The sequence below is a fragment of the Bacillus sp. HMSC036E02 genome, from assembly GCF_001836235.1.
In the GTDB taxonomy this organism is placed as follows: Bacteria; Bacillota; Bacilli; order Bacillales; family Bacillaceae_G; genus Bacillus_A; species Bacillus_A cereus.
Window position 1 is genome coordinate 318,389 of record NZ_KV827816.1, and the last position, 56,319, is coordinate 374,707.

Here is a 56,319-nt window from a genome sequence, read left to right on the forward strand (position 1 = left end):
AATGATGTTATGATTAATGGTAAGCAACATCTTGTGTTTCTGAATCCCCTGCAAGTAAATCATCAGTTGTAAACTGAATATCCTTTACCTTGTCTTTTCCATCGTCAAGTATTAAACCAATAATACCATCTCTTGTTTCACCAGGCTTATAGTCTTCTCTTGATACATTTTTTGTACCAACTAACGTATCTTCGTCATATAAAAAGTTTTGAGTGGCTACTTTAAAATGTTGCTTACCATTAATCATAACATCATTCATAGAGAAAAATTGCATATTTTTATTTCCGGTATTCTCCACTTTATATGTAATCTCAACGTAACGAATTGTATTACTAATCTCTGTTCCACTTAGCGATGCATATAATTCTGCATCTTCTTGGCTTACTTTATCCCCTAATCTCCGTTTTACTTCTTCAGGGGTTAGTGCCGTGTATACTTTCAATGTTTTTTTTGCCTTTTCACTCATCTGTGATAAAGAAATTACTTTCACATCTTGTACGTGAATTTTCATTGGCGCTACTTCAAATGTTTGATTCACAGAATGCATCTGCTCTAACTTGAAAGTACCCCATCCTGTTTCTTTCACTTTTTGTCCTACTTTTTTCAGCTCACGCCCACCATATTCTTTTGTTTTAGGAATAGATTCTTTCTTCTTTGGTTCAGCTTTCTTTTCTTCTTGATGGAAGCAACCACTTAACATAAGAAGAAAACTACATAAAACAAAAATACTTTTCCATGCTTTCATCATTTCATTTCTCCTAACGCTATCATTCATGAATATAAAATTAGTCCCTGGCTTTGTAAACTATAGAAACAATGACAAGTCCACAAAATGAACTTGTCAGTCCAGATACTATTATACCTCCAATTTGGAAAATATGAAAATAGGGATCTAGGAACGCGTGCACGATAAATATAATAGTTGCTACAACAATTACTGAAACCCAATACTTTCTTTTTTCCGAAGCTAAAATAAGATCTTTACCCATTTCATTTCTATACTTCCATAAAACGTATACTAATAGTAGAACACCAATACATGTACTTCCATGTTGCATATATTTATAAACAGAGATACCGTACCATTCTCTTTGTAATAATGGTATTTTCATAACAAAATAGCCTGTATTATGAGTAAATGCATCCCAAACGACATGCGTGAGCATACCGAATAATGCAGAATAGCAAAATACAAAGAATTCTTTCCATGTATATAGCCCCCACCTCTCATCTATTGCATATGAATAATAACCAGCAAACGGTTTAGGCAAATGCGTTATAAACGGCTTTTTTAAAATGTAATGATATATGTATGCTAACAAAAAGACAAGTGGTAAATTGAAATATAAGAATCCAAGCCACGTATGCCCAATTACACCATACGGTCTAAAGTGTAAGAAATATTCAAAGTCAGGCGCCATACTACCTAATATAAGAGCCGTTACTGAAATATGTTTAGAATGCTTTTTCGCAAAAGGAAGAACTGCTGCTGGATGTGCAAATGTAAACGGCATACTTTAACTCCTTCTCACATTTTCAATAGAATACCATATATCATAACGAGAGAATGGATCTTCATGCAATATTTATTTTCACATTGGAATATGATAGTTTAAATGATATAATCCACATAAAATATTCAGAAAATAAGGAAGGAATTCAGGTGTCATTAACACTTGTATTTGCCGCCTTTTTAGAATCAAAATCCGTTATGAATTGAGGTTTATATATTGATTGACGTACCCTTTTTACAAAATGTTACATTAAAAAAAGAAAATATCCCTAATTTTTCCGGATATCCTTACTGCTTACCTGCTATCCGAACATTACAATCACTAGTTTTTCATCCAAATGTAACATTCATTATTGGAGAAAATGGAACGGGTAAATCAACATTACTTGAAGGAATTGCAATTGCGTTAGGCTTTAATGCAGAAGGTGGAACGAAGAATTTCCGCTTTAGCACTAACGATTCACATTCATCTTTACATGAATACCTTCGAATTTCCAAAAGTTTCAATACACCAAACGACGGTTTCTTTCTTCGCGCTGAATCATTTTATAACGTTGCTTCTTATATTGATGAAATAGATGCTATAAAATCTTACGGCGGCGTTTCACTACACGAACAATCTCACGGCGAATCATTCTTTTCCTTATTTATGAACCGTTTTTCAGGACAAGGTTTATACATTTTAGATGAGCCTGAGGCAGCTTTATCACCAATGAGACAACTTTCCATGCTCATTCGAATGCATGAGCTAGTGGAACAAGGTTCACAATTTGTTATTGCGACGCATTCTCCTATTTTAATGGCCTACCCTGAATCCACTATATATTCTTTAACACAAGAAGGGATTCACGAATCCACATTAGAAGAAACTGAGCATTACCAAACGACGAAACTTTTCTTTGAAAATCGTGATCGATTATTTCATCATCTATTTGAGTCGTAAAAAAAGAAGCAGCAATAGCTGCTTCTTTTTTATAGTGCTTCTATAAATAAGGCAACCCCGATACCGCCACCGACGCATAAAGAGGCAATTCCTTTTTCTAACCCACGTCTTTTTAATTCGTGAATTAAACTTACTGTAATACGAGCCCCTGTACAACCAATTGGATGCCCAAGTCCTACGCCACTACCGTTTACGTTCACTTTTTCACGGTCTAAGCCTAACTCTTTCTCTACAGCTAAATATTGAGCCGCGAAAGCTTCATTAATTTCAAGTAAATCTGCATCTTCCAATGACCAATCTACTTTTTCTAAACCTTTACGAATTGCTGGTGCTGGTCCAATACCCATAATTTTCGGGTCTACTCCAGCTACTGAATATCCAACAATTCTAGCTAACGGTTGTAAGCCTTTTTCTTTCGCTTTTTCTTCGCTCATTAATACTAGAACTGCACTTCCGTCATTCAGGCCAGATGCATTACCTGCAGTTACAGACCCATCTTTACGGAATGCTGGTTTTAACCCTGCTAATTTTTCCGCTGTAATATCTGCACGTGGATGCTCATCCTTCGAAAATACTACTTCTTTTCTACGTTCTTTTATTGTAATAGGAACAATTTGATCGTCAAAGTGTCCAGACTCGATTGCCTTCAGTGCCAATGTATGACTGCGAAGAGCAACTTCATCTTGTTCCTCTCTTGTAATTTCATATTGTTCAACTAAATTTTCCGCTGTTTCACCCATCATAATATGGTGAATCGGATCTTCTAACACTTCCCACACCGTATCACGAATTTCTCCGTGCTGTAGACGTTGTCCCCAGCGGTGCTGTTTCAATGCATAAGGGCTCGAACTCATCGCTTCTACTCCACCTGCAACAACAACATCACTTACACCTAATTGGATTTGCATTGCAGCTGACATAATTGCTTGCATACCTGAAGAACATTGACGTTGGATTGTATACCCTGTAACTGTGTCAGGAAATCCTGCCGCTAATGCAGCTGTTCTCGCTGTATTTGCTTCATCAGTTCTTTGAATACAATGACCTAAAATTACTTCATCAACTTCATGTGGTTCTACCCCGCCTCGTTTTACAGCTTCCTGAAGTACAGGAACAGCTAATTCTACTGGCGTTACATTTTTTAGCGCTCCTCCAAAAGTTCCAATTGGCGAACGAACTGCAGCTGTAATAACAACATTATGCATTTTGTACTTGCCCCTCTCTTATGTACCCTAGTAAGTTTTTAGGTGAAATTCCATAAGATGTATATCTATAGCTATCATACTATAAACATACTAAAAAATCAAAATATTTAATATAATAAAAATAGAAGGAATTAACCTTCTATTCTGTCAGTGCATATAAAAACTTTTGCAAAATTTTCTCTGTCGTTTCATTCAATTTTGGCAACTTATCTACTGGAAAATATTGAAGTTTCAACCCTTCATGATCGAGCTTTAATTCCCCGCTCACATGATGTGCCTGATACAGATGAATGACATTGAAAATTTCATCGCCATTCGGATAACGAAAATATACTTCTTTTCCTGATAGAACACCAAGAAATTGCATTATTTTTGCAGTTAACCCCGTTTCCTCAAATAACTCTCTACGTGCCGTTTCTTCTGTCGTTTCACCCAGTTCCATCGCCCCGCCAGGTACACCCCAATCATATGTATCTGAACGATATTGAAGCAATACTTCTTGTTTATCATTTAATATAATGATTGCTGATCCTACGAGAATAAGCGGTCTTGTACCAACGACTTTTCGTAACTCTTCAATATACCCCATATGTAAATTCCCCTTTCCCTAACCTCCCTTATCATAACAAAATTTCTCTCTTTTTGTTCATGTAATTTTAAAGAAAAAAAGGAAGCTTTCGCCTCCGTTTTTTCATCTTTATTTCTTAAAACTTTCATATTTTACAGCTTCAAAAGCTTCCTCAATTTCATCATTACGATAATGGACATATGTAAAACGACCCAATTCTACTAATCTTGCTATTTCCTGTAACGCTTTATGCTGCTCATATGTTTCTTTCAGCTTAATATGTACATAAAACTTCATTAAAGGATGTTCATATAAAGGTTCTCCCACCTCTACATATACATCTTCAACCCCTTGTACAACTCTTACATAACTCGCAAATTGATAAAGTGCTTCTCTGTCTGAAACGATTTTTAATGTATACATATATTCTCCCCCTTTCCTTTACTATATCAAAAAGACGACCATACCATGTTATAGAACTATGAAATTTTTTCGACTTGTCATCTATATATTCAATAAAGAAGGCGTTTATCCATACATGACATCTTTTCCCCACATATATTATAGGAAGAACTTTTTTTCATTTGAGGTGTTCCTTATGGATCCATACGTCAATATATGTATTTGCATTACTCCCGGCGCCGATATTTCTGATGACCGCATCGCAAAAGATTTAGCTGTTGCAGAATCAATTTGGCACCCCATTACATTTCAAATTCAAGAAGTAATTGTATTAAATGAACTTTTCCGTTTTTTTGACCGTGAAATCAGTTATAAAAATTCCATTCAAAGTCAAGAAAAGTTGGCATCCTTTTTCCAAACATGTGTAAATGAAGCTCCTGAATGCGACCTTTATATTTGTTATATTGGCAGTGATTATTTCAAAGAAACAGCAGTAATTGCCTGCGCTTATTCTTTAGCAAAACAACAGCAACTTACTGGCTATATCGTTTTAACAAATTCGGCTGCCCCTATGAAAAATATATATACGCTCGCTCACGAAATCGGTCATATTTTATTTACAAGACGTATTCATGGAAAACTTACTCATGCAGATCCTCATTCTCCAACCGGCTCGGAGCACCACCCTTCTCCAACAAATCTTATGTATCCGATAGTCCCTCGTCCAGAAAACGTTCATATTCATTCCTTATTAACAGCAGAACAAAAAGCGCTCTCTTTACAAAGCTCTTTATTACAAAGAAAAAAACAGTAACCCTCATGTTACTGTTTAAAACAACTTATTCCAATCAACAAAACAAATCCCGGCTGCTAGAAATAAAAATAGACAACTAAATGTAAATGTAATCCCTCTAAAAATCCCTATATAATATTTCTTTGGAAATAATTTTTGGTATATCCAGAGCAGCCGCTTTTTATTGAATTTCTAGTTCATACTTTTTCTTTCTTCAATTTTTAAAGACCATTTCATTAATCCATATATACTTCCATACATAAGTAAGACCTTTGCAATTCCCCAAAATACATTACTTTCTTCTAAGTCTTTAAATAAGAACATAATCATAAGAGGAACAATTAGTACAAAAACACCCATCCAGCCAAGAACATATACTTCACCAATAAGAAGTAATAAAAAGATAATTGCTGCTAATATATATGTTTGCATTGTCGCCAATTGCAATACAGGTGTCCCATACCATTTATTCATAAACATCAATAACACCAATAATAAAATAGGAACCATTACTATTACATAAATCATTCCAAATTCTACTAATTTACTTTTAAAAGAAGACATTCTAAATGCAACAATCGTTCCAATAATCGTAATGATTAAAACGATAGGATAACCAATTAACTGTACATTTGTTAACGTAAATTGTTGATCTGGACTTCCAAATAAAATATTTGTCAGTAACCAATATCCACCAATACCAATAATCATCCCTAAAATACTTTTTATGCTCCCGCTTTTATCCTTCTCCATCTCTTTCGCTAATTCTTCCGCATACTCTTTTGGTGAGTCACCAAATATGTCACTTACTGTCTTTCCCTTTTTTTCACCTTCTATTAAATGAAGCTCTGCATCTTCTAGAAAAGCGTCCACATCTTCTTCTTTAATCCCTTTTGTTATTAAATATACTTTCGTATCGATTAAAAACTTTTCACCTTCTTTAGAAATCTTCATTATAACTCCTCCCTTATTTAACCATTTCTCTTCTATTCGTCTTCATCATAATTTCAACAAAAATTAAAATAAATAAACTTCCGTATAAACATATAATTTGAAATAGCATTGGCATAAGTTCTTCCGTTGTAAATGTTTTAAACACTAACATAATTGAAAGTGGAATGATTAAATATAAATTTTTAAACCATCCTTCAAAATATATATTTATAGTTACTGTGATGATAAAAATCCCACCAGACACTATATAACTTTGCACTTCGGTGAATGTGAGCATTTTTGTCGGATGTATCACATCTAATATCGTAACAGCTCCTAATAAAAACATTGGAGCAATCATAACTAAAGACCACATAGAAAACCATGTTTTTGTAAAGCTTGTTACGAAGGTCATTTTGCGAAGTAGAAAATTAGGACCTATAACAACTAAAATAAATGAAAAACTATAACCGATACACTGAATAAGTGAAATCTGTAACATTCCATGATTCACTATTAAGATAGAAGCAATAATCCAAAACGTTACGATATTCATTACTGTAAAACCAATTTGCTTCCACGTTTCCCGTCTATCCTTTTCCATTACCTTTACAAGTTCATGCGCATATTCTTTCGGGGAGCTTCCGAAAATATCTTCTACACTCTTCCCCTCACTCTCACCTTCTATTAAATGCAACTCTGCATCTTCTAAAAAGTTTTCAATATCACTTTCTTTTACACTCTTTGCCGTCAAAAATAATCTCATATCTAACAAAAACTTTCGTGCTTCTCTTGATAGCATTATTTTTTTCTCCCCTTCCCTACCAGTAGACGCTCTACACTACTTTGCATCGCTTCCCAGCGATCCATAAATTCATCAAGTGCTTCCTCGCCTTTTTCTGTTAATGTATAATATTTTCGCTTTGGACCAGATGGAGATTCCTTCATTACGCTTGTTATTAGTCCTTCTTTTTGCATTCGTATTAATAACGGATAAATACTCCCCTCACTCGCCATTGTAAAACCATACTTCGCTAGCTTTTCACTCATTTCATAACCGTATATTTCGCCTTCAGAAATAATAGCAAGTAAGCATCCTTCTAAAATCCCTTTCAGCATTTGACTTGTCGACATAATTCAAATCCTCCTACTATCTTGCTTTACAAAATAGTATAGCAAAGACTATTTTGCAAAACAAGATAGCTAACGATATTTTTTCCAAATGTTTGCAGGAATTTCATTATAGCTTCTCTAAATAGAGCACTATGAAAACTTTATTATGAAGGGATGTTTTTCATCATGGTTACAAATCGAGTTGTCTTTTTAACAGGTGCTGCAAGTGGCATTGGTTATGAAATGGGAAAGGCTTTTGCAAAAGAAGGTGCAAAAGTTGTGATTACCGATCGACTTGAAGAACGTGCAAAAGAAGCTGCTGAACAATTACAAAATGAAGGTTTTCAAGCTATCGGTTTAAAATGTGACGTTACATCTGAAGAGGAAATTACAGCAGCAATTTCTCAAACAGTTGATCATTTCGGTTCATTACATATATTAATTAACAACGCAGGAATGCAACACGTTTCACCCATTGAAGACTTTCCAACTGAAAAGTTCGAGCTACTAATTCAAATTATGCAAATTGCTCCGTTTATCGCAATTAAGCATGCCTTTCCGATTATGAAACAACAAAAATATGGTCGTATTATTAATGTCGCTTCTATTAACGGCCTTGTCGGATTTGCTGGAAAAGCTGCCTACAATAGTGCAAAACATGGCGTAATTGGATTAACAAAAGTTGCTGCTTTAGAAGGTGCTACGCATGGTATTACTGTTAATGCCCTTTGCCCTGGTTATGTCGATACCCCTCTTGTACGTAATCAACTACAAGACTTAGCTACTACACGAAATGTACCACTTGAAAATGTTTTAGAAGATGTTATTTATCCACTCGTCCCACAAAAGCGCTTATTACAAGTACAAGAAATCGCTGATTATGCGATGTTTTTAGCGAGTGAAAAAGCTAAAGGTATAACGGGACAAGCTGTTGTTATAGATGGTGGTTATACCGCTCAATAAAAATAAAGTTTGCTCAAGAAGAGCAAACTTTATTTTTATTCCCGAGGATCTTCGTACTTTAGTAATTGCCGCGGGAGCTTCTCAATTGCAACAATTACCCCCTCTAGTTTACTTTCAATACGGTGGAGTAAATATAATGTTACAACAATCGGAAACCCTACATTACCTATCATCTTGATCCACTCTTCCATCCTCTTCCCCTCCTTTCATTATATAAGTAAGAGAAAACACTGCATTTAGGCATAAAAAAACAAGCTATTATGTATTAGCTTGTTTTTCAAATAATGATGCAATTTCTCGTTTATAGTCCCCGCGTATAATACCTTTCTCAGTAATAATTCCTGTAATTAATTCATTCGTCGTTATGTCAAATGCTGGATTATAAACATCCGTTCCAATTGGTGCTACTTGTTTTCCAAAGATTTTCGTAACTTCTGTTTCATCTCTTTCTTCAATAATAATTTCAGCTCCAGTTTCTTTCGTAACATCAAATGTTGACAGTGGAGCAGCAACGTAAAATGGGATATTAAAGTGCTTTGCTAAAATAGCTAAATTCATTGTCCCTATTTTATTTGCCGTATCTCCATTTGCGACAATTCGATCCGCCCCTACAATAATTGCATTTATTTCTTTCGTTTGAATAGCATGAGCTGCAGTATTATCTGTAATAAGGGTCACATCAATATTTGCTTGCTTCAATTCCCACGTCGTTAAGCGACCACCTTGTAAAACTGGTCTCGTTTCACACGCATATGCATGTAAACGCACACCTTTCTCTTTTCCAATATAAAAGGGAGCTAATGCAGTTCCATATCTGGCAGTTGCGATACTTCCAGCGTTACAGATTGTTAAAATATTATCGCCATCTTTAAAACATGTTAACGCATATTCCCCAATATTTCGGCACACCTCTTCATCTTCCTGCTGAATGCGAAGCGCTTCTTCTTCTAATATTTTTTGTGCTTCTTTTATTGTAGTAATCTCTCGAATAGATTCTCTCATACGATCAATTGCCCAAAATAAATTTACTGCCGTTGGGCGTGATGTCCCTAAATAGTTACAGTCTCTATTAAACTTCTTTTGAAATTCTTCGATATGTAAAGTATTATATTTTTTCGCTGCAAGCGCCAAACCAAATGCAGCTACAATTCCAATTGCAGGCGCTCCGCGTACTTCTAACATTATGATACTTTTCCAAACCTCTTCAATAGTCGTTAATGTTTTGTATTCTGTGCTATGTGGCAATTTCGTTTGATTTAATACCGCAATTGCATCACCTTTCCAACTTACAGATCTCGGAACAGTAACGATTGTACTCATACTTTTACACCCCTTGAAACTGTCTGTTGAAATAATGTTCGAAACAGTTGAATATCAGCACTTTTAGATTCATATTTTATTAGTTCTTTTCCTAAGGATAGCGCTTGTTTCTTAGCTTGAATTCTTGTTTCTTTATTTTCTATTTCATCTAAATCTGCTACATGAGCTAAACCAATTGTTCTACGAATTAGTTCACATCCGGCAAATCCAACAGCATCAGTAAAGATATTTTGCAAAATAATTGGTAACCATTGTTTTTCTTTCGTATATGCTTCTACACCTTCCCCAATCCATAACTTTGTAAAAGTCTCTACAAAATAACTCCACGTCTTTTCTATATGAAAAAATAGTACTCTTCTCTTTTCTTCTTCTCTAGATAAAGCATTTAATAATAGATTTGCAATAAATTGACCTATGTCAAATCCAAATGGGCCATATGTCGCAAATTCTGGATCAATCACTTTCGTTTCAGAAGGTGACGAAAAAATACTACCAGTATGTAAATCACCATGAATAAGAGTTTCTTTTCTTGTTAAGAACTTATATTTATATTGTGCTACTTTTAGTTTTAAAGTTTTATCACTCCAAAGTTCATCAACCACGAGCTGTAAATCTGGCTCATAATCATTTGTATCATAATGTCCAAATGGATCTGTAAACACTAAATCCTCTGTAATTTTACAAAGGTCCGGATTTACAAAGGTACCTTCTAGTACCCTCTTCTCTTCTGACTGTAAACCAAAATCTGAAGTGTAAAATAAAACATGTGCTAGAAAACGACCAATATGCTGGGATAAAAGCGGATATTCTTCTCCGTCTATTAATCCTTTTCTTGTAATTGTTAGTCTTGATAAGTCTTCTATTACCGTTATCGCTAGCTCTTCATCATGACTGTACACTACTGGAACATAATCCGGTACATACTGCGCAAAAATTTGCAGTGCCTTTCTTTCAATCGTTGCTCTTTTTATAGACAATGGCCAGCTTTCACCAACTATTTTAGCATAAGGCAGTGCTTGTTTTATTATAATGGATTTCTCTCCATCATCTAATTTGAACACGTAATTTAAGTTTCCATCTCCAATTTCATGACAAATGACATTTGCCTTCTCTTCAAAATAGCCATGATCTTTCGCATATTGTACAGCTGTTATTTCTGTTAATGAATAATATCCCATCGTCTTCTCCCCCTTTTTAAATTCAGAGGTTTTTCTAACATAGAAAAACCTCTTTCCACTAAGAAAGAGGTTTGAAGTTTATCTTCTCCCCTCTTATCTGCCAGAAAGTTTTACTTTCTGCTGGAATTAGCACCGTGCCTTTTGGCGTAATAAACGCCCCATTTCACAATGGTATTACGGTCGGTTGCTGGGCTTCATCGGGCCAAATCCCTCCACCTGCTCTTGATAAGAGTTGTATAATTTTTTGAATTTTTAACTTTATGTTGAAGACTATACCAAGAATAAAAATCACTTGTCAACATTTTATTTGTATAATTCTGGACGGCGATCCGCAAAAACTGGAATTCCTTTACGTACTTCTTTAATTTTCTCGAATACAAGCTCTCCAAATAAAATTGATTCCTCTTCATTCGCCTCTACTACAACTTCACCCCAAGGATCCACAATTAAAGAATGACCTGCAAACACATTATTCGAATCCTTTCCTGCTCTATTACACGCAACAACATAACATTGATTTTCAACTGCTCTTGCTTGCAATAGCAAACGCCAATGTGCTAAACGAACTAATGGCCATTCAGCTACAACAAATAATAATTTTGCCCCTTTAGCAGTATGGACACGCATCCACTCTGGAAAACGAATGTCATAACAAATTGTTCCAGCGCATTCAACATCATCTAGCTTAAATTCGCCCGTACCATTACCAGCTATTAAATATTTATGTTCATCCATAAGCTGAAATAAATGTACTTTACTATATTCGTTGACTAGCTGTCCTTCATTATTTACAACATACATCGTATTTGTAACGCCTTGATCCGTTTGCTTCGCTATGGACCCACCAACAATATGTACATCATATTGCTTCGCCCATTCTATTAACTTTTCTTTCGTTTCTACTCCATCCCTATCTGCAATTTCAGAAAGTCTCGTTAAATCATATCCTGTTGTCCATAGTTCTGGTAAGACGATAACATCTGGCCTTTCCTTCATAGCTTCGCTTATTTTATTTTTAGCATTCTCAATATTTTTTTCTACATCTCCAAAAACAATATCCATTTGAATACATGCGACTTTCATTTTTTCAGCCCCATTCTTATTTTTCTCTTTACAAAATACTGGAAAGATTATATCATTTGTCACTAGAATTGTAACAACTTTCAAAAGAGGTGGAAAGTATGAAATTATTTCAACCTTCTGAGATAGTAACATCATTGCCAACACAATTTTTCGCTTCACTTGTTGCAAAAGTTAACAAAGTCGTTGCAGCTGGTCACGATGTTATTAATCTAGGTCAAGGTAATCCAGATCAACCAACACCGCAGCATATCGTAAAAGCTTTACAAAATGCTGCCGAAAAGACCATTCATCATAAATATCCGCCATTTCGCGGACATGAAAGCTTAAAGGAAGCCGTGGCTACATTCTATAAACGTGAATACGGCGTCGAATTAAACCCAAAAACTGAAGTTGCTATTTTGTTTGGCGGGAAGGCTGGACTAGTAGAATTACCGATTTGTTTTACAAATCCTGGTGATACGATTCTCGTTCCGGATCCAGGTTATCCAGATTATTTATCCGGGGTTGCTTTAGCAAAAGCACACTTTGAAACAATGCCGCTTATTGCAGAAAATAACTTTTTACCAGATTATACGAACATTGATGACTCTATTGCAGAGCGTGCAAAATTAATGTTTTTAAACTATCCAAATAATCCTACCGGTGCTACTGCATCAAAAGATTTTTTTGATGAAACCATTCACTTTGCTAATAAACATAATATATTAGTTGTTCACGATTTTGCTTATGGCGCTATCGGATTTGATGGTCAAAAACCTGTTAGTTTCTTGCAAGCAGATGGTGCGAAAGATATAGGAATTGAAATTTACACATTATCAAAAACTTTCAATATGGCTGGCTGGCGCATCGCTTTTGCTGTAGGGAATGAAAGTGTGATTGAAACAATTAACCTATTACAAGATCATATGTATGTTAGTATATTCGGTGCAGTTCAAGATGCTGCTCGAGAAGCGCTATTAAGTTCACAGTCTTGCGTAATAGACCTTGTAAATAGTTACGAATCTCGAAGAAACGCTCTTATTTCAGCCTGTCACTCAATTGGTTGGAATGTAGACATTCCAAAAGGATCATTCTTTGCATGGCTTCCCGTTCCAAAAGGATATACCTCTGAGCAATTTTCTGATATTTTACTAGAAAAAGCACATGTCGCAGTTGCTCCTGGTGTTGGATTTGGTGAGCATGGGGAAGGGTATGTCCGTGTTGGTCTCTTGCATGCAGAAGATAGATTACGAGAAGCCATTAATCGAATTGATAAATTAAATTTTTTCAAAAAGTAATTGACAACACGAAAAATATCTGACAAAATTCAGTTATCTTAAAAATTTAAACATTTCTAAATACTTCTTATCAAGAGCAGGTGGAGGGACGAGCCCGACGAAACCCGGCAACCGATCTACAATTGTAGACACGGTGCTAATTCTCGCAGCATTACGCTGACAGATAAGGAGCTGGTTGTAAAAAAACCTCTCCTTAGCTGAGAGGTTTTTTTATTTAACTAGGAGGTTATAACAATGAGCGGAATTATAGCGACGTATTTAATCCATGATGATTCACATAACTTAGAAAAAAAAGCTGAGCAAATTGCACTTGGTTTAACAATTGGCTCTTGGACTCATTTGCCACACTTATTGCAAGAACAATTAAAGCAGCATAAAGGCAACGTCATTCGTGTTGAGGAATTAGCTGAACATGAATATACCAATTCGTATTTACGTAAAAAAGTAAAACGCGGAATTATTAAAATCGAATATCCGCTATTAAACTTCAGTCCAGATTTACCAGCGATTTTAACGACTACATTTGGAAAGCTATCACTTGATGGCGAAGTAAAACTAATTGACTTAACTTTTTCAGACGAGTTAAAAAAACATTTTCCTGGTCCAAAATTCGGGATAGATGGTATTCGAAATCTTTTACAAGTGCATGATCGTCCCCTTTTAATGAGTATTTTTAAAGGAATGATTGGACGAAACATTGGGTATTTAAAAACGCAATTACGCGATCAAGCAATTGGTGGTGTAGATATAGTAAAAGATGATGAAATATTATTTGAAAATGCATTAACACCACTTACGAAACGCATTGTATCTGGAAAAGAAGTTTTACAATCTGTCTACGAAACATACGGTCATAAAACGTTATATGCCTTAAATTTAACAGGACGAACTTTTGATTTAAAAGAAAATGCTAAACGTGCAGTGCAAGCTGGAGCTGATATTCTATTATTTAACGTATTTGCTTACGGACTAGATGTACTACAATCACTTGCAGAAGATGATGAAATCCCAGTTCCTATTATGGCACATCCTGCTGTAAGTGGTGCTTATTCAGCATCCAAGTTATATGGAGTTTCATCACCATTATTACTTGGAAAGCTACTACGTTATGCTGGGGCTGACTTTTCATTATTCCCATCTCCATACGGAAGTGTTGCGCTAGAAAAAGAGGAGGCTCTTGCTATCTCAAAATATTTAACTGAAGACGATGCATTTTTCAAGAAGAGCTTTTCTGTTCCGTCTGCTGGTATTCATCCTGGTTTCGTTCCCTTTATTGTACGAGATTTCGGTAAAGATGTTGTTATTAATGCTGGCGGCGGGATACACGGACATCCAAATGGAGCGCAAGGCGGCGGTAAAGCTTTCCGTACTGCAATTGATGCTACTTTGCAAAATAAACCACTCCATGAAGTAGACGACATAAATTTGCATAGTGCACTACAAATATGGGGAAATCCCTCTTATGAGGTGAAATTATGAGTATTCAAGTATTTTGTGATTTCGATGGCACGATTACAAATAATGATAACATTATGTCCATTATGGAAAAATTCGCACCACCAGAAGCCGAAGAAGTAAAGAATAAAATTTTATCACAAGAACTATCCATTCAAGAAGGTGTTTCTCAATTATTTCAATTCATACCTACTAATCTGCACGATGATATTATTCAATTTTTAATAGAAACTGCTGAAATCCGTAGTGGTTTTCATGAGTTTATACAATTCGTAAAGAAAAATAACATTTCTTTTTACGTGATATCAGGTGGAATGGATTTCTTCGTCTATCCACTCTTACATGGAATCATTCCAAAAGAGCAAATTTATTGTAATGAAACAGACTTTTCAGCAGAGTTTATTACAGTTAAATGGCCTCATTCTTGTGATGATCATTGTCAAAATCATTGCGGATTATGTAAATCATCATTAATCCGTAAATTAAGTGATACAAATGACTTTCATATTGTAATTGGAGATTCTATTACTGATTTACAAGCCGCGAAACAAGCTGATAAAGTATTCGCTCGCGATTTTCTTATTACAAAGTGTGAAGAAAATCATATTGCTTATACACCGTTTGAAACATTTCAAGATGTGCAAGCTGAATTAAAACTTTTGTTGGAGGTGAAGGCATGAAACAACTTTTTCGTCAATGGTATGACTTAAGCGAGTTAAAAAAAGAGTTAACAACACGAAATTGGTTTCCAGCAACAAGTGGTAATATTTCTATAAAGGTTAGCCATGAACCACTTACTTTTCTTATTACAGCAAGCGGTAAAGATAAAACAAAAACCACTCCAGATGATTTTCTATTAGTAGATCATGTAGGAGTTCCCGTTTTAGAGACTGAATTACGCCCTTCAGCAGAAACAATATTGCATACACACATTTATAACAATACGAATGCCGGGTGCGTACTTCATGTTCATACAACTGATAATAATGTCATCACAAATTTATATAGTGATGCAGTCACCCTTCAAAATCAAGAAATTATTAAAGCTCTCGATATTTGGGAAGAAGGTGCAACAATTCAAATTCCTATTATTGAAAACCATGCCCATATCCCAACGCTTGGAGAAAACTTCCGAAAGCATATACAAGGAGATTCGGGTGCAGTATTAATCCGTAACCACGGTATTACCGTATGGGGTCGAGATAGCTTTGATGCAAAGAAGAGATTAGAAGCTTATGAGTTTTTATTCCAATTTCATATAAAACTATTATCAATTCAAGGAGGCGTTTCTAATGGCGCAAATTCGTATTCATGAAGTAAATACTCGTATTGAAAATGAAGTGGAAGTATCTAAATTTCTACAAGAGGAAGGCGTTTTATATGAGAAATGGAATATTTCTAAACTTCCTACTCATTTAAATGAAAATTATTCTTTAACAGATGAAAACAAAGCTGAAATATTAGCTGTGTTTTCAAAAGAAATCGCTGATGTTTCAGCACGCCGTGGTTATAAAGCACATGATGTAATTTCACTTTCAAATAGCACCCCTAACCTTGACGAATTATTAATTAATTTCCAAAAGGAACACCATCATACAGATGACGAAGTTCGTTTTATCGTCAGTGGTCATGGCATTTTCGCTATTGAAGGTAAAGATGGGAAATTCTTTGATGTTGAACTTGAGCCAGGCGATTTAATATCTGTTCCTGAAAATGCAAGACATTATTTTACCTTGCAAGATGATCGCCAAGTTGTAGCTATTCGTATTTTTGTGACAACTGAAGGCTGGGTTCCAATCTATTAAGGTAGTTAGTTGAATAAAAGGACTTGGACCCCCTTTTCCAAACTTTTATTCACTCTACATATATACATCCTCCTATGGAACAGGCTTATTTCATTTTGAAATAAGCCTGATTTTTTATTTACTTGAAAGTACCATTTCATCACAAGTTTAACACCTTGATTTTTCAAGTGCATTTTCTGAACAATTTTTGAACATTTTTTGATTTTTTTCTGAAAATTCTGTTTTATATATGATATACTACAATTAACTAAGAAGGAAAATAATATCGCAAACAGAGGGGGATAATCATGAGCTTACTTATCGCACTTATACTTGGAGTTACATGTGGAGCATTTCCTGTTATTTTAGGAGCTATTATGGAAGAGTTAGAAATTGGTGTTTTAGGATTTGTCGCATCTTGTGTAAGCGCTTTATTTTTTGGTTTATTCGGCGCTATTCCTGTTTCAATTCTGTGTGCTTTTTATATAATACGCCATGCTCGTACAAAACAATTTGGCCCTAATCACATCGCACAAATTATCCCGTTCCCGGTTGAACGATGCCGCCGGGCTTCTAACTTATAATTATAAAAATTAAAGATGACTAAATAAATAAAAGTCCTCATTTGAGGACTTTTATTTATTTTCTTCTAGAAATTGAAACAATTCTTGTAAATGTAGGGCATCTTCACCATAGCTAACAGATACATGAAATATGCCGTCAATCTCAGCTTGCATATAAAGATCCACTCCATCACGATCATATTTCAATGCTAAATAAAACTCCATTTCTTCTAACATCTTTTTTGAGGTTCGAATTACATAATGCCCCTTCTCATCTCTTCCATATTCAAATTCTGGTTCAAAATCATATTTTTGTTTAAAAGCTTCTTTTTGTCTTTCATTAATTTGCATACAAGTAGCTCGCTGTACAGTATCAATCATCTCATCAAACTTTTGAAGGTCCACCTCGTTTACCCCCTTATATATTTTTTATATAATACTTGTGTTCCACTATTTTCTTCGCCATCATTAATTAACTCTTCATACAATTCTTTCGCCAAACTTAAGCCTGGGACTGGTAATTGTAATTTTTCTGCTTCCTCTAAAGCAATTTTCATATCTTTCATAAAATGCTTTACATAAAATCCTGGCTCAAAGTCTCCTTTTAACATTCGAGGAGCTAAATTACTTAATGACCAGCTACCTGCTGCCCCTGTTGAAATACTCTCTAACACTTTATCTGGATTCAGTCCAGCCTTCTTCGCGTAAGCAACAGCTTCACATACTCCAATCATATTGGAAGCAATGGCAATTTGATTACACATTTTTGTATGTTGTCCACTCCCAGCTGGTCCTTGTAATTGAATGTTTGTTCCTAACTTTTCAAGTAAAGGTAAGCATCTATCATATATTTCTTTCTCTCCACCTACCATAATTGCGAGTTTTGCTTCTTTCGCGCCAACATCTCCTCCTGAGACAGGTGCATCTAACGTATATATTTTTTTGCTTTTTGCAACTTCATTAATACGTTTTGCTAAAGTAGGTGTAGATGTCGTAAAGTCAATTGCTATCGTACCTTCTTTTGCATGTTCTATAATTCCTTCTATACCAAAATACACTTCTTCTACATCATGTGGATATCCAACCATTGTCATTACAATATCAACTTGCTTCACTAACTCTTTTGGCGTATCACACCAATGTGCACCAGCTTGCACTAAAGAATCTGTTTTTGCTTTCGTTCTATTATATACATATACTTTATGACCATCTTGCATTAAGTGATAAACCATACTTTTTCCCATTACGCCAATACCAATGAAACCTATTGATACAGTTTTATGTTCCATTTTCTCATCCCCTTTGTTCTAATAAATCATTTACCATCTTTCGGAACTCTTTATTAAAGTCATCATCCATACTATTTTTCACATTTGAAAATAACATAACAAAAATTCCTTTTTCTTTATTAAAATTATTGAAAGTGTTCCAACCAGATAATACACCATGATTATGAAAATAATCTGGATATATATAAAAACTAAATGCATATTTCCGTTCTACTGAAGGCGAAAACATTGCTTGTATACTTTGTTCAGAAAGAAGTTTTCCATTTATAATAGCTTCGTCTAACTTCTTCATATCTCCAACTGTCGTATACATCTCACCACAACCATATAGCCAATCCATGCCTAACTTCTGCGCTGGTACAAGCTCTTGATTTTTTTTCACATAACCCTTTGCAAAATTTTTATCTCCAGGTACCATATTTCCCATACCGGATTCATGCATATCTACTTTTAAAAATATGTTTTCTTTTATGTAATCTCCTAAAGGTTTTTTGGAGATATGTTCTATTATATAAGCAAGAACCATATAATTATAATCTGTATATCTCCAACCTGTTCCTGCAGGAAATTCTAAATTTTGACGTCCAATCCAATTAATTAACTGTAAACGGGAAGCAGCATTCACATTTCCTTTCGCATGTTCAGGTAAACCAGAGGTATGCGTTAATAAATGATATAGCGTAATATTTTTATTCTCCGGAAATGAAGGAATATATTTATTTACATTATCTTGAATATTCAATTTACCTTGTTCTTGCAACTGTAAAATAGATGTGGCAACAACTGTTTTCGTAATAGAACCGATACGATATTTTGTTTGAGGGGTATTTTCTATTTTATTTTGAACATCAGCATACCCATATCCTTTATTCAATATAACACGCTCTTTATCTGTTACCAAAACTGTTCCATTAAATTGCTTTCCGACTAAATATTGATCTAATTTTTGAGATATACTAGCATAATCAATTTGTTGCTCTTCTTTTTCTTCTATATTCCCTTGTACTTCCGATTCAATAGTAGGATTCACTTTCGTTGTTAATACAGTGTTTTCCTTTATATTGGGGCTAACAAGAAAATAGTATACTCCGCTGCCAACTATAGCAGACAGTGAAGCCATCACCATTACTTTTTTTATCATATTGATCCTCCATAATTCCTTCGCTAAAAATTATCCCCCCTATTCTATTATCAAACAATAAAAAAAAATCGCAACAATTTGTTGCGAAAAATTACATTTTTTCTTTTCTATACACACATACTTGATTCTTTCCATTTTTTTTCGCTTCATATAATGCAATGTCCGCTCGTTGCATTAATTCTTCTCTTGTAGTTCCTTGTTCATATAACGCAACTCCAAAGCTAGCTGTTAACTTCGAAATTCCAGTAAATTGCTTTGTTTCAATAAAGAATCGTAATGACTCCGCAACTTGAAATGCTTCCTTTTCTACTGTATTTGTCACTAATATAATGAATTCTTCTCCTCCCCATCTTGCAAATACATGTTGCTGCTCCACTTTAGATTTCATAAGCTCTGCAAGTTGTATTAATGCTAAATCGCCAAAATCATGACCATATGTGTCATTAACTGTTTTAAAATTATCTATATCAAATAAAATGATTGCTATTTTCTCATCACTACGTATTACCTTTTCCCATTCTATCTCTAGTATTTGTTGAAACTTTAAACGATTATAAATCTCTGTCAATGAATCTATCATAGCAAGTCTTTCTTGTTCTTGATAGATTTCATCTAATTCTGTAATTTCCGTGCACTTTACAATAAATCTTGATAAATCTTCTGGCAATGGTGTCGCACGTAATAGAAAAGTAGATACTGCCCCTTCATAATTTAACATCTTAATTCTTCTACCACTAGATAAAGTATCGTCTAGCCATGTTATATCATGCGTCGTCGAGTAGTATCCATTTTCTCTAATAAAATGTTCAGCAAATACTAAATGTTGCTCACGATAGGCAAACAAATTTTCATATCCGAAAAAAGCTAAAAAATTTGTATTACAATCAACTATTTCATCATCTTCTACTATAAATAATAGATCATTTTGAAAATCAAACATCGTTTGAAGCAATTCCTGCTGCAAACTAACTTGCCTTACTAAAGAAAGTTGATACAAACTCTTATTCACTTCCTCTAACACTGCTTGCGGAGTTACAGGAGCTATTACAATATTACGTATTCCTAATGCAAGTACATCTGTGAATTCTTTTGTTATTTGTTGATCCCAAATGACAATGAATGTACTGTGCGGAGTATACATATTCTTTATATATTTTATTTGAGAATAATCTGTTACATACGTAATGATAATGTGTGGTTTCGTTCTTTGAAATAATAGTTCGCCCTCTTCAAAACTATTTGCTATAAACATACATTTGGGATGGATATTTTCTACCGTTTGTTGATGCTTACATCCATTTTCTATATAAAGGACATTTAACTGCAGATCTTGTAACACATTTTGGAAAACCGTATTCTCTAATAAAAAATGTAGTATGTTCATCACTAGTCTTCACTCACTTCATATATCTTGTTCTACTGAATTCCTCACAAACTTTTTTAAAAGACTGGTCTCCAATAAACTTTAATTTGTGAGAGATACATATTAACAAGCTAATTGAGAATGTTATCTTCGCTTTTCACTCTATAAATTCCTTTTTTAGTGTATGATTGTAGGAATTGTATCGTTTGTATGAATGCCCTAGCTAATTTTTAAAACTTGACAATTAAAATAAAGATATTATATTCTTAAATTCGATAACTTACAAAATGTAAGTAGTGTATATTATTTTTTTGAAAATAATTCGATATACAATTTGGAGGATATACAATGACAAACGACAACTTTTTTGATGTTCTATATGAACGCACATCTACACGTGCATTCAACCCAAATAAAGAAATCTCATCTACAGAATTACATGAGATTTTAAAAGCCGCAGCACAAGCACCTTCCGCTTGGAACTTACAACACTGGAAATTCCTTGTTTTTCAAGGTGAAGATGTACAAAAACGATTACACCCAATAGCTTATAACCAACAACAAATTCTTGATGCTTCTGCAGTAGTCGCTATTTTAGGCGATTTAGAAGCTTATAAAAATGTTGAGCCGGTATATGGTCCAATTGTAGAACAAGGATTTATGAAAGAAGAAGCAAAAGAACGCTTAGCTAAAAATATTGAATCTGCATATGCTCGTGAACAATTCCCAAGAGATGCTGCCTTTTCAAATGCATCTTTAGCAGCAATGCAACTTATGCTTGCAGCTAAAGCAACTGGTTGGGATACTTGTGCTATTGGTGGCTTCAATCCACAAGCACTGACAGACGAATTTAACGTTTCATCTCGTTACGTTCCAATTATGCTTATTACAATTGGTGAATCAACTTTAAAAGGCCACCCTGCACCTCGCATGAGCGTAGAGCAAGTGAGTGAGTGGGCAAAATAATAAAAAACGAAGGTAACTACGTTGCCTTCGTTTTTTTATTCCCTGTCATACTTTTGTAATATTACTGCAAATCATTCGACATTTATACTTATGGAAAAGTATATTCTATTCCCTCCTCATAAATAAACGTGACGTTTCGTGTCGAATTTTGTTAAGGTGTTGAAATATACCCGTGTATTTTTGTTACAATTGTGATACAATGATAACAAATAGATAACAAGAGAGGGATTTTCATTGAGTTCATACGGAAGCTTTATCGCACTTTTATGTTACATAGTAACTGTACTGCTTCTATATTTTATTGGTGATGCCGCAAACATCTCCATTTTACAATTTCCAAAAGAAGAAGCATTCCAATTAGAATCAGAAAAACATACTGCACGATCCATTGTGCCACTACTCCTAGCTCTTCCTGTATATATCATCGTTTTATATAAAAGTAAAAAAGTGTAAAGGCTACCCATTTCATTTATTTCGGTGGTTTTTACATTTTTTTGTTATATTCCCCCTATTTTAAACATCATTCCATACTAAACACCCAGCTAGTCATTTAAAATGAGAAAATCCCCTAGAAAAAATTCCACTCTCTGTCCAGTCACTAACTACCGAACTTACATAGATTATAAGTGTGAAGGGGGTGATGAGGATTATGTTTGGATCATTTGGATGCTGTGATAACTTTAGAGACTGTCATCATCGTGAAAGAGAGTGTGACCATCGCGAACATCGCGAGAAAGAGAGAGAAGTAGTTAGACCACAACAACCAGCTGTATGTAACGTACTTGCTAGCATTTCAGTTGGAACAGAGCTTTCTCTTTTAAGCATTAGAGGTAATGGCACTTTCAATAATGTAATTTTTGAAGGTTTCGCTAACGGTGTTGCTCTTTTCTCTGCTTTAGCTCGTAATAACAAAGATAACAAAGATAACAATAAAGACGATAAGAACAATCAAAATCGAAATACTTTTACTGGTATTTTACGTGTATGCCCAACTGATATCGTTGCAATCGCTATCTAATTCTGTCTCTTATCCTCAATAGTAAGCAAATAAGATTTACTTTTCTCATAGAAAAAACCTGAGACCGATTTCAAATCGGCTCAGGTTTTTTTATTGTTTATATGCTTTTAACTAGTTCAACAACTTCTTCAGCAGTTGACATCATTAATGCTTTTTCTGCTAATGTTTCCATTTCTGCTTTTGACAACTTGCTTAGCTGTGTTCTTGCAGGAAGAATAGATGTTGCACTCATACTGAACTCATCTAAACCTAATCCTAATAATAATGGGATAGCAAGTGAATCGCCCGCCATCTCACCACACATACCAGCCCATTTGCCTTCTTTATGAGCAGCATCGATAACCATTTTTACAAGACGTAAAATAGATGGGTTATATGGTTGGTATAAGTAAGATACTTGTTCGTTCATACGGTCTGCAGCCATTGTGTATTGGATTAAATCATTTGTTCCGATAGAGAAGAAGTCAACTTCTTTCGCGAATTGATCTGCTAATACTGCTGAAGCTGGGATTTCAACCATCATACCAACTTCAATAGAATCAGAAACAGTTGTACCCGCTTCTACAAGTTTCGCTTTCTCTTCTAATAAAATCGCTTTCGCTTGACGGAACTCATCAAGAGTTGCAATCATTGGGAACATAATTTTTAAGTTACCGTATACGCTAGCACGAAGTAATGCACGAAGTTGTGTACGGAACACATCTTGCTCATCAAGACATAAGCGAATTGCACGGTATCCTAAGAATGGGTTCATTTCTTTTGGTAAATGTAAGTATGGAAGCTCTTTATCTCCACCGATGTCAAGTGTACGAACAACGACTGGTTGACCTTCTTTTACACCTTCAAGAACTGCTTTATACGCTTCGAACTGCTCTTCTTCTGTTGGAAGATTATCACGGCCCATGTATAAGAATTCTGTACGGTATAAGCCAACGCCTTCTCCGCCATTATCGATAATACCTTGTACATCATTTGGTGTTCCGATATTTGCAACAAGCTCAACGTGATGTCCGTCACTTGTTACAGTAGCTTGGTCTTTTAATTTAGCCCATTCAGCTTTTTGCTCTTCAAATTTCGCTTTCTTTTCTTCAAACGAACGAAGAGTTTCTTCTGATGGATTTACAATTACTTCTCCATCTAAACCGTCAATGATAACGATATCGCCGTTTTGGATTTTCTCCATAACAACTTTCGTACCAACAACAGCTGGAATTTCCATAGAACGAGCCATAATTGCAGAGTGAGATGTACGTCCACCGATATCAGTAGTGAAACCTTTTGCATACTTACGGTTTAACTGAGCTGTATCAGATGGTGTTAAATCTTCAGCAATGATGATTACCTCTTCAGAAATTGTACCAGGATTTGAGAAGTTAATTCCTAGTAAATGTGCAAGAACGCGTTTTGTTACGTCACGAATGTCCGCAGCACGTTCTTTCATATATTCGTTATCCATGTTTTCAAACATAGAAATAAACATTGATGCAACTTCATCCATTGCAAATTCAGCATTTACTTTTTCGCTATTTACTTTATCTTTTACTGGGTTTACTAGTTCTGGATCATTTAACACTAATAAATGTGCTTCAAAGATCGCAGCTTTGTCAGCACCTAGTTCAGCAAATGCGTGGTCCTTAATAGCTTCTAATTCAGTTTTTGCTTTCTCAAGCGCAGCGTCTAAGCGTGCAATTTCTGCAGCTTCGTTTGTAATTGATTTCTTTTCGATGTTAAATTCAGGATTTTCAAGTCTGAAAGCCTTTGCAATAGCAATCCCACTTGATGCAGCGATCCCTTGAATGTTAAGAGTCATTATTCTCCTAATCCTTCATTTTTCATAGTTTCTTCGATAGCTGCTAGTGCTTGAGCTGCATCATCACCATTTGCAGTGATTTTGATTTCTGCGTTTTGTTGAATGCCTAAAGACATAACGCCCATGATTGATTTTAAGTTAACGTTCTTTCCGTTATACTCTAAGTTAATGTCAGAACCGAATTTGCTTGCAGTGTTTACAAGTAGAGTTGCTGGACGAGCATGAATTCCTGAGTCGCTAGTTACTTTAAAGATTTTTTCCATGATAATTTATCTCCTTTAAATTACAGTATTTTTTAGTTGTATAGACGTGAGTACTACACCATCTATTGTATATAATAGGCGATGTTCGGTCAACCACATCGCCTATTATAATTATAAACATTTTGCGTCAAATTCCTACTGAATGTCAATAATAGCGGTTTCGCCCTTCTTAACATTTCCATCTTTTTTCAATTCGACTTGTTGCCCTTGTTGTAAGTTTGTAAAGACAATTGGTGTAATGATAGATGGTGCATTTTCTTTTACAAATGCAAGATCTACTTTTAATAATGGTTGGCCTTGTTTCACCTTGTCGCCTTGTGCTACAAGCGCTTCAAAACCTTCACCATTTAATTTTACAGTATCAATACCGAAGTGGATTAAAATTTCTTTTCCGCCTTCAGATTGAATGCCAATCGCATGTTTTGTAGGGAATACATTGACAATCTCACCGTTCACTGGAGAAACTACTGTTCCTTCAGTTGGTTCAATTGCAAATCCGTCTCCCATCATTTTTCCTGAGAATACTTGGTCAGGTACTTCTGTAATTGGTAAGATTTTTCCTTCGATTGGTGATACAATTGTTTCATTTTCATCAACTTTTTGAGGAGTTTCTTCCACTTTTACAGGTTCTTCTTTTTCAACATGAGGTGTACGACCTGACATAATATCATGAATTTGTGATTTTAATGTGTCAGATTTCGGCCCGAAAATAGCTTGAATGTTATTTCCAACTTCAAGTACACCAGCTGCTCCAAGTTCTTTTAAGCGGTCTTTGTTTACATTCTTTTGTTCGTTAACTTGAACACGTAAACGAGTAATACAAGCATCTAAAGAAGCAATGTTTTCTTTACCACCAAGTGCTACTAATACTTCACGAGGAAGTTCGCCTGCTTCTGCTTTTCCTGCGCCGTCATTTGCATTTGCCACTTCACGACCAGGTGTTTTTAGATTCCATTTGCGAATTGCAAAGCGGAATCCGAAGTAGTAAATAACTGCTAGTACAAGACCAACAATAATTACCCACCACCATGCTGTACGGCCTGGTAATACACCGAATAATAGGAAGTCAATTAAACCACCAGAGAATGTCATACCAATTTTAACACCTAAAATTTGCATTGTCATAAATGATAGACCAGCAAATACAGCGTGAATTCCGAATAATACTGGCGCTACGAATAAGAATGAAAATTCAAGTGGCTCTGTAATACCTGTTAAGAAAGATGTTAATGCTGCAGAACCTAAAATACCTGCTGCTAATTTTTTATTTTCTGGACGTGCTTCATGGTACATTGCTAAAGCTGCTGCTGGAAGACCAAACATCATGAACGGATACTTACCAGTTGTAAATGTACCTGCTGTTAATTCTACACCGTCTTTTAACTGTGCCATAAAGATTTTTTGGTCACCACGGATTAATTCGCCAGCTGCATTTGTATACTGACCGAATTCGAACCAGAACGGTGAATAGAAAATGTGATGTAATCCAAATGGAATTAATGAACGTTCAATTAAACCGAATATAAATGCTGCGATTGTTCTATTTGCATCAATCATTTGATGTGAGAACGTGTTTAAGCCACCTTGAATGTATGGCCAAATGAAGCACATGATAATACCTACTATTAAAGAGAATGTTGCAGTTGCGATCGGTACGAAGCGCTTACCTGCAAAGAAACCTAAGTATGATGGTAATTCAATGTTGAAGTATTTATTATAGCAATATGCCGCTACTATACCGACGATAATACCACCAAATACTCCTGTTTGTAGCGTTGGAATACCTAATACGTTTGCATACGCTGGATCTGCAAATCCAATTTTTACTGGGTCTGCTCCAGAACTTGTTACTTTCACTAGCTTATCTACTTCTAAGAACACACTCATCGTTTTGTTCATAATTAAGTAGCCGACGAATGCTGCTAAACCAGCTACTCCGTCTCCACCAGCTAAACCAATTGCTACCCCAACTGCGAATAATAATGCAAGGTTAGCGAAAATAATATCACCAGATTGTTCCATAATTTTTGCAACCATTACGAACCAATCTGCTTTTAAAGCAGGAATAACATTTGTTAACTGTGGATTTTGAAATGCATTACCAAATCCAAGTAAAATACCTGCCGCCGGTAAAATCGCTACTGGAAGCATTAACGCTTTTCCGACTTTTTGAAGAACACCAAAGATCTTCTTAAACATGGAAACCCTTCCTCTCTTATCTATATTGATACCTTCCGACAAACGCCAAAAAGACATGAGGAAAAAAAGATAGAACGATAGCTATACAAAGGGTAGTATATCCCTTTCTCTAGCTTACATTCCTTACTTTTCTCCACTCATGCCTGATCGAATCAGTAACACGTGTCAAAAATAGGTTTACGTATAAGTTCACTATAATTAAGGCAAACGTTTTCGTTACTCACCTTAATGTGTTTGTCGAAATTTGTATAACTTTGCAATAGTTATTATACATAACTATTGTAAGCGATTCAATCATTTTTTTTAACGTTTTCATTTTAGACAAAAATATATGACTTTTTACACATGCTCTGCCTTCACTAAGCGTTGCAAGTGCATCGTTAAATAAATACTTTCAGCTTCATATACAGGTAGTTGCAACTCTTTTTGCATGACCTTAACTAGCTTCCAAGCCAAGTTATAGCAAACTGGATACTCCGCCTTTAATAAATCAGCAAAACTTTGCGATTCTTCTACTTTTTCTCCTTTTTTCACCCTCTCAATAGCATATTGAAGATGACGAATAAGGCGTAAATAATGAATGCTCTCTTGGTCTAATGTAATTTGTAAGTTTGTCTCAATTAAAGATACAAGTTGTGCAATGAGACGGGAGTTTTGATTAACTGAAGATAAATCAGAATTTGTAAGCGAACTGTAAATGTGAAGTGCAATAAAACCAATTTCTCCTTCTGGCAATGTAATTTGCAAACGAGAATTTAAAAGTTGTACAACACCTTCCGCAATTGCATATTCCTCTGGATAGAGCATTTTTGTTTCAACTAAAAAAGGGTTATCAATTGTAAGTCCTTGTTTTAACCTTTTAATCGCAAATGAAATATGATCCGTTAACGCAATATGAATATGTTCATTTAGTGGAGATTTCGCTTTTTCTTGAATGTACAGCATAATATCGTTCATCAATTCAATTAATTTTTCACTAATATGCGGCACTAATAATTTATATTGTTCACGATCACGTTCATTTTTTAAGACAAACATTTTTTCGATTTGTTCTTGCTCCAATACATCTTTCGCTTTTTTCCCAAATCCAATTCCTTTTCCAATCACTACTACTTCCTCGTGTTCAGGATGGCTAGCAATGATGACATTATTATTTAAAACTTTTTTAATTTCTAGATAATTATTCATATAACACCACCCTCGTACTTAAATAGCCTACTTTCATGTTACAGAATATTCTTCTTTGTCGTCAATGTAAAACATCTGCCATTTAATAAAAATTCATTTTTTAGACATGTTTATATATGATGCGTATAATGTAAGAGCAACTGTACATAGAAAGGAGATAACAGCATGATTAAAATGTTTGTAAGTGATATCGATGGTACAATGATGCAACACGGAGGTCTTATTGATGAACAAGATGTTGCGGCACTACGCAGCCTTGCCGAACAAAATGTTATTCTTTGCTTCGCTTCCGGAAGACTTGATAATGAAATTGCAGACTTAATGAAAGCTGTAAATACAAATTTTCATCGCATTAGTGTAAATGGTGTTTTTGTATATACACATGAAAATAAACAACTATTATCTGCAACTTTTGATTCCAGCATACTTCCCGATTTGTTAGCTATGACGAATGAAGATCCTTATTTCCGTTATGTAAGTGATGAGCATAATTATTACATTGAAGAGAAAACACCTTTTATTCAAGAACTTGAACAACAAGTAACTATGACTTCTGTTGAAGAACCAAACTTACTACAGAAGATTGATGATACAATTTTCCCAAATAAAATTTCTGTCGGTGGAACAAAGGAGAGCTTGCAACTCCTTCAGAAAAAAATTGATGAAAAATTCCACGGGAAAGTTAGTACTTTCATCTCAGCAGAACAATGTTTAGATGTAATGCCACCGAATGTTAGTAAAGGCTCTGCCATTTCTGTTTTATTAAATGAGTTTCAAATAAAACCTGAGGAAATTGCTTGTATAGGGGATTCTTACAATGATATTCCTATGTTTTCTTTAACTCCTCACAGTTTTGCTATGTCACAAGCAGATGATGCAGTAAAAAATCACGCTCACTATGTAGTAAATCACGTCAAAGATGCTGTTAACCACGTAATTGCTCATAATAAAAATACGACTCATTCCTTATAAGGATGAGTCGTATTTTTATTTCTTTACATGTTAACCATTTTCAATTCCACTGTACTTCACAAACTGAAATATACTATTTGTTACGTGCGATATTCGTAATAAATTTATAACGATCTCCACGATAAATACATTTCACGTACTCTAGCGGTACCTCACCTTCTGAATATGACCATTGACGCATTACAAGTACAGGCGCCTTTTTAGGAATATGCAGATGTTCAGCTTCATTTTCCGTCGCAACGGAAGCTTCAATTGACTGAGTAGCGCTAACAAGTTTAAAGCCCAGTTTTTTCTCTAAATGTTCATATAAAGATTGTTGCAATATCTCTTCGTTAATATCTTTTACAAGAGCTGGCGACAAATATGTCGTCTCAAAAGCAATCGGTTCATCATCAGCTAAGCGAATACGCCTCACTTCATAAACCGATTCCCCCTCCTGTATTCTCAACCGGTCTGCTATTTTCGCAGTAGCTGGAACTAGGCGGAAACTAAGTAATTGACTACTTGGGTTCATCCCACGAGAAATCATGTCTTCTGTGAATCCCGTCATTCCTTGCAATTTTTGTTCCACTTTCGGAAGTTGGACAAATGTTCCAATTCCACGCTTCCGATATAAATAGCCTTGTTCCACTAAATTATTAATCGCCTGTCTGATTGTCATTCGACTCACTTCGAACTTATCACAAAGTTCATTCTCAGATGGGATTTTATCTCCCGGCTTCCATTCGCCGTCCTCAATTAGCTGTTTCACCCACTCTTGAATCTGATAATAGATCGGAAATGGTGAATACTTGTCGATGTTCATCAGCAATCGCCTCACTGCATAAAGATAGAGCTTCTTGATCAGCGATTACGGTTACATTCGGATGACGTTGTAAAACTGTAGCCGGACACTCTTCACTATATTCACCTTGCAATAATTCTTTAACAGCTTCTGCCTTTTTAGAACCCATAGCAACTAGTAGAACTTGTTTCGCTTTCATAATGCTTCCAATTCCCATTGTAATCGCATGAGTTGGCACATCTTCTTCTTTTTCGAAGAAGCGAAGGTTTGCTTGGCGTGTAGATTCTGTTAATTCAACAATGTTTGTTGGAGAATTAAACGGTGTTCCTGGCTCATTAAATCCGATGTGACCGTTTTCACCGATTCCAAGAATCTGTAGGTCAACTGGGTTAGCAGCTAGAATGCTCTCGTAACGTTTGCACTCTTCCTCTAAATCACTTGCCATCCCGTTTGGTACATAAGTTTGTTTAAATGGAAGATAATCAAACAACTGTTCTTGCATGAAATAATGATAGCTGTTTTTATCTTCATGTGGTAAATTTACGTACTCATCTAAGTTTACAGTGGTTACACGGCTTGTATCAAGTTTATTTTTTCGCATTTCTGCATAAATACCTAATGGAGAGCTTCCTGTAGCCATTCCTAACGTTGGATTTTCTTTTGTTTTTACAACTTCTTCAATTAATTTATAACCTGCTTCTGCTAGTTCTTCTGGAGTTTTTACAACAAGAATATTCATTTAATTACTTCCCTTCCTTCATATGAATTCCTAAACGAACCGTATCATATACATGTAAATCTTCATTCATCACAACAAAGTCTGCATCTTTTCCTACCGCTAATGCACCTTTATTATTTAATCCAAACTCTTCTGCTTGGTTAACTGATGTCATCAGTACTGCATCTTCGATTGAACAACCTGTAAATTCAATTACATTTCGGAAAGCTTGATCCATTTTTAAAATACTACCAGCTAATGTTCCATCTTCTAATCGAGCACTACCATCTTTTACATGTACTGGCTGTCCGCCAAGCTCATATAATCCATCTTCAAGACCCTTTGCACGCATTGCGTCAGTGATAACACTTACTTTTTTTGGTCCTTTTAACTTATATGCTAATTTCACCATATCAGGGTGAATATGAATGCCATCTGTAATTACTTCAACCATTACATCTGGATTTAATAACACATGACCAACAACTCCTGGTTCACGGTGATGTAATCCACGCATTTGATTGTATAAATGTGTCGCATGTGTAATCTTTCTATTTTTTAGTTGCGCATCAATTGCATCTGTATGCCCCATTGTGCCAACTACACCAGTTTCAGCAAGATATTGTTCAAACTCTAACGCTCCCTCTTCTTCTGGTGCATACGTTACTAATTTAATTAAATTCCCACTTGCTTCTTGCCATTGTTTAAATTGCTCAATATTTGCAGGAACGATATGTTCAAGTGGTTGTGCACCTGCACGTTTCTTTGAAACATAAGGTCCTTCTAAGTGAATATATTCGAAATGCGCTCCTTTTTCTTTTGCTTCTTTTGCAGCAGTTAACGCTGCTTCAATTGCCTCTGGAGCTTGTGTCATTGTTGTTGGGAAGTAAGTTGTAACCCCTTCTTTTAACATTTCTTTACCTAGAGTTACTAACCCATCGCTATTTGCATCCATCGCATCAATATCGTATCCACCATGAATATGAACATCGATCATACCTGGAATTACAATCTTCCCTGTAGCATCAAAAACAGTTTCATTTTCTTGTGGTACATATTGAGCCATCAAACCAATTTCTTTAATGGTTTCTGCGTAACGAATAAATCCGTTTTCCACTATTTCTTGACCTGTGTAAATTTTGGCATTGATGACAATTTGCGTTTTCATTTTCATCGATCCTTTCCCATGAATTACCTACTTGTTATTATTACCTTATTCGCCTAGTTCCATCTTAATATACGCACGAGTAGTTGTCTATACATTCTAATGAAATTTCCTTTTTATTCAACAGAAAAGGAAATTTCTTACGTCTCTTATAATTATAATATATATTATTCATTTTTCCAAAAAGGGACAGTATCGCCCCCTAATCTAGAAATCACTTCAATAATGGCATTAACCCGCTAGATTCTAACATAATATGTTCACCATCTGTTTCCATTTCTACTGTACGTTTATTCGTTCTATATACCATTATACCGTGCCTTTTTAAGCGTTTCACTACACTTTGGTGAGGATGTCCATACGGATTACTACTCCCGTACGACAAAATAGCAAACTGCGGTTCCACTTTTTTTATAAACGTTTCACTTGTTGAAGTATATGAGCCGTGATGCCCCACTTTTAACACATCTGCATGGACATCAAATTGTTTTAATATTTCATGTTCTGTCCGTACATCCGCGTCACCCATTAATAAAAAATCCGCTTTTCCATATCGCACCTTTAAAACAATTGAGGATTCATTATTTTCATCTTTTGATTTCCCGTTGTTTAATACTTGTATAGAAACATGTGGATCCAGCGGTACATATTGTCCTTCCTTTACTGAAACGAAAGGTATCCCTCTTTTTTTAATATTATTCCGATACGTATGATAAGTAAGAGAACTATATGTTTTTCCGCTATCTAATATAAGCGATACCGGCATTTGCTCTACAATTGGAATTAACCCCCCTATGTGATCCATATCGGGATGCGTACTGACAATTACATCTAAATGATTAATCCCTTTCTCAATTAATTTCTGAATAATAACCTCTCCTGCTTCATAAGGTCCTCCATCAATTAACATTGTTTGTCCATTTGGCATTATAATAAGTGTTGCGTCACCTTGCCCCACTTTTAAAAAGCTCACTTTCATTTTACTAAGATGTTGCCGATGCATATGTAAAGGAGACGTAGTATGAATGGACATCATATACCTTTTAGCTGATGCGCTATTTAAAGAAAAACATAATAAAACAGAAACTAATAATAAAATAATCCGCATACCTCTCATAACTCGTCTCCTTTTTTCATTTAGTATGGCACTGTAAATAATTGATATACAAAAAAAGCTTAGCAAAATGCTAAGCTTTTATTTCGATATCTCTTGTAAGGAACCGAAGAATAAATCTGCTTCATTCATTTGTTCATTCTCTTCAGAAAGCAGTGGTAAATCATCTAATGTTTTCAATCCAAATGTGTCCAAAAATTCTTTTGTTGTTCCGTATAAAATAGGACGCCCTGGTCCTTCTGCTCTTCCCATTTCTTTTATAAGTAAATGTGAAACCAACGTTTGTAACGCCTTATCGGTTTTAACTCCTCTAATCTCTTCCATTTCAGTCCTTGTGATTGGTTGGCGATATGCAACAATCGCTAAAGTTTCGAGGGCAGCTTGTGAGAGTGAAGCAGCTGTTGGTGTATCTATTAATTTTTGATAATATGAAGCATGTTCTTTCTTTGTAGCAAAACGATATACTTTTGCATACTGTACAATTTGCAAACCACGGTTTGCACCTTCACATTCTTGTTGCATTTCTTCTAAAATATTAATTACTTCATTCATTTCAATTTCAAGAACTTTTGCTATTTGTTCTGGATAAATCCCTTCATCACCAGAAACAAATAAAAGGCCTTCAATAATTGACTTTTGTTCTTTCCTATCCATTTCACGAGCTCCTTCCTTCTATTTTCCCATAAAAATACACATCAAAAAACCGAATCACAATTAATGCGTTCGGTTCAATATTTTTTCTCTTGTTCCAAACGATACATTAAAACATAGCATGAGATAAAATGTTTCTATCCCATTTTCACATACTTGCTCTATGCAGATTTATTAGAGCTTGATACGAAAATTTCATCAAAATTATGTTCTTGCTCAATTATGATTTGTTGATTTTTCATAAGTTCCAGAACTGCTAAAAATGTTACAACCATTATTTCACGTTCATCATCAACAAACAAATCATAAAAACTTTGGCGACCACCCTTTATTTTTAATTGCTTTAAAATATCAGTCATTCGCTGTTCAATTGGTATTTCTTGACGAGTAATACGTGTTGTTACAGGTTTTTTTGCCTTTTTACGGCGCATTAATTTTTGAAATGCTGCTAGCATATCATATAACGTAACATCAAGAGGTAAGCTTGTCTCCTCTTCTTGTTGCAACGATGTAAAGTCAATTGGTGGACGTGTATATAGCTGTGCTCTTTCTTGTTCTCTTTCTTTTAACTCAGTAGCAACTTGCTTATATTTCTTATATTCAATTAACCTCTCCATCAATTCTTGACGAGGATCATCTATAAAATCATCACCGTTATCAAGTACATCTTCTTCATGTTTCGGCAACAACATCTTACTTTTAATTTGTAATAACGTTGCAGCCATTACTAAATACTCACTTGCAACATCTAATTGAAGTTCTTTCATCGTATGCACATAAGATAAATATTGCTCTGTAATATCTGCTACAGGAATATTATATATATCAATTTCATAACGATGTATTAAATGTAACAATAGATCTAACGGCCCTTCAAAAGCCTCTACTTTAAAATTATATTGCACAAAGCATCCCACCACATTTTTTCTATAACAACATAAGTATAGAGCATACTCATGTTCTATCCAACCTTTTTAAGAAATTTAATTAAAAATAGACCGATGCCTATGTCATCATGCCCACCACTTCATATGATAACAGTGTAGTAAGAACAATGTAGGAGGTCAAAAAACTATGGGTCACGTTGATTGTGGTTTTAGCGGTGGGTTCGCATTACTTGTTGTACTGTTTATTTTACTAATTATTGTAGGAGCAGCTTGCTTCTGCTAATATGAACAATAACGGCTAGGGGGAAACCTCCTAGTCGTTTATTGTTCATATTTCTATGATACACTTATATGTATAACCGTTAGATAGGAGCGAGAAAACATGTATCCTACCGAATACATACAATTTTTAATTCATTTCCATGGAGATTATGACTATTTTGAATGCCACGAAATACTAGAAGAGTATTGGAAAACAAAACCAAGAGGTAATCGTGATCATTACTTAGTTGGTCTCATTCAAATCGCAGTTTCTTTATACCACCAAAGACGTGCTAATTGGAATGGTTCCACAAAAATGATGAAAAGCGCAATCACAATTTTAGAAAAAAGCGGTGTGCCTTTACAACGTTTAGGAATTAATCAAGTACAACTTCTTTCCTTGCTCAATGAAAGATTGCAATCTATCCATAAAAAAGAACGTTTTGTACCTTTATTTTTACCCTTATCAGATTCATTGTTAGAGAAGCAGTGCATAGAGTTATGTCAAAAACAAAACCTCTCTTGGAAAGACTTGAATGCTATCCCAGGTGAATATATTATAAACAAGCACACTTTGCGTGATCGCACAGAGGTCATTACTGAACGAAACGAACAATTACAAAAAAGAAAGCAGAGATAATAAACTACTTATCTCTGCTTTCACGAATGTATATTTTGTTCTAGCCCTTTACATTTTTCGCAAAAACTTGCCGTTTGCTCATTCCCGCAAATTGTAAACTCAAGAAATTTACTCTTTAACTCTTGAACCATCTTCGTCCCAATCCCCACATGACGGTGAGACGGGTTCACACTCAAATGCTGAATTTCTAATACTTGATTCTCTTTTTTTACAATCCCCATTATTCCAACAAAATCTTCATTTTCTTTCCACAAATACAATTGCCAATCATCTTTTGCTTCATATTCTTTCATTGTCAATTGTAATGTTTTCACATCTTTTTCAGTTGGCATAAACGAAAGAAGCCCCATTGCAATTTTTTCATAACTTTTTTTAAAACGAATTAACATAACCCTTATCCCTTCTTACAAAAGTTACAAACTAGTAATCCCCTCAATCACTCTTTTCATATCACATTCATTTTACAATATTTTCAACAGAGTGAGAAGAGTCTAAAACAACTTGATAATCATACAAAGCGAAAAGAAGAAAGTCAAATCTATGTTTCAGCACTATTCCTTTAATAAATAGAGTTAAAAAAAGAAAATTTTATATGGAATGGAAAGAAACATATCATTCAACAGCACTTCATTCATAGTTACCCTAAAGCAGCACAATTCTAGCAAAATTAATATAACAAAAAATATTTATTGAAACATATAATGTAATGTATTCTATGTAATTTGTTAAAGGTTTGTTCTCACAAGCAATATATTTTAGCAACAGCACTACTTGGATGATGAGCTGTAGAAGAAGTACTCGATTTCATTAAAAATAAAAAAGAGAGCAAAGCTCTCTTTTTCCTTACCTTATTCTTCCCAAACTTTAACTTCTTTCATTACATCGCCTTGACGCATTTTTAATACTGTTTCAATACCGCTTGTTGCTTTACCAAATACAGTATGAACACCATCTAAATGCGGTTGTGGCTCATGAACGATAAAGAATTGGCTACCGCCTGTGTTACGGCCAGCGTGAGCCATAGAAAGTGATCCTACAAGGTGTCTATGAGGGTTTCCATCAGTTTCACATGGAATAGAGTAACCTGGGCCACCTGCACCTGTACCTGTTGGGTCTCCACCTTGGCTTACGAAGCCAGGAATAACACGGTGGAATGTCACACCATCATAAAATCCTTGCTCTGCTAATTTTTTAAAGTTTTCTACTGTTTTCGGTGCTTCTTCTGGGAAAAATTCCAAGTCGATTTTTTCACCGTTTTCCATTAATATGTATCCTAAAGTTTTCATGCGTATATGTCTCCTTTCAATTATCTCAGCACTATATTACCACATTCATGACTAGAAACAAAAAGAATCCGACAATCTAGATACTTCTTTTTTGAAATGTGGAAAAAGCTAGGTGACAAATAAGAAATATATACTATAATAACTTTGTTGCCCGAAAATTTTAGAAAGAGAAAGGGAGCGATTTTTCGTGAAAACGAAATTATTAGCTCTGCTATTAGCTGTAACGGTATTTATGATGCCAACAGCTTCATTTGCAGACATCATCGAGGGAGAATCAATTGTTACATTAGGAGAGAACTTATCCGAACAACAAAAACAAGATCTGTTAAAAGAAATGAAAGCACCAAAAGATGCTACAATTATCACTGTATCTAATGCGGAAGAACATAAATTTCTAGAAGGCATTGTTCCAAAAGCACAAATTGGTACGAGAGCAATTTCTTCTTCTATGATTACATACACAAAACCAGGATCTGGTCTTATTGTACGATCAAAGAACATTAACTGGGTAACAGATGCAATGTACACTAACGCTTTGATTACAGCAGGTGTAAAAGATGCAGAAATTCAAATTACTGCACCTTTTAAAGTTTCAGGAACTGCAGCTTTAACTGGATTAATGAAAGCATACGAAACTGCGTCCAATAAACAAATTCCTGAAGAAGTTAAAAAAGTAGCGAATGAAGAAATGGTACAAACAGCCCAGCTTGGTGATAAAATTGGTGAAGAAAAAGCAGTTCAACTTGTTGCAAAAATTAAAGAAGAAATTGCAAAAGAACAGCCAAAAACAACAGAAGATTTACGTTCATTAATTAAAAAAATTGCTGACCAACTCGGCATTACATTAACAGATGAACAGTTAGATAACTTAGTATCGTTATTTGATAAAATGAAGAATCTTAATATCGATTGGAATCAAGTTGGTAGTCAATTAAACAAAGCAAAAGAACATGTTTCTGCCTTTTTAGGATCTGAAGAAGGGCAAAGTTTTCTAGATAAAGTGAAAGATTTCTTCTCAAGTATCATTGATTTTGTTAAATCTTTATTCAAGTAAAAAAGAAGCCCGCCAATGACGGGCTTCTTTTTTATACAAGTAACGGTAATTTCATAACAGCCTCTTCAACCGAACGCACTATATGATTTGCTTTCTCCTTTACATATGGATGGGCATGATGAAGAGTAAATGAATGCGGGGTTACTTCAAACATAGAAATATCATTGAAAGAATCTCCAATACAAGCAACTTCATTTGCTTCAATTTGCAAATGATCCATTAGTCGCTTTAGAGCACTCCCCTTACTCACGCCTCTTGGCATAATATCAACATAGCGTTTACCTGATATAAAAACTTCCGCTTCGCCTTGAAACGTATCTCGTAGCTCTTGATCTAACGTCACAATTTTCTCTTCTTCTCCAAAAACAAACAATTTTGCAGGGTGTACAGTCTTACCAAACTCTTCTTCTAACGCTTCAATTTCAGCGATATGCACGCCCATATATGCTTCAAAATTATGGTGATGTTCATTCTTCCTTTTTGTATATCGCTGCTCATTTGCACAAACAATATCCGCTAGTCCTTTTTTATGTATATATCGATATATTTCCTGGGCAACCACATTTTCAAAACTCGATTCATGAAATAAATTTCCATCTGGAAGTAACATTGTCGCTCCATTTAAGCCAGTTGTGTAATATGGGAATGCAAACCTTTTTACAACTTCATCAATTCTGTGTGTAAAGCGGCCAGAGGCAAAACAAATATTTGTCCCTTTCTCAGCTAACCAACACAGCGCACGTTCATCTTCTTTTTGCATATGATTCACATCGTAAACGAGCGTGTCATCTAAATCACTTACAAATAATTTAATCATGTCCTCTTCCCCTTTCATACACAATATCTACTCTAAGTGTACACAAAAAATGTTTGATTTTTGTTAAAAAATAATAAATTTTTGCTAAAAAAAATAAACGGGTGTATAATCCCGTTTATTTTTGTCTTTTTACATTTTGAGGTCTTACAATACTTGGTCGTACTTTTAAACTAGACATCGTTGGACGGAGTAAAATTTTTGTTAACGCGCCCCAATCAAATGGTAAAAACGGCCATAAATAAGGTGTTTGTAAACTTTTTATAGACGTTAAAAATAAAATTAATATCGTCATACCAATTACAAATCCCATCTCATGGAAGAGACCTGTTAAAATAATAACAAACAATTTCCCAACCTTATTCCCTAATCCTAGTTCATAACTCGGTGTTGCATATGCACCAACCATCGAAACTGCTACATACAAAATTACTTCTGGCACAAACAAACCTACATCAATTGCAATTTGACCAATTAATATAGCGGAAATTAACCCTGCTGCAGACGATAACGGCGTTGGAGTATGAATGGCTGCCATCCTTAAAAACTCAAGTCCGACCTCTGCCATTAACACCTGTAATAAAATTGGTAAATGCGTCATCTTAGTCGGTCCAATAAAAGCAAGATTTGCTGGCAAAAGAGTTGGATCAAATACAAACACTAACCAAAATGGTAATAAAAATAACGAGAATATAACACCTAAAAAGCGCACCCAGCGTAAAAATGTACCGACAGCTGGATTTTGTCTAAACTCTTCCGCGTGCTGTAAATGATGAAAATATGTTGTCGGTGTAATCATAGCACTTGGCGATGTGTCAACAAGTACTAACACATGTCCTTCTAGTAGATGATTTGCTGCTACATCTGGCCTTTCTGTATATCGAATAAGTGGGAATGGGTTATAGCTTTGCTTTACAACAAATTCTTCTACTGTTTTATCCGCCATCGTAATTCCATCTACATCGATGTTATTTAATTCTTGTTTTATAATCTTTACTAAATCTGGATTTGCAACATCTTGAACGTATGTAATACAAATATCCGTTTGCGATCTATCTCCTACTCGAACCATTTCATTTCGAAGACGTGGATCTCGAATTCTCCTACGAATTAACGCTGTATTTACAACGATATTTTCAACAAATCCATCCCTCGCACCTCGTACTACCTTTTCGGTATCCGGTTCTGTCGGTGTTCGCCCTGGATAACTACGAACATCGATCGCGAACGCTTCCGTTTCACCTTCCACAAATATCACGATCAGTCCTGATAATACTTGGAGCATTACCTCATCCATCGTTTTCACTTTACTTACTTGTTGATGGATTAAGCGATTCTCTAAAAGCTTCACTGTATCTTCTTCTACATCCCTTATCTCATTTGTATCCACCGCTTCTTCTAAAATAGGGATAATATAATTTGTATCACAAAGTCCGTTTACAAATAACACACCAATTTCTTTATTCAAAATTTGAAATTTACGAATGCCGACATCGTATGTAACGCCTAGTCCAACTGTCTGCTTTAAATAATTTTCATTGTCACTTATGAAAGTTGATATAGGGATATCCACTTTTTTAGGCTTCGTCATAAAAACCACTCCTTTCCAAAATTAATTGAATTGCTTTCTTCGTAATAGGTGATCCCCTCTCCCATTCATCATTTCCACACATCTTACCAATGTCACCGACTCCAACAATGACAGGAACATTTAAATCGTCTAAACAATATATTGTATCTCCGCTAATCCTGCCAATTTCACCATCTGGAAGTCCAAATTTATCAACACCGTATTCGGTTAAATTCCCGTTCCGATCTACACTTACATCTACACGTGCCCATTCCCAATGATGCGTATTAGACGCTACTGCTAAAATACCGAGCACATCAATTTGTTTATGGGTAGCCACATATTTTAATGCCTTTTCACCAGATCCTTCTCCAATAAATCCACTGTCATCAAACATGACAAATACAGGGTCATATGGCGTTTGCATAATAAGCTCAACAACTTTTTTCCCTGTCAATTTGGTTGGATTACTTTGTGATGCTGAAATACACCTTCCCCCAAATTCCTTCGTTAAAAGCTCAATTGTCCGCTTTGCATATTCATCTCCATCTGTGACCAAAACAACCCTTCGTCTCATTTGATTTATCCTTTCGGTTTACATATAAGTGCTATAAAAAATGAAAACAATATCGCTGCGGAAATGCCCGCAGACGTTAAACTAAACATGCCAATACCAATTCCTAAATATCCATGTTTTTCTGCTGCATGCATTGCTCCGTGCAATAGTGAATGTCCAAAACTTGTGATAGGGACTGTCGCTCCAGCACCTGCAAATTTTATTAGTTTATCGTACAATCCAAATCCATCTAAAATTGCTCCGATGACTACAAAAGTTGCCATTAAATGAGCTGGTGTTAACTTTACGAAATCTAACAATAGTTGCCCAATTAAACAAATAGCTCCACCTACAAGAAATGCATATATAAAATCCACAATTCACTCTCCTTTAACTCTCTCAAATACGACACCATGTGCAATTGTTGGAATCGTTTCCTTCTGTTGCATCATCATCGGGCTTAATAATGCACCAGTCGCAACGACAAAAATTCGTTGTAAATTCCCTTTTTGCATCTCGTGTAATAAATGGCCATACGTAACAACTGCTGAACAAGCGCAACCACTACCACCTGCAAACACTTCTTCTTGACTTGATTCATAAATCATCAATCCACAATCATTGTATATATGCCCAAGATCATAACCTTCCTCAAGTAAAAGTTGTTTCGCAATCGGCGTCCCAACAGCTGATAAATCACCCGTAACAATCAAATCATAATCATCGGCACTTCTTCTTAAATCTTCAAAATGTTGTTGAATTGTATGAGCTGCTGCTGGAGCCATCGCTGCCCCCATATCCAAAGGATTTGTAATTCCTAAATCTTGCACTTTTCCGATTGTAGCTGACGTAATTTTAATTGCACTTTTTTCATTGCTAATTAATATAGATCCTGCACCAGTCACAGTTGAATTTGCTGTCCCTGGTTTTTGCCCACCGTACTCTGTTGGATAGCGAAATTGTCTTTCAGCCGTTGCATTATGACTGCTTACTGTAGATAAGACACGATTTGCAAATCCACCGTCTATAAAAGCTGAGCCAACTGCTAAAGTCTCCATAGACGTTGCACAAGCGCTAAACATTCCTAAAAAAGGAATGCCCCACTTACGCGCAACATAATTTGCTGTCACTGTTTGATTTAATAAATCTCCCGCTAAAAAGAAATCAATTTGCGATGTTTTTATATTCCCTTTTTGCACTGCTTGTTGAATTGAGTCTGACATTAATCTTCGTTCGGCGAGCTCCCAATTTTCTTCTCCACAATGCAAGTCATCATATGAAATATCAAATTTTTTCCCAAGAGGGCCCTCAGCTTCTTTCGGACCGACAGCAGTACCCGTTGCATTCACATATATATCATTTTGAAATACCCACGTTTGTTTTCCGGTCAACCTCATACTAGCCCCTCCTTTAAGACATAAAAATTTTAAAGGTATACCTTATTAACCCAATGATATATGCACCAACAACCCCAAATACAATCACACTTCCTGCCAGTTTAAACATATTTGTAGCAATCCCTAGAACAACCCCTTCGCTCTTATGTTCTAAGGCAGCGCTCGCCATAGAATTTGCAAATCCTGTTACCGGTACCGCTGATCCTGCTCCAGCAAATTGACCGATTTTATCATATACACCACACCCTGTTAAAATCGCGGATAATAAAACAAGGGTTGCAACAGTTGGGTTTCCTGCCTCTTGTTCACTAAAGTGAAAATAATGTATATAAAATTTCATCAATACTTCTCCAACTGTGCAAATGAGTCCACCTACAAGAAATGCTTTGATACAATTTAGTAAATAGTTTGGCTTTGGATGATACTCCTTCACTTTATTTATGTAATCATCCTTCAATTTCTGACTTGTCATTTATATACTGCCTCCTACTTTACGAAATAAATCCAGTGAAACAACGATCCTATTACTTTCCCAAGTACAAGAGCAACGAGTAAAACAATAATCTTCCCCTCTACCCCTACTCGTTTCGCTAAAATAGGTAGAACATTTAACACCTCTGTTAATGCTGCAGCAAGCATTCCAATGAACGTGCCACAAAATATCCCTAATATAACGAGCCAATATTGCGACGTTTGAAATGTAATGTTTTTCAAACTGCACCAAGCCCCTGTTAAAGTACCTGCAATGACTGCCCACTCAAAATATTGAATATGCTTTCCACTTCTCGTTAATTGGGCTAAACGGGGGATTATACCAAGTACAGCTAAAAATGCGACATATCCGCTACCTACCGCAATCCCTCCAGCTAAACCAATTAAAATAACAAATCCATACTCAATCATCGGTAAGTTGTTTCATATTATCCTTGTTTTCATTAACGATTACATACTGATCAAGTGACTGTTGGTATTGAAACATCTCAACTTCTAGCGGACTCGGCTCTTCATTAATTCGCTTTTGAAATACATGATTAAAGAATAAAACCATCCCTAAGCCAAGACCTAAAGAATAAGGAATTTGAAATAAAAGTGGTTGCGCATTAAATTCTCCAGTAATCATGTAATATAACCGTTGATGTACTTGTTGCATACTTACATCTTCATGGAAATAAATGATCGCAAGGGCCGCTCCAATGAAAAGTAACAGCCATACAAGCCCGAAAAAAATTGGGTGTGTCTTCTTTTTTTCGTATATAATTTCAACAAGAGTTTGTCCAGAACCGAGTAAATTAATTTGTAGATGAGATGCTTTCTGTTGAATAATCTCAATTACTTTCATAACATCAATTACAACATGCGTCTTATCATGCGCTGTTATTTTGTAAACTATCTCATTTTGTAACAACTCAACTACGGAAGAATCTCCGGCAAGTTGAGCAACATCGCCCAGCTTTACTTCATAAGTAGGAGAAACTTTTAAACGATTGCGCATTTTAATATAAATCGTTTGTTCCAACTTTCATTCACCCCTTCACTCTTCCTCGTAGTTGTAGTATGGTTATTGAATTTTTTTCTAATACAATTTTTTCATAAAAAAACATCTGCACCATTTCGGTACAGATGTTTTTTACTTATGCCTTTTTCTTAAATAAGTTTGCAATACTTAATGCAAGCCCTCCCCAAATGACTACTATTCCAATAACCATCATCATAATTGCTGATCCACTCATTATGAAACACCTCGATCTTTCCATTCTTTTTCAAGCTTGGCAGAATCCGAATGTATTTGTGCATTCCATTTCTTTAGACTAATAATTAGCGCAACGATAAGGAAGGCTGCTGCTATCGACCAACCATACGTTACAACAAACTCAGTCGGATAATCTCCATAATTCTTTTTAATATTTTGGATTGTACCATCAATTAGCATATACCCTAACATAAGCGGAGTAATAACGAGTAAACTCACTCTCCAAAACGTTCCTAATTTAATATCAGATACAAAGTTTGCATGATTTTGATAAACTGATAAACGACGTAAAATGAGCCCTATCGTCACTACTTCCGCAAGTGCAATTGTAATTAATCCGAAATTATTGGCGAAATAGTCGACAACATCTAAGAACATAAGCCCACCACGTGTTGCAAATACAAGAGAAACTAACACGAGAAGGGTTCCCATAATTCCAATGGTTTTTTCCCGACTTAAACTGAATTTTTCAGATACAGCGGCAAAACATACTTCCGCGAGTGAAATAAGTGATGTGATTCCAGCAACCGTTAACGATAAGAAAAATAATACACCAAACAACGGTGACATCGGCAATTCATTAATAATTTGCGGAAATACTACGAACGCAAGCCCAACGCCAGCACTTGCTACTTTATCAACCGGTACTCCCATATTATTCGCCATAAATCCAAGAGCTGCAAAGACCCCAATACCTGCTAATAATTCAAATCCTGAGTTTGCAAATCCAGTAATAAAGGCATTATTTGTTGTATCCGAGTTTTTCGGTAAATAACTAGAATACGTAATCATAATTCCAAATGCTAAAGATAAACTAAAGAATATTTGACCATAAGCAGCAAGCCATACTTTCCCATCAAAAATACGACTCCAATCTGGTTTAAAGAATGCATCTAGTCCTTGCATAGCACCTTCCATCGTCACTGCACGAACGACGATAATAAGGAACATAACAACTAATAAAGGAATAAATATACGGTTAACAACTTCTATTCCTTTTTTAACTCCTTTAAATGCAACGCCAAGTACAATAATCCAAACGAGAGCTAATGGAATTAATACTTCCGGTACAAGTCCTCCAAATTGCCCTGGCTTATCTGCAACATGTAAGTACTCTTTAAATAAAAATGATTGCGTGTCTTTTCCCCATGCTCCAGTAATTGCAAAGTATGTATACGATATAGACCAAGCAATAATCACTGCATAATATGTTGAAACGATAAATGTTACGCACATTTGCCACCATCCAATAAATTCGGCACGCGGGCTAATACGGAAAAATGTAAGTGGTGCTGAACCACGATGACGATGACCAAGGGCAAACTCAAACGCTAACAATGAAATACCAGTCGTTAATAATGCAAATAAGTACGGTAAAAAGAATGCTCCTCCTCCATTTTCATACGCTGTATAAGGAAAACGCCATATGTTTCCTAATCCAACGGCAGATCCGACCGCTGCAAAAATAAATCCAGCTCTCGTTCCCCATTGTTGCCTCGTTTCCATGTTTCCTTCCCCCTTTATGACAAGTTCATACTTGGATTATATTTTAAATTGACCAAATTATCAATAAATTCTGTTAATTTTTGCGAAAATTAACATCTCTCTCCTATTAACGGCATAAAAAAATCGAATAGACAATTATTCGTCTATTCGATCTTTCATCTGTTTTAATATTTTCTTTTCAAGTCTTGAAACTTGTACTTGCGAAATGCCTATGCGCTCTGCTACTTCTGACTGTGTTTGATCTTTATAGTAACGCAAGTATACAATTAAGCGCTCTCGTTCATCTAGTTCTCTAATCGCTTCTTTTAAAGCAATTTTATCGAACCATTTCGTTTCAGATTGATCTGCAATTTGATCTAAAATAGTGATTGGATCTCCATCGTTTTCATATACAGTTTCATGTATAGACGAAGGGGCCCGGCTCGCTTCTTGTGCTAGAACAACTTCCTCTGGCGTTAGTTCTAGTGCCTCTGCCACTTCATTAATCGTGGGAGCCCTTCCGAATTCTTTCGAAAGCTCATCTCTCATCTTTCGAATTTTGTTTCCTGTTTCTTTTAAAGACCTACTAACTTTCACTGATCCATCATCACGTAAGAAACGTTGTATTTCACCAATAATCATTGGAACTGCATATGTTGAAAATTTCACGTCGAAAGATAAATCAAATTTATCTACCGATTTCAAGAGCCCAATACATCCAATTTGAAATAGGTCGTCTGGTTCGTATCCTCGATTAAGAAACCGCTGTACAACCGACCAAACGAGGCGCATATTACTTTGAACGATTGTATCTCTCGCTCGTTGATCTCCATCTTGACTTTTTTGAATTAACGCTTTTAGCTCGTGGTCCTTTAACTGAGGTTTCTTCTTCTCATTTTTGACCTCTATGTCCATAGGCTATTCTCCTTAATTGCATAGAGCGTTACTATTTGATAAGTATTTTGTCAAATGGATTGTTGTCCCGAAAGATTCGTTTGAAATAACTTCTACTTCATCCATAAAATTTTCCATGATAGTAAATCCCATTCCGGAACGCTCTAATTCAGGTTTAGTTGTAAAAAGGGGTTGTCTCGCTTCATCTAAGTTAAAGATTCCAATCCCTTCATCTCGAATCGTGAGTTTCACCATTGCTTCTTCCAAAATTACAGAAATATAAACAATACCTTCTGCATTTCCTTCGTATCCATGAATAATTGCATTTGTAACCGCTTCTGACACAACTGTTTTAATCTCCGTTAATTCTTCCATCGTTGGATCTAGTTGTGCAATGAAAGCCGCTACTGTAACGCGAGCGAACGATTCATTTTGACTTAATGCTGAAAATTGAAGGTTCATTTCATTTCTCATCTATGCCACCCCCAACGTCGCGAGCGCGTGCGCTTCACTTTCTTCTAAGCGAACGATTTTGAATAAGCCCGACATTTCAAATAAACGCTTAACAGGCGGTGAAATTGCACAAACAACCATTTCTCCACCTAATCCCTTTACGTGTTTATATCGGCCTAATATAACACCTAGACCAGAACTATCCATAAAAGATAAGTTCTCTAGGCTCAAAACAATATGATGAACACCATGTGTCTCAATCATATCTGTTACTTTCGTTCGCAACTCTTCAGCCGTATGATGATCTAATTCACCCTCTAGTCTCACACATAGGACGTCACGTTTTACTTCTAATTGCATGGAAAGACTCACACGATTTCCTCCTTATGCTCAAACTTTACTTATTCACATACATAAAGATTTTCGTGATACAAAATAAGAATCCTTCCTGCTGACAAAAGAAGAACTATTTCGTCATAAAGTGAAACCTTTCAGCATTATTCACTTACATACGAATAGAAAAGCGGCAAAATATTTGCCGCTATTTTGATGTTGAAAACATCCCAAAACTTCTTTTAAATAACTCCCACCAGCTCGCTGCAGCAACATCTTCTTTTGCTACAATTGTTTGTTTTAATAAAACATCTTTATCTTTTTTAATAACAAGTGTACCAAGCGCGTCACCTTTTTTAATCGGTGCTTTTACTTTCTTTTCAGCAATTACTTCTTGTTTTACCTTGTCCATATTCTCGCCCTTCTTCATAAGAAGAGAAACATTATCTGATGCAACTAAATCTACTTTTTCTTTTTTCCCTTTCCCTACTTGAACTGTCTTAATTTTTTCGCCGCGCGTATACAATTTCTTTGTCATATATTGACCAAATGCGTAGTCAAGAAGCTTCGTCACTTGGTTGTTCCGTTCTTTTGATGTTGGTGCTCCCATGACAACTGAAATGACACGCATGCCATTTTTTTCAGCCGATGCTGTTAAACAATATTTCGCTTCTGTCGTAAAACCTGTTTTTACTCCATCTACGCCAGGATAAAAACGTACTAGCTTATTCGTATTAACGAGCCAAAACTTTTTATCCGTATCTTCACGTAAATAATCTTCGTACTTACCTGTGTATTTACGAATAAGTGGATACTTCATCAATTCTCTCGCCATTATAGCCATATCATTTGCTGTCGAATAATGGTCTTTGGCCGGAAGACCTGTTGGGTTTTGAAAATGTGTATTTTTCAGCCCTAGATCTTTCGCCTTTTTGTTCATCATATTTACAAATCCTTCTTCTGAACCTGCGATATGCTCGGCTACTGCAACAGATGCGTCATTTCCAGATGCAATTGCAATACCCTTTAACATCTCGTTTACAGTCATCTCTTCCCCAGGTTCTAAAAAGATTTGCGATCCACCCATTGAAGCTGCATGTTCGCTCGCTCTAACTTTATCGGTCAGTTTTAGTTTTCCTTTTTCAACTTGTTCCATAATTAAAAGCATTGTCATAATCTTTGTCATACTAGCAGGTGGTAATTTTTCATTTGGGTTTTTATCAAATAAAACTTTACCTGTATCTTGCTCAATTACGATTGCTGACGACGCTTGTTCCGCTAACTTCGGTGTTGTTTCTTCTGTTTTCTCCTGCTTCGTTTTCTCAGATTGTGCGAAACTCACTGAAGTTCCAGAAAGCAATAACATGAAACAAACAAGTATTCCAAAAACTCGCTTCATGACTAACCCTCCATTCTATATCAGACCTATTTTTTCCAATTTACCTTTTTTTAATACCAAATTTTTCTAACATTTTCAGTTGACAAATACATTCGTCCCCTATATTGTATTAAGTGTATTACATACAGTAGTACACTTAATACATATGAGGAAGGAGACATTGCTCTTGCATATTCAACTTGACCCAAGAAGCAACACTCCGATATGGGAACAAATTGTTCAAAATATAAAAGAACTCGTATTGAAAAACATGTTGGCTCCAAGTGATAAACTTCCTTCTGTACGCGAACTCGCTTCTTTACTCGTTATAAATCCAAATACAGTGAGTAAAGCGTATCAAGAGTTAGAGCGACAAGGAATTATTGAAACGTTACGAGGAAAAGGAACATTTGTATCCCAATCGATTACCCCAACATTAGACGAAAGGAAAATCGCTATGGTTGAAAAGCAATTTCATCAATTACTATTAGAAGCCTCTTATCTTGGTATTACGAAAGATAAAATTCATGATTGGATAGATTCATACTATAAAGAGATTGGAGGGAATACGGATGTTGAAAGTGACAAACTTGAAGAAAACAATTGATAATCAAACAATTTTAGACGATGTTTCTTTCACATTGCAAAGAGGGAGTATCATCGGATTACTCGGAAGAAACGGTGCGGGGAAAACAACTTTATTGCGAACGATGGTCGGTATTTTAGACCCAGACGAGGGAACTGTTACATATGAAGATACAAACATTCATCAGTTTCCTGAAATAAAGCAAAGAATTGTATATGTTCCTGATTCTACTAATATACTGAACGGCTATACGATAAAAGAAATCGTAAAGTTTTATAAAGAAGTTTATACCGCATTTGATGAAACACATTTCTATGAACTGTTAGAACGTTTTAACTTACCAAATAAACGAATTCGTAGTTATTCAAAAGGAATGAAAGCACTGCTCGCCATCATTTTAGCCGTTTCTACAAAGGCAGAATATATCATTTTAGATGAACCGACAAATGGACTTGATCCTATCGTGAAAAGGAAAATTTTACAGTTTCTCGTTGGAGAAGTTGCAGAAAAAGAGATTACCATTTTCATCTCCACTCACCATTTAGATGAAGTAGAACAAATTGCAGATACAATTATTATATTAAAAGGCCATACTATCTCGTCTATTACATCACTAGACGATGCAAAATCACGATTTGCTAAAATACAAGTTGCTTATGAACGTTCACTACCTCAAAAACTAGAAAACTTAAGCAATATTAAAATATTAAATCAAACAGGAAAAGTATATACAATCTTAATTGAGGGAAATGTGGCAGCTACATTAGAAAAGTTTCATAAAGAACAGCCACTGCTCATTGAAGAATTAGCCATGTCGCTCGAAGATATTTTTATCACAACGTTTGAGGAGGATTCGCATGTTTCATAAAGCTTTATGGATAAGGCAATGGAAGCAAGGAAAATATATAATTCTATTATTTTGGTTAATTAGTTTATATCAACTACCTTATAAATATTATCAAGAAGCGCAAATGCAGCTAAAACAATCAAAAATGAAGTTTGATGACTATGCATATTACTACTCCTACTATTTTCACGCATCTGATGGTGCCGTCCTCTTTCAAGGAGTTACTCTTATTGCACTTGCTTGTCTTTTAATTGGGTGGGAACGTAACAATCAATCAACTGATTTTCTCTTCTCAATGCCTTTTAAACGAAAAGATATTTTTTTAACAAAATGGTGGCTTGGTGTTTTGAATATTATTACAGTGCAAATTGTTTGCTGGCTTAGCATGTACGGAATAAAGAACATGTCGTTTCACAATGAGTATCAAATCTTTACTCCGTTCTATAGTTACTTTCTATATGCTACGGTTGTACTTATCGCTATTTATACATTCACCTTATTTATCGGAACCATTACTGGACATATATTCTCTCAAAGTAGTTTAGCTATCATTCTATTATTTTTACCATACGGTTTTGGATTGTTAATTTCCGGATTCATTTATTCCCATACACAATGGTCTTTAGATGCAATGGGAGAAATAGAGCAACGTACTCATGAGTACTTGCAACATATAGATATCATTTCACCATTAGAATCTTTTTCTATTACTTATGATTACCACCCGATAGAAACATTTGATAACTATGGCAATAAACTTTCTAGTGTACCACAGGACAATCCAATGGAGCATACTTTTGTACCTTCTCCTTGGACACTATTAACACCATCTGCTTACATCATTATCTTTTTATCAATGGCAACCTTTCTATACACACGTACACCAAACGAACAAAACGGAAAAATACTATTGTTTCCTAACTTGCAAAAATGGTTCATGATTTGCACTGTTCTATGCTTCGGACTGCTTGGCGGTAGAATATTAGGTGGACGAGATGCACTTCTGTCTTATTATGTTGGATTTTTCCTATTCGCTATCATAAGTTACTTCATTTTTACACGTCTATTAAAATTGAAGTTTGCTTTTGGAGGGAAATAAACATACATTAAGGTGATGAATACATGTTTCAAAAAGCATTATAGATGTGAAACTATAAAAACGGAACAATGGCATTAATAGAAGCTGACAAAAGAAAGATGTTATGAATTATTTAACTCTTATATGAACTAAATAAAAAGGCATTGCACAAGAGCAATGCTTTTTATTATATATGTCCCTATCTAAATAAAGAGGTTATTTCACATTCTCTCTCCTATCCCCATACACCATCTCTTCTTTCATCCCAAATCCATCACCATTTTGCACAATTTGCTCTGTCGGTGCAACTACACTTTCAGCAATTTTCCATTCCCCACGCTCTTTCACAAATACTTGTAGAAAATAGTTCATGCCATCTAATTGATATGCATTTTCTTTTTTCACATTATAGTGAATCGCAATGTAGTACACTTGAATATTTTCTTTTCCTATTTTTGATACGTATTGCGATAGTCTCGGTATATAGAGTGCTGCTTTCTGAAAAGATAGTTGTTTCGCTTTAACAAGCGATGAACTTGTTACATTACGTAATGTGTCCTGATTACGAATATTATCGCTATGGTGGAATAATACTGCGTTTTGCATAGAACGAACCCATAATTTCGAATATAAGACTGTATTATCGGTTTCAATGTACTTCACTTCTTTTCGTACCACTTGGATAGGCGTATCTGCGTACGTAAATGTTTGAAAATAGAAAAAACCACCAAATAAAATGGTAAGTGCAGCAATATATTTCATAATCTTTCCTCCGATCTTTTAATTAAAGTATCGGAGTTTCAAAATATTTTTATTCAAAAGAAAAAGGATAGGAATGCTTTCGCTTCCTATCCTCATTTATTATAATACGCGGCCAAATAGTTCTAAGACCATTTCTATTTCTTGGTCGCTCCAACCTTTAAATCTCTCTTTATAATATTCTTTACGCACAGCTTCAAGTTTTTCAGTTACTTCTCTTCCGTGCTCTGTAATTTCTAAATACACGATTCGACGATCTGAATTAGAACGTTTTCTTTCTACTAATCCTTTTCGTACGAGACGATCTGTAACAGCTGTAATATGACTGGAGGTTACGTTTACTTCACTCGCAATTTGCGAAGCCATCTGTGGACTCTTTAAAAATAACGCACGTAATACAGAAAATTCATTATATGGCATATGTTCTGCAAAACGTGTATTAATATCATTTTGTAATAAACGTATCATTTTTCGAAATGATGCAGATAAATCTAAAATCAGTGTTTCTCTTTTTTCGTTCAATAGCCTCGTCCCTTTTTTATCATATTTACACATATTATAATCTATAAATACCTATGTTGTACATGCTTTCTTTCCTCAACATTCTCATTTATGTAACTTTTTTCATATAAATTTCTTTTTTGTTCACACATATACATATAAAAAGGATGGTGATGGAAAATGCAGGGTGGAATGAATCCTTATTTACACAACGTACGCACAGCTAATACTGGTAAAGAAGCTACTATTACTGTACAAGGCGAAGGCGTTGTCAAAGCAAAACCGAATGTTGTTATATTAACGCTTGGCATTCGAACAGATGATAAAAATGTAAAACAGGCTCAAGAAGAAAATGCAGTGCAATCCAAACAATTGCTGGATGCACTTAAACAGCTTGGTATTGCCGATAAAGATATAGAAACGATTTCTTATACGATTACTCCTCAATACGAATATGTAAATGATAAAGCATTGCTACAAGGATACCGCGTGGAGCATTTGTATGAAATTACCGTTTTAAATGTACAAAAAGCTGGGGAAGTATATGATATAGCCGTTTCAAATGGCGCAAATGTAGCAAAAGGTTTACGTTTCCGAGTATCTCATCCAAATAAATATTATGAGCAAGCTCTCATTCAAGCTCTGCACCAAGCAGTAGAAAAAGCTCGTGCTATTGCGAGTACATATAATTTAAATATTAATCCTGTTCCCCTCTCATTCGTTGAAGAATCTGCCCAATTACCACGGGAGGTTACGTCTTATGCTACTTTACATGCGCAAGCAGCCCCTCCCATTCAATCGGGTGAATTAGAAATCATTTCATCCATACGGGCTATTTTTACGTATTTATAACGAATTCTCTTTACAAGTAAACGTTATCATTTTACTTGTTGTAAAAACATGATGTTCTGATATAATAAAGAACGGTGAGCTCTTACATAAGAGATATCACGGGTGGGAGAGGGATATGAAAAAGAAGGTTTAACATGAAAGGAATACTTGAAAGAACATTTAAATTAGGTTTACACGAAACATCACCAAAACAAGAAGTATTAGCTGGAGTTACGTCATTTTTCACAATCGTATATATTATGATTGTAAATGCGTCAATCTTATCAGATGCTGGCATTCCTCTTGAAGCTGGAATTTTAGCAACTGTTTTTAGTTCATTTGTCGGATGTCTACTCATGGCATTTTGGGCAAATGCACCTGCTATTCTTGTCCCGGGTATGGGTGTAAATGCATTCTTCACGTACACAGCTGTGCATACGCTTGGACTAACTTGGCAAGAAGCATTGGCTGCTGTCTTTATCTCTGGTATTATTTTTGCAATTGCCGCTTTTACACCAATCGCTCGCGTGCTATCAGTATCAATTCCAAAGTCATTAAAGGAAGCGATTACTGTCGGCATCGGATTATTTTTAGCGTTTATCGGATTGCAAAAAGGTGGTTTAGTCGTTTCGAACCCAAATACTGCTGTGGCAATGGGGAAATTAAGTAATCCTGTCGTTCTTGCGACATTACTTACTCTTATCATTGCACTTGTATTATTTATTCGTAACGTACGTGGAAACTTTTTATGGACGATTGCAATAGGAACTGGTATCGCCTGGCTATTTGGTCTTGTGGATACGAGTCAAGTGGGAAATAGTTCATTCTCATTCGCTAATTACGGTGATGTGTTTGGAGCTATGTCATTTGGGAAACTTTCTTCCTTACCATTTTGGATTGCAACATTCTCTTTAAGCATGGTGCTTATCTTTGAGAACATGGGACTTCTGCACGGTTTATTAGAAGATGATCGTAAATTCCCACGTGCTTACCAAGCCAATGCAATTTCAGCAATGACATGTGGTCTATTTGGCACAAGTCCTACCGTTTCAACAGTAGAAAGTGCCGCAGGTATTACTGCAGGTGGTAAGACAGGTCTGACGTCTATCGTTACTGGGTTGCTATTCTTTGCATCACTGTTTGCTCTTCCATTTGTCAAATTAATTCCTGATAGTGCCATTGCACCAATCTTAATTATTATTGGCGGTCTGATGATTACAAGTATTCAACAAATTCCTCTGAATGACTTTTCAGAAGGATTTCCAGCATTCTTAATTATCGTTATGATCCCGCTCACATATAGTATCGCTGATGGCATTGCGTTCGGATTTATTGCTTACCCTATCTTAAAAGTTGCTCTTGGAAAGCGTAAAGAAGTCGCACCATCTATGTATATCATTACATGCTTATTCTTAGCTATGTTTGTATTACATGCTATTGGTTAAAAAAACACCGAGGAAATCCTCGGTGTTTTTTTACTTAAACCATCCTTTTTTATAAAACCAGGCCATCATTCCGCCGCCAATTAGTGCCATAATAAGTAGACAAATAAAATAACTATATTGTCCACCAAGCTCTGGCATATGCGTAAAGTTCATTCCATATACTCCCGCAATAAATGTTAATGGCATGAAAATAGTCGAGAATACAGTTAATGTTTTCATAATGTTATTCATATGATGTGAGTTTAATGAAAAATAACTATCCCGAATATCTGCTGTTAACTCTCGGCTTGCCTCAATCATTTCTGTTAGTTTAAGCAAATGATCATGTATATCTTTAAAGTAAATTTCATGATCGCTTATACCGTAAAAACGAGTCGAATTTAAAATACGATATAATAAATCACGCATCGGAATGATTGTACGCCTTAGCTTTGATAAATCTGTACGTATATCAAATACCTCTTCTAATACACTTCCTGCTGTCTCCCCCGTTAAATTATCATCAATTGCATTTAAATGATCCTCAATGTAATATACAGGCGCAAAATAGTCATCTACAATTTGGTCGATAATTGTATGAGCTACGTGTAAAGGACTATTTTTAATACGCTTCTTTTCTCCAAGTGTTTTCCATACTCTTTCGATTGCATTGTTATGAGAAAAGTGGAAAGAAACAATATAACGATCACTAATAAATAAATCGATTTCGTGCGGTTCTAGTCCATCTTCCCCAAATGCATGAAGTACTAAAAAGTTATATCCATCATAAAAATCAACTTTTGGTCTCTGTACATATTCTATACAGTCTTCAATTGCAAGGGGATGGAACTTAAAATGGTCTTGCAGAATATATGTATACTCTTCTTTCGTTGGCTTATATAAATCTAGCCAATACCATACAATATGGTCTTTCTTTGTTTCTTCTAGAGAAACATCATATAATACTTCATCTGTTTTTGTTACTGCACAAATTCTAATCATAATTTCACCCATTATTATTATAAACAAAAAATAGTAAAAAAAGCCAAGGAGAAATCTCCTCAGCTTTTTTATTACTTCGTTACGATACCGTGTACTAAAGTTGGTGCATCTACATGTTCTTTAGAAATCTTCATGTTCTCATAAATTTTCGCTTTTACATCTTCAACATTTTCGCGGTTTGCGTAAATTGTAACAAGGGATTCACCTTGCTTCACGCTATCGCCTACTTTTTTGCGCAGCATTAGACCAACTGCTAAATCAATTTCAGACTCTTTCGTTGCACGTCCTGCTCCTAAAAGCATTGCTGCTGTTCCGATTTCGTCTGCAACGATTTCTGATACATATCCGTCTTCTTTCGCTTCCACTTCAATTTTAAATTGTGCTTGTGGCAATTTAGAAGGATCATCAACAACAGATGCGTCGCCGCCTTGCGCTGATAAGAACGTTTTAAATGATTCTAGCGCTTTTCCGTTGTTCATTACTTCAATTAGCTTTTCACGTGCATCTTCTAAAGATGAAGCTTGTCCGGCAAGGTACACCATTTGACTTCCAAGTGTTAAACATAACTCTTCTAAATCTTTCGGCCCTTTACCTTGTAATGTATCAATTGCTTCTTGTACTTCTAGTGCATTACCAATAGCTTCACCAAGTGGTTGACTCATATCCGAAATAACTGCCATCGTGTTACGACCAACGTTATTACCGATACGTACCATTGCTTCTGCTAAACGTTTTGCATCTTCATCCGTTTTCATAAATGCACCTGCTCCAGTTTTTACATCAAGAACAATTGCATCTG

At 35.4% G+C, this 56,319-nt stretch carries 67 protein-coding genes, 1 pseudogene and 2 riboswitches (1 of these 70 running past the window's edge); of the genes and pseudogenes, 21 read left to right on the forward strand and 47 right to left on the reverse strand.

Annotated elements, in window-relative coordinates:
* Positions 1-13 precede the first annotated feature (13 nt).
* Entirely contained in the window at positions 14-748 is a 735-nt protein-coding gene (locus HMPREF2590_RS05950; RefSeq protein WP_070861374.1) for a hypothetical protein, read from the reverse strand.
* A 37-nt stretch (positions 749-785) separates the two neighbouring features.
* Positions 786-1,514: a DUF4184 family protein gene (locus HMPREF2590_RS05955; RefSeq protein ID WP_001116848.1), complete on the reverse strand. Its 729-nt coding sequence runs from the start codon at positions 1,512-1,514 to the stop codon at positions 786-788.
* Between the two features lie 216 nt (positions 1,515-1,730).
* Here HMPREF2590_RS05955 and HMPREF2590_RS05960 point away from each other — a divergent pair, with 216 nt between their 5' ends.
* Positions 1,731-2,456: an AAA family ATPase gene (locus tag HMPREF2590_RS05960; RefSeq protein ID WP_000567992.1), complete on the forward strand. Its 726-nt coding sequence runs from the start codon at positions 1,731-1,733 to the stop codon at positions 2,454-2,456.
* A gap of 29 nt (positions 2,457-2,485) precedes the next feature.
* On the opposite strand, the gene HMPREF2590_RS05965 is transcribed toward HMPREF2590_RS05960, so the two are convergent.
* The 3 genes from HMPREF2590_RS05965 to HMPREF2590_RS05975 all read right to left on the reverse strand — a co-directional run bounded on the left by HMPREF2590_RS05965 (position 2,486) and on the right by HMPREF2590_RS05975 (position 4,652).
* Positions 2,486-3,661, reverse strand: coding sequence for an acetyl-CoA C-acetyltransferase (locus HMPREF2590_RS05965; RefSeq protein WP_000552075.1), 1,176 nt, complete (start codon positions 3,659-3,661; stop codon positions 2,486-2,488).
* Between the two features lie 139 nt (positions 3,662-3,800).
* On the reverse strand, positions 3,801-4,250 hold the full coding sequence (locus tag HMPREF2590_RS05970) for an NUDIX hydrolase (RefSeq protein ID WP_002005651.1): 450 nt from the start codon (positions 4,248-4,250) through the stop codon (positions 3,801-3,803).
* 108 nt (positions 4,251-4,358) lie between these two features.
* Positions 4,359-4,652, reverse strand: a complete 294-nt coding sequence (locus HMPREF2590_RS05975; RefSeq protein WP_000288330.1) for a DUF3928 family protein — start codon at positions 4,650-4,652, stop codon at positions 4,359-4,361.
* A 175-nt stretch (positions 4,653-4,827) separates the two neighbouring features.
* Between HMPREF2590_RS05975 and HMPREF2590_RS05980 the strand changes: the two genes are divergently transcribed.
* Entirely contained in the window at positions 4,828-5,445 is a 618-nt protein-coding gene (locus HMPREF2590_RS05980; protein WP_000371605.1) for an ImmA/IrrE family metallo-endopeptidase, read from the forward strand.
* Positions 5,446-5,460: 15 nt separating this feature from the next.
* On the opposite strand, the pseudogene HMPREF2590_RS30635 reads toward HMPREF2590_RS05980, so the two are convergent.
* The 4 genes and pseudogenes from HMPREF2590_RS30635 to HMPREF2590_RS06000 all read right to left on the reverse strand — a co-directional run.
* Positions 5,461-5,604: pseudogene (locus HMPREF2590_RS30635) on the reverse strand (DNA-binding protein); the annotation flags it as partial.
* Positions 5,605-5,616: 12 nt separating this feature from the next.
* Entirely contained in the window at positions 5,617-6,378 is a 762-nt protein-coding gene (locus HMPREF2590_RS05990) for a DUF1129 domain-containing protein (RefSeq protein WP_000703262.1), read from the reverse strand.
* 13 nt (positions 6,379-6,391) lie between these two features.
* Entirely contained in the window at positions 6,392-7,159 is a 768-nt protein-coding gene (locus HMPREF2590_RS05995; RefSeq protein WP_000952330.1) for a DUF1129 domain-containing protein, read from the reverse strand.
* Complete coding sequence (locus tag HMPREF2590_RS06000) at positions 7,159-7,491, reverse strand: PadR family transcriptional regulator (RefSeq protein ID WP_000107978.1); 333 nt, start codon at positions 7,489-7,491, stop codon at positions 7,159-7,161. Before HMPREF2590_RS06000 ends, HMPREF2590_RS05995 begins: the two co-directional genes overlap by 1 nt.
* 165 nt (positions 7,492-7,656) lie before the next feature.
* Here HMPREF2590_RS06000 and HMPREF2590_RS06005 point away from each other — a divergent pair, with 165 nt between their 5' ends.
* Positions 7,657-8,433 carry a 3-hydroxybutyrate dehydrogenase gene (locus tag HMPREF2590_RS06005; protein WP_000258428.1) on the forward strand — a complete coding sequence of 259 codons (777 nt, stop codon included), beginning with the start codon at positions 7,657-7,659 and terminating at the stop codon, positions 8,431-8,433.
* Positions 8,434-8,468: 35 nt separating this feature from the next.
* On the opposite strand, the gene HMPREF2590_RS06010 is transcribed toward HMPREF2590_RS06005, so the two are convergent.
* The 4 genes from HMPREF2590_RS06010 to HMPREF2590_RS06025 all read right to left on the reverse strand — a co-directional run bounded on the left by HMPREF2590_RS06010 (position 8,469) and on the right by HMPREF2590_RS06025 (position 12,098).
* Complete coding sequence (locus HMPREF2590_RS06010; protein ID WP_000393337.1) at positions 8,469-8,624, reverse strand: YvrJ family protein; 156 nt, start codon at positions 8,622-8,624, stop codon at positions 8,469-8,471.
* A 67-nt stretch (positions 8,625-8,691) separates the two neighbouring features.
* Entirely contained in the window at positions 8,692-9,753 is a 1,062-nt protein-coding gene (gene mtnA / locus HMPREF2590_RS06015; protein WP_000104603.1) for an S-methyl-5-thioribose-1-phosphate isomerase, read from the reverse strand.
* Complete coding sequence (mtnK, locus tag HMPREF2590_RS06020) at positions 9,750-10,931, reverse strand: S-methyl-5-thioribose kinase (protein ID WP_000542680.1); 1,182 nt, start codon at positions 10,929-10,931, stop codon at positions 9,750-9,752. The genes mtnA and mtnK overlap by 4 nt, the downstream gene beginning before the upstream one ends.
* Before the next feature lie 90 nt (positions 10,932-11,021).
* Positions 11,022-11,163: riboswitch (SAM riboswitch) on the reverse strand.
* A 71-nt stretch (positions 11,164-11,234) separates the two neighbouring features.
* Positions 11,235-12,098: a carbon-nitrogen family hydrolase gene (locus tag HMPREF2590_RS06025; RefSeq protein WP_002098106.1), complete on the reverse strand. Its 864-nt coding sequence runs from the start codon at positions 12,096-12,098 to the stop codon at positions 11,235-11,237.
* Between the two features lie 14 nt (positions 12,099-12,112).
* Between HMPREF2590_RS06025 and HMPREF2590_RS06030 the strand changes: the two genes are divergently transcribed.
* The 6 genes from HMPREF2590_RS06030 (at position 12,113) to HMPREF2590_RS06055 (ending at position 17,114) form a co-directional block, all read left to right on the forward strand.
* Positions 12,113-13,291 carry a pyridoxal phosphate-dependent aminotransferase gene (locus tag HMPREF2590_RS06030; protein WP_000765543.1) on the forward strand — a complete coding sequence of 393 codons (1,179 nt, stop codon included), beginning with the start codon at positions 12,113-12,115 and terminating at the stop codon, positions 13,289-13,291.
* 64 nt (positions 13,292-13,355) lie between these two features.
* Positions 13,356-13,461, forward strand: a riboswitch (SAM riboswitch).
* Positions 13,462-13,525: 64 nt separating this feature from the next.
* A complete protein-coding gene (gene mtnW, locus HMPREF2590_RS06035; RefSeq protein WP_000014198.1) occupies positions 13,526-14,770 on the forward strand; it encodes a 2,3-diketo-5-methylthiopentyl-1-phosphate enolase in 1,245 nt (414 codons plus the stop codon).
* Complete coding sequence (locus tag HMPREF2590_RS06040; RefSeq protein WP_000027457.1) at positions 14,767-15,426, forward strand: 2-hydroxy-3-keto-5-methylthiopentenyl-1-phosphate phosphatase; 660 nt, start codon at positions 14,767-14,769, stop codon at positions 15,424-15,426. The genes mtnW and HMPREF2590_RS06040 overlap by 4 nt, the downstream gene beginning before the upstream one ends.
* A complete protein-coding gene (locus HMPREF2590_RS06045) occupies positions 15,423-16,061 on the forward strand; it encodes a methylthioribulose 1-phosphate dehydratase (RefSeq protein WP_000811347.1) in 639 nt (212 codons plus the stop codon). Before HMPREF2590_RS06040 ends, HMPREF2590_RS06045 begins: the two co-directional genes overlap by 4 nt.
* Positions 16,039-16,551 (forward strand): 1,2-dihydroxy-3-keto-5-methylthiopentene dioxygenase, encoded by a 513-nt coding sequence (locus HMPREF2590_RS06050; protein WP_000057317.1) that lies wholly within the window; start codon positions 16,039-16,041, stop codon positions 16,549-16,551. Before HMPREF2590_RS06045 ends, HMPREF2590_RS06050 begins: the two co-directional genes overlap by 23 nt.
* 287 nt (positions 16,552-16,838) lie before the next feature.
* Positions 16,839-17,114: a hypothetical protein gene (locus tag HMPREF2590_RS06055; protein WP_000054658.1), complete on the forward strand. Its 276-nt coding sequence runs from the start codon at positions 16,839-16,841 to the stop codon at positions 17,112-17,114.
* Between the two features lie 51 nt (positions 17,115-17,165).
* On the opposite strand, the gene HMPREF2590_RS06060 is transcribed toward HMPREF2590_RS06055, so the two are convergent.
* From HMPREF2590_RS06060 to HMPREF2590_RS06075, 4 genes are all read right to left on the reverse strand, one after another.
* Entirely contained in the window at positions 17,166-17,498 is a 333-nt protein-coding gene (locus HMPREF2590_RS06060) for a DUF3909 family protein (RefSeq protein WP_000365622.1), read from the reverse strand.
* Between the two features lie 5 nt (positions 17,499-17,503).
* Positions 17,504-18,382, reverse strand: coding sequence for an NAD(P)-dependent oxidoreductase (locus tag HMPREF2590_RS06065; protein ID WP_000400472.1), 879 nt, complete (start codon positions 18,380-18,382; stop codon positions 17,504-17,506).
* Positions 18,383-18,386: 4 nt separating this feature from the next.
* Positions 18,387-19,523 carry a serine hydrolase domain-containing protein gene (locus tag HMPREF2590_RS06070; protein ID WP_000592906.1) on the reverse strand — a complete coding sequence of 379 codons (1,137 nt, stop codon included), beginning with the start codon at positions 19,521-19,523 and terminating at the stop codon, positions 18,387-18,389.
* A gap of 91 nt (positions 19,524-19,614) precedes the next feature.
* Entirely contained in the window at positions 19,615-20,907 is a 1,293-nt protein-coding gene (locus HMPREF2590_RS06075) for a GGDEF domain-containing protein (protein WP_001023188.1), read from the reverse strand.
* Between the two features lie 327 nt (positions 20,908-21,234).
* On the opposite strand from HMPREF2590_RS06075, the gene HMPREF2590_RS06080 reads away from it, so the two are divergent.
* From HMPREF2590_RS06080 to HMPREF2590_RS06090, 3 genes are all read left to right on the forward strand, one after another.
* A complete protein-coding gene (locus HMPREF2590_RS06080; RefSeq protein WP_000180372.1) occupies positions 21,235-21,852 on the forward strand; it encodes a nitroreductase family protein in 618 nt (205 codons plus the stop codon).
* A 234-nt stretch (positions 21,853-22,086) separates the two neighbouring features.
* A complete protein-coding gene (locus tag HMPREF2590_RS06085; protein WP_000100485.1) occupies positions 22,087-22,305 on the forward strand; it encodes a hypothetical protein in 219 nt (72 codons plus the stop codon).
* 196 nt (positions 22,306-22,501) lie between these two features.
* Positions 22,502-22,870 carry a DUF3915 domain-containing protein gene (locus HMPREF2590_RS06090; protein ID WP_000468039.1) on the forward strand — a complete coding sequence of 123 codons (369 nt, stop codon included), beginning with the start codon at positions 22,502-22,504 and terminating at the stop codon, positions 22,868-22,870.
* A gap of 97 nt (positions 22,871-22,967) precedes the next feature.
* Here HMPREF2590_RS06090 and ptsP read toward each other — a convergent pair whose 3' ends face one another.
* The 4 genes from ptsP to glcT form a co-directional block, all read right to left on the reverse strand.
* Complete coding sequence (gene ptsP, locus HMPREF2590_RS06095; protein ID WP_000174207.1) at positions 22,968-24,680, reverse strand: phosphoenolpyruvate--protein phosphotransferase; 1,713 nt, start codon at positions 24,678-24,680, stop codon at positions 22,968-22,970.
* Positions 24,680-24,943 carry a phosphocarrier protein HPr gene (gene ptsH, locus HMPREF2590_RS06100; RefSeq protein WP_000411080.1) on the reverse strand — a complete coding sequence of 88 codons (264 nt, stop codon included), beginning with the start codon at positions 24,941-24,943 and terminating at the stop codon, positions 24,680-24,682. Before ptsH ends, ptsP begins: the two co-directional genes overlap by 1 nt.
* Positions 24,944-25,078: 135 nt before the next feature.
* Positions 25,079-27,142, reverse strand: coding sequence for a PTS glucose transporter subunit IIABC (gene ptsG / locus HMPREF2590_RS06105; RefSeq protein WP_000473174.1), 2,064 nt, complete (start codon positions 27,140-27,142; stop codon positions 25,079-25,081).
* Positions 27,143-27,481: 339 nt separating this feature from the next.
* Positions 27,482-28,330 carry a glucose PTS transporter transcription antiterminator GlcT gene (gene glcT / locus HMPREF2590_RS06110; RefSeq protein ID WP_001067317.1) on the reverse strand — a complete coding sequence of 283 codons (849 nt, stop codon included), beginning with the start codon at positions 28,328-28,330 and terminating at the stop codon, positions 27,482-27,484.
* 165 nt (positions 28,331-28,495) lie between these two features.
* Between glcT and HMPREF2590_RS06115 the strand changes: the two genes are divergently transcribed.
* The gene (locus HMPREF2590_RS06115; protein ID WP_000594244.1) at positions 28,496-29,302 is read left to right on the forward strand and encodes a Cof-type HAD-IIB family hydrolase; all 807 of its coding nucleotides are present in this window, start codon (positions 28,496-28,498) and stop codon (positions 29,300-29,302) included.
* Between the two features lie 73 nt (positions 29,303-29,375).
* Here the strand turns inward: HMPREF2590_RS06115 and phnF are convergent, their stop codons facing one another.
* The 6 genes from phnF to scpA form a co-directional block, all read right to left on the reverse strand.
* On the reverse strand, positions 29,376-30,107 hold the full coding sequence (gene phnF, locus HMPREF2590_RS06120) for a phosphonate metabolism transcriptional regulator PhnF (RefSeq protein ID WP_021727649.1): 732 nt from the start codon (positions 30,105-30,107) through the stop codon (positions 29,376-29,378).
* On the reverse strand, positions 30,037-30,825 hold the full coding sequence (gene nagB, locus HMPREF2590_RS06125) for a glucosamine-6-phosphate deaminase (RefSeq protein ID WP_001024214.1): 789 nt from the start codon (positions 30,823-30,825) through the stop codon (positions 30,037-30,039). Before nagB ends, phnF begins: the two co-directional genes overlap by 71 nt.
* A gap of 4 nt (positions 30,826-30,829) precedes the next feature.
* Positions 30,830-31,972, reverse strand: a complete 1,143-nt coding sequence (gene nagA, locus HMPREF2590_RS06130) for an N-acetylglucosamine-6-phosphate deacetylase (RefSeq protein WP_001987227.1) — start codon at positions 31,970-31,972, stop codon at positions 30,830-30,832.
* Between the two features lie 211 nt (positions 31,973-32,183).
* Positions 32,184-33,086 carry a ComEC/Rec2 family competence protein gene (locus tag HMPREF2590_RS06135; RefSeq protein WP_001214832.1) on the reverse strand — a complete coding sequence of 301 codons (903 nt, stop codon included), beginning with the start codon at positions 33,084-33,086 and terminating at the stop codon, positions 32,184-32,186.
* Positions 33,087-33,164: 78 nt separating this feature from the next.
* Positions 33,165-33,737, reverse strand: coding sequence for a segregation/condensation protein ScpB (gene scpB / locus HMPREF2590_RS06140; protein ID WP_000375170.1), 573 nt, complete (start codon positions 33,735-33,737; stop codon positions 33,165-33,167).
* A gap of 158 nt (positions 33,738-33,895) precedes the next feature.
* Positions 33,896-34,639, reverse strand: a complete 744-nt coding sequence (gene scpA, locus HMPREF2590_RS06150) for a segregation/condensation protein A (protein WP_001199753.1) — start codon at positions 34,637-34,639, stop codon at positions 33,896-33,898.
* A 169-nt stretch (positions 34,640-34,808) separates the two neighbouring features.
* On the opposite strand from scpA, the gene HMPREF2590_RS06155 reads away from it, so the two are divergent.
* A complete protein-coding gene (locus HMPREF2590_RS06155) occupies positions 34,809-34,904 on the forward strand; it encodes a YjcZ family sporulation protein (RefSeq protein WP_000510194.1) in 96 nt (31 codons plus the stop codon).
* A gap of 99 nt (positions 34,905-35,003) precedes the next feature.
* The gene (locus tag HMPREF2590_RS06160; protein ID WP_000283595.1) at positions 35,004-35,522 is read left to right on the forward strand and encodes a DUF309 domain-containing protein; all 519 of its coding nucleotides are present in this window, start codon (positions 35,004-35,006) and stop codon (positions 35,520-35,522) included.
* A gap of 20 nt (positions 35,523-35,542) precedes the next feature.
* Here HMPREF2590_RS06160 and ribT read toward each other — a convergent pair whose 3' ends face one another.
* Together ribT and HMPREF2590_RS06170 are read right to left on the reverse strand one after the other, a co-directional pair.
* Positions 35,543-35,911 (reverse strand): GNAT family N-acetyltransferase RibT, encoded by a 369-nt coding sequence (gene ribT / locus HMPREF2590_RS06165; RefSeq protein ID WP_000908401.1) that lies wholly within the window; start codon positions 35,909-35,911, stop codon positions 35,543-35,545.
* 459 nt (positions 35,912-36,370) lie between these two features.
* A complete protein-coding gene (locus HMPREF2590_RS06170; protein WP_000853782.1) occupies positions 36,371-36,808 on the reverse strand; it encodes a peptidylprolyl isomerase in 438 nt (145 codons plus the stop codon).
* Between the two features lie 187 nt (positions 36,809-36,995).
* On the opposite strand from HMPREF2590_RS06170, the gene HMPREF2590_RS06175 reads away from it, so the two are divergent.
* Entirely contained in the window at positions 36,996-37,862 is an 867-nt protein-coding gene (locus tag HMPREF2590_RS06175; RefSeq protein ID WP_000850515.1) for a DUF1002 domain-containing protein, read from the forward strand.
* A gap of 31 nt (positions 37,863-37,893) precedes the next feature.
* Here HMPREF2590_RS06175 and HMPREF2590_RS06180 read toward each other — a convergent pair whose 3' ends face one another.
* The 14 genes from HMPREF2590_RS06180 to dacF all read right to left on the reverse strand — a co-directional run bounded on the left by HMPREF2590_RS06180 (position 37,894) and on the right by dacF (position 48,513).
* Positions 37,894-38,697, reverse strand: coding sequence for a Cof-type HAD-IIB family hydrolase (locus tag HMPREF2590_RS06180; protein WP_001987215.1), 804 nt, complete (start codon positions 38,695-38,697; stop codon positions 37,894-37,896).
* A gap of 97 nt (positions 38,698-38,794) precedes the next feature.
* Positions 38,795-40,267, reverse strand: a complete 1,473-nt coding sequence (gene spoVAF, locus HMPREF2590_RS06185; RefSeq protein ID WP_000165596.1) for a spore germination protein SpoVAF — start codon at positions 40,265-40,267, stop codon at positions 38,795-38,797.
* A complete protein-coding gene (spoVAEA, locus tag HMPREF2590_RS06190; RefSeq protein ID WP_001254415.1) occupies positions 40,254-40,823 on the reverse strand; it encodes a stage V sporulation protein SpoVABEA in 570 nt (189 codons plus the stop codon). The genes spoVAF and spoVAEA overlap by 14 nt, the downstream gene beginning before the upstream one ends.
* Before the next feature lie 5 nt (positions 40,824-40,828).
* Positions 40,829-41,179 (reverse strand): stage V sporulation protein AE, encoded by a 351-nt coding sequence (gene spoVAE / locus HMPREF2590_RS06195; RefSeq protein ID WP_000345904.1) that lies wholly within the window; start codon positions 41,177-41,179, stop codon positions 40,829-40,831.
* Positions 41,180-41,182: 3 nt separating this feature from the next.
* Positions 41,183-42,199 carry a stage V sporulation protein AD gene (gene spoVAD / locus HMPREF2590_RS06200; protein WP_001241164.1) on the reverse strand — a complete coding sequence of 339 codons (1,017 nt, stop codon included), beginning with the start codon at positions 42,197-42,199 and terminating at the stop codon, positions 41,183-41,185.
* 13 nt (positions 42,200-42,212) lie between these two features.
* The gene (spoVAC, locus tag HMPREF2590_RS06205) at positions 42,213-42,671 is read right to left on the reverse strand and encodes a stage V sporulation protein AC (RefSeq protein WP_000203810.1); all 459 of its coding nucleotides are present in this window, start codon (positions 42,669-42,671) and stop codon (positions 42,213-42,215) included.
* Between the two features lie 14 nt (positions 42,672-42,685).
* Positions 42,686-43,102, reverse strand: coding sequence for a stage V sporulation protein SpoVAB (gene spoVAB / locus HMPREF2590_RS06210; RefSeq protein WP_000575191.1), 417 nt, complete (start codon positions 43,100-43,102; stop codon positions 42,686-42,688).
* Positions 43,095-43,715, reverse strand: coding sequence for a stage V sporulation protein AA (locus HMPREF2590_RS06215; RefSeq protein WP_000438366.1), 621 nt, complete (start codon positions 43,713-43,715; stop codon positions 43,095-43,097). The genes spoVAB and HMPREF2590_RS06215 overlap by 8 nt, the downstream gene beginning before the upstream one ends.
* 115 nt (positions 43,716-43,830) lie before the next feature.
* On the reverse strand, positions 43,831-43,929 hold the full coding sequence (locus tag HMPREF2590_RS06220) for a methionine/alanine import family NSS transporter small subunit (RefSeq protein ID WP_000016826.1): 99 nt from the start codon (positions 43,927-43,929) through the stop codon (positions 43,831-43,833).
* A complete protein-coding gene (locus HMPREF2590_RS06225) occupies positions 43,929-45,455 on the reverse strand; it encodes a sodium-dependent transporter (RefSeq protein ID WP_000450091.1) in 1,527 nt (508 codons plus the stop codon). Before HMPREF2590_RS06225 ends, HMPREF2590_RS06220 begins: the two co-directional genes overlap by 1 nt.
* Before the next feature lie 135 nt (positions 45,456-45,590).
* Entirely contained in the window at positions 45,591-46,349 is a 759-nt protein-coding gene (sigF, locus tag HMPREF2590_RS06230; protein WP_000350731.1) for an RNA polymerase sporulation sigma factor SigF, read from the reverse strand.
* Between the two features lie 12 nt (positions 46,350-46,361).
* Positions 46,362-46,802 (reverse strand): anti-sigma F factor, encoded by a 441-nt coding sequence (gene spoIIAB / locus HMPREF2590_RS06235; RefSeq protein WP_001243398.1) that lies wholly within the window; start codon positions 46,800-46,802, stop codon positions 46,362-46,364.
* A complete protein-coding gene (gene spoIIAA, locus HMPREF2590_RS06240; RefSeq protein WP_000059135.1) occupies positions 46,803-47,153 on the reverse strand; it encodes an anti-sigma F factor antagonist in 351 nt (116 codons plus the stop codon). It lies immediately after the preceding gene.
* Positions 47,154-47,322: 169 nt separating this feature from the next.
* Entirely contained in the window at positions 47,323-48,513 is a 1,191-nt protein-coding gene (gene dacF / locus HMPREF2590_RS06245) for a serine-type D-Ala-D-Ala carboxypeptidase DacF (RefSeq protein WP_000831998.1), read from the reverse strand.
* A 166-nt stretch (positions 48,514-48,679) separates the two neighbouring features.
* Between dacF and HMPREF2590_RS06250 the strand changes: the two genes are divergently transcribed.
* Genes HMPREF2590_RS06250 through HMPREF2590_RS06260 form a run of 3 tightly spaced genes read left to right on the forward strand, consistent with a single transcriptional unit; the run spans position 48,680 to position 51,024 of the window.
* Complete coding sequence (locus HMPREF2590_RS06250; protein ID WP_000548027.1) at positions 48,680-49,099, forward strand: GntR family transcriptional regulator; 420 nt, start codon at positions 48,680-48,682, stop codon at positions 49,097-49,099.
* On the forward strand, positions 49,065-49,946 hold the full coding sequence (locus HMPREF2590_RS06255; protein ID WP_044584825.1) for an ABC transporter ATP-binding protein: 882 nt from the start codon (positions 49,065-49,067) through the stop codon (positions 49,944-49,946). Before HMPREF2590_RS06250 ends, HMPREF2590_RS06255 begins: the two co-directional genes overlap by 35 nt.
* Entirely contained in the window at positions 49,936-51,024 is a 1,089-nt protein-coding gene (locus tag HMPREF2590_RS06260; protein WP_000468501.1) for an ABC transporter permease subunit, read from the forward strand. The genes HMPREF2590_RS06255 and HMPREF2590_RS06260 overlap by 11 nt, the downstream gene beginning before the upstream one ends.
* Positions 51,025-51,219: 195 nt before the next feature.
* On the opposite strand, the gene HMPREF2590_RS06265 is transcribed toward HMPREF2590_RS06260, so the two are convergent.
* Together HMPREF2590_RS06265 and HMPREF2590_RS06270 are read right to left on the reverse strand one after the other, a co-directional pair.
* Positions 51,220-51,765, reverse strand: a complete 546-nt coding sequence (locus tag HMPREF2590_RS06265) for a hypothetical protein (RefSeq protein WP_000873785.1) — start codon at positions 51,763-51,765, stop codon at positions 51,220-51,222.
* Positions 51,766-51,864: 99 nt separating this feature from the next.
* Positions 51,865-52,284, reverse strand: a complete 420-nt coding sequence (locus tag HMPREF2590_RS06270; RefSeq protein WP_001003305.1) for a MarR family winged helix-turn-helix transcriptional regulator — start codon at positions 52,282-52,284, stop codon at positions 51,865-51,867.
* Between the two features lie 159 nt (positions 52,285-52,443).
* On the opposite strand from HMPREF2590_RS06270, the gene HMPREF2590_RS06275 reads away from it, so the two are divergent.
* On the forward strand, positions 52,444-53,115 hold the full coding sequence (locus tag HMPREF2590_RS06275) for an SIMPL domain-containing protein (RefSeq protein ID WP_001161448.1): 672 nt from the start codon (positions 52,444-52,446) through the stop codon (positions 53,113-53,115).
* A gap of 134 nt (positions 53,116-53,249) precedes the next feature.
* The gene (locus tag HMPREF2590_RS06280) at positions 53,250-54,539 is read left to right on the forward strand and encodes an NCS2 family permease (protein WP_000676240.1); all 1,290 of its coding nucleotides are present in this window, start codon (positions 53,250-53,252) and stop codon (positions 54,537-54,539) included.
* 30 nt (positions 54,540-54,569) lie between these two features.
* Here the strand turns inward: HMPREF2590_RS06280 and corA are convergent, their stop codons facing one another.
* Together corA and HMPREF2590_RS06290 are read right to left on the reverse strand one after the other, a co-directional pair.
* The gene (corA, locus tag HMPREF2590_RS06285; protein ID WP_002005674.1) at positions 54,570-55,532 is read right to left on the reverse strand and encodes a magnesium/cobalt transporter CorA; all 963 of its coding nucleotides are present in this window, start codon (positions 55,530-55,532) and stop codon (positions 54,570-54,572) included.
* Between the two features lie 59 nt (positions 55,533-55,591).
* Positions 55,592-56,319: the 3' portion of a pyrimidine-nucleoside phosphorylase gene (locus HMPREF2590_RS06290; RefSeq protein WP_001243069.1), read on the reverse strand. 577 nt of this gene lie beyond the right edge of the window; only the last 728 of its 1,305 coding nucleotides appear in the window; its start codon lies off the right edge, out of view; its stop codon occupies positions 55,592-55,594.

Excerpts from the sequence above, each read along its gene's own strand:
- HMPREF2590_RS05950 (WP_070861374.1), bottom strand. The coding sequence starts at position 748 with ATGATGAAAGCATGGAAAAGTATTTTTGTTTTATGTAGTTTTCTTCTT.
- HMPREF2590_RS05955 (WP_001116848.1), bottom strand. The coding sequence starts at position 1,514 with ATGCCGTTTACATTTGCACATCCAGCAGCAGTTCTTCCTTTTGCGAAA.
- HMPREF2590_RS05965 (WP_000552075.1), bottom strand. The coding sequence starts at position 3,661 with ATGCATAATGTTGTTATTACAGCTGCAGTTCGTTCGCCAATTGGAACT.
- HMPREF2590_RS05970 (WP_002005651.1), bottom strand. The coding sequence starts at position 4,250 with ATGGGGTATATTGAAGAGTTACGAAAAGTCGTTGGTACAAGACCGCTT.
- HMPREF2590_RS05975 (WP_000288330.1), bottom strand. The coding sequence starts at position 4,652 with ATGTATACATTAAAAATCGTTTCAGACAGAGAAGCACTTTATCAATTT.
- HMPREF2590_RS05980 (WP_000371605.1), top strand. The coding sequence starts at position 4,828 with ATGGATCCATACGTCAATATATGTATTTGCATTACTCCCGGCGCCGAT.
- HMPREF2590_RS05990 (WP_000703262.1), bottom strand. The coding sequence starts at position 6,378 with ATGAAGATTTCTAAAGAAGGTGAAAAGTTTTTAATCGATACGAAAGTA.
- HMPREF2590_RS05995 (WP_000952330.1), bottom strand. The coding sequence starts at position 7,159 with ATGCTATCAAGAGAAGCACGAAAGTTTTTGTTAGATATGAGATTATTT.
- HMPREF2590_RS06000 (WP_000107978.1), bottom strand. The coding sequence starts at position 7,491 with ATGTCGACAAGTCAAATGCTGAAAGGGATTTTAGAAGGATGCTTACTT.
- HMPREF2590_RS06005 (WP_000258428.1), top strand. The coding sequence starts at position 7,657 with ATGGTTACAAATCGAGTTGTCTTTTTAACAGGTGCTGCAAGTGGCATT.
- HMPREF2590_RS06010 (WP_000393337.1), bottom strand. The coding sequence starts at position 8,624 with ATGGAAGAGTGGATCAAGATGATAGGTAATGTAGGGTTTCCGATTGTT.
- mtnA (WP_000104603.1), bottom strand. The coding sequence starts at position 9,753 with ATGAGTACAATCGTTACTGTTCCGAGATCTGTAAGTTGGAAAGGTGAT.
- mtnK (WP_000542680.1), bottom strand. The coding sequence starts at position 10,931 with ATGGGATATTATTCATTAACAGAAATAACAGCTGTACAATATGCGAAA.
- HMPREF2590_RS06030 (WP_000765543.1), top strand. The coding sequence starts at position 12,113 with ATGAAATTATTTCAACCTTCTGAGATAGTAACATCATTGCCAACACAA.
- mtnW (WP_000014198.1), top strand. The coding sequence starts at position 13,526 with ATGAGCGGAATTATAGCGACGTATTTAATCCATGATGATTCACATAAC.
- HMPREF2590_RS06040 (WP_000027457.1), top strand. The coding sequence starts at position 14,767 with ATGAGTATTCAAGTATTTTGTGATTTCGATGGCACGATTACAAATAAT.
- HMPREF2590_RS06045 (WP_000811347.1), top strand. The coding sequence starts at position 15,423 with ATGAAACAACTTTTTCGTCAATGGTATGACTTAAGCGAGTTAAAAAAA.
- HMPREF2590_RS06050 (WP_000057317.1), top strand. The coding sequence starts at position 16,039 with ATGGCGCAAATTCGTATTCATGAAGTAAATACTCGTATTGAAAATGAA.
- HMPREF2590_RS06055 (WP_000054658.1), top strand. The coding sequence starts at position 16,839 with ATGAGCTTACTTATCGCACTTATACTTGGAGTTACATGTGGAGCATTT.
- HMPREF2590_RS06065 (WP_000400472.1), bottom strand. The coding sequence starts at position 18,382 with ATGGAACATAAAACTGTATCAATAGGTTTCATTGGTATTGGCGTAATG.
- HMPREF2590_RS06070 (WP_000592906.1), bottom strand. The coding sequence starts at position 19,523 with ATGATAAAAAAAGTAATGGTGATGGCTTCACTGTCTGCTATAGTTGGC.
- HMPREF2590_RS06075 (WP_001023188.1), bottom strand. The coding sequence starts at position 20,907 with ATGAACATACTACATTTTTTATTAGAGAATACGGTTTTCCAAAATGTG.
- HMPREF2590_RS06080 (WP_000180372.1), top strand. The coding sequence starts at position 21,235 with ATGACAAACGACAACTTTTTTGATGTTCTATATGAACGCACATCTACA.
- HMPREF2590_RS06090 (WP_000468039.1), top strand. The coding sequence starts at position 22,502 with ATGTTTGGATCATTTGGATGCTGTGATAACTTTAGAGACTGTCATCAT.
- ptsP (WP_000174207.1), bottom strand. The coding sequence starts at position 24,680 with ATGACTCTTAACATTCAAGGGATCGCTGCATCAAGTGGGATTGCTATT.
- ptsH (WP_000411080.1), bottom strand. The coding sequence starts at position 24,943 with ATGGAAAAAATCTTTAAAGTAACTAGCGACTCAGGAATTCATGCTCGT.
- ptsG (WP_000473174.1), bottom strand. The coding sequence starts at position 27,142 with ATGTTTAAGAAGATCTTTGGTGTTCTTCAAAAAGTCGGAAAAGCGTTA.
- glcT (WP_001067317.1), bottom strand. The coding sequence starts at position 28,330 with ATGAATAATTATCTAGAAATTAAAAAAGTTTTAAATAATAATGTCATC.
- HMPREF2590_RS06115 (WP_000594244.1), top strand. The coding sequence starts at position 28,496 with ATGATTAAAATGTTTGTAAGTGATATCGATGGTACAATGATGCAACAC.
- phnF (WP_021727649.1), bottom strand. The coding sequence starts at position 30,107 with ATGAACATCGACAAGTATTCACCATTTCCGATCTATTATCAGATTCAA.
- nagB (WP_001024214.1), bottom strand. The coding sequence starts at position 30,825 with ATGAATATTCTTGTTGTAAAAACTCCAGAAGAACTAGCAGAAGCAGGT.
- nagA (WP_001987227.1), bottom strand. The coding sequence starts at position 31,972 with ATGAAAACGCAAATTGTCATCAATGCCAAAATTTACACAGGTCAAGAA.
- HMPREF2590_RS06135 (WP_001214832.1), bottom strand. The coding sequence starts at position 33,086 with ATGAGAGGTATGCGGATTATTTTATTATTAGTTTCTGTTTTATTATGT.
- scpB (WP_000375170.1), bottom strand. The coding sequence starts at position 33,737 with ATGGATAGGAAAGAACAAAAGTCAATTATTGAAGGCCTTTTATTTGTT.
- HMPREF2590_RS06155 (WP_000510194.1), top strand. The coding sequence starts at position 34,809 with ATGGGTCACGTTGATTGTGGTTTTAGCGGTGGGTTCGCATTACTTGTT.
- HMPREF2590_RS06160 (WP_000283595.1), top strand. The coding sequence starts at position 35,004 with ATGTATCCTACCGAATACATACAATTTTTAATTCATTTCCATGGAGAT.
- ribT (WP_000908401.1), bottom strand. The coding sequence starts at position 35,911 with ATGTTAATTCGTTTTAAAAAAAGTTATGAAAAAATTGCAATGGGGCTT.
- HMPREF2590_RS06170 (WP_000853782.1), bottom strand. The coding sequence starts at position 36,808 with ATGAAAACTTTAGGATACATATTAATGGAAAACGGTGAAAAAATCGAC.
- HMPREF2590_RS06180 (WP_001987215.1), bottom strand. The coding sequence starts at position 38,697 with ATGAAAGGGGAAGAGGACATGATTAAATTATTTGTAAGTGATTTAGAT.
- spoVAF (WP_000165596.1), bottom strand. The coding sequence starts at position 40,267 with ATGACGAAGCCTAAAAAAGTGGATATCCCTATATCAACTTTCATAAGT.
- spoVAEA (WP_001254415.1), bottom strand. The coding sequence starts at position 40,823 with ATGAGACGAAGGGTTGTTTTGGTCACAGATGGAGATGAATATGCAAAG.
- spoVAD (WP_001241164.1), bottom strand. The coding sequence starts at position 42,199 with ATGAGGTTGACCGGAAAACAAACGTGGGTATTTCAAAATGATATATAT.
- spoVAC (WP_000203810.1), bottom strand. The coding sequence starts at position 42,671 with ATGACAAGTCAGAAATTGAAGGATGATTACATAAATAAAGTGAAGGAG.
- spoVAB (WP_000575191.1), bottom strand. The coding sequence starts at position 43,102 with ATGATTGAGTATGGATTTGTTATTTTAATTGGTTTAGCTGGAGGGATT.
- HMPREF2590_RS06220 (WP_000016826.1), bottom strand. The coding sequence starts at position 43,929 with ATGAGTGGATCAGCAATTATGATGATGGTTATTGGAATAGTAGTCATT.
- HMPREF2590_RS06225 (WP_000450091.1), bottom strand. The coding sequence starts at position 45,455 with ATGGAAACGAGGCAACAATGGGGAACGAGAGCTGGATTTATTTTTGCA.
- sigF (WP_000350731.1), bottom strand. The coding sequence starts at position 46,349 with ATGGACATAGAGGTCAAAAATGAGAAGAAGAAACCTCAGTTAAAGGAC.
- spoIIAB (WP_001243398.1), bottom strand. The coding sequence starts at position 46,802 with ATGAGAAATGAAATGAACCTTCAATTTTCAGCATTAAGTCAAAATGAA.
- dacF (WP_000831998.1), bottom strand. The coding sequence starts at position 48,513 with ATGAAGCGAGTTTTTGGAATACTTGTTTGTTTCATGTTATTGCTTTCT.
- HMPREF2590_RS06255 (WP_044584825.1), top strand. The coding sequence starts at position 49,065 with ATGTTGAAAGTGACAAACTTGAAGAAAACAATTGATAATCAAACAATT.
- HMPREF2590_RS06260 (WP_000468501.1), top strand. The coding sequence starts at position 49,936 with ATGTTTCATAAAGCTTTATGGATAAGGCAATGGAAGCAAGGAAAATAT.
- HMPREF2590_RS06265 (WP_000873785.1), bottom strand. The coding sequence starts at position 51,765 with ATGAAATATATTGCTGCACTTACCATTTTATTTGGTGGTTTTTTCTAT.
- HMPREF2590_RS06275 (WP_001161448.1), top strand. The coding sequence starts at position 52,444 with ATGCAGGGTGGAATGAATCCTTATTTACACAACGTACGCACAGCTAAT.
- HMPREF2590_RS06280 (WP_000676240.1), top strand. The coding sequence starts at position 53,250 with ATGAAAGGAATACTTGAAAGAACATTTAAATTAGGTTTACACGAAACA.
- corA (WP_002005674.1), bottom strand. The coding sequence starts at position 55,532 with ATGGGTGAAATTATGATTAGAATTTGTGCAGTAACAAAAACAGATGAA.